The 57,671-nt window shown below is 47.7% G+C and carries 44 protein-coding genes, 3 tRNA genes and 2 pseudogenes (1 of these 49 running past the window's edge); 36 read left to right on the forward strand and 13 right to left on the reverse strand.

Annotated features, from left to right (window positions below):
• Positions 1-234 precede the first annotated feature (234 nt).
• From rnc to AXE77_RS05525, 11 genes are all read left to right on the forward strand, one after another.
• The gene (gene rnc, locus AXE77_RS05475; protein ID WP_165846089.1) at positions 235-1,164 is read left to right on the forward strand and encodes a ribonuclease III; all 930 of its coding nucleotides are present in this window, start codon (positions 235-237) and stop codon (positions 1,162-1,164) included.
• Between the two features lie 211 nt (positions 1,165-1,375).
• Positions 1,376-2,251 carry an ABC transporter ATP-binding protein gene (locus tag AXE77_RS05480; protein ID WP_116712540.1) on the forward strand — a complete coding sequence of 292 codons (876 nt, stop codon included), beginning with the start codon at positions 1,376-1,378 and terminating at the stop codon, positions 2,249-2,251.
• A 15-nt stretch (positions 2,252-2,266) separates the two neighbouring features.
• A complete protein-coding gene (locus AXE77_RS05485) occupies positions 2,267-3,919 on the forward strand; it encodes a hypothetical protein (RefSeq protein WP_165846090.1) in 1,653 nt (550 codons plus the stop codon).
• A 132-nt stretch (positions 3,920-4,051) separates the two neighbouring features.
• The gene (locus tag AXE77_RS05490; RefSeq protein WP_240612665.1) at positions 4,052-5,896 is read left to right on the forward strand and encodes a D-alanyl-D-alanine carboxypeptidase/D-alanyl-D-alanine-endopeptidase; all 1,845 of its coding nucleotides are present in this window, start codon (positions 4,052-4,054) and stop codon (positions 5,894-5,896) included.
• Positions 5,897-5,954: 58 nt separating this feature from the next.
• Positions 5,955-7,073, forward strand: a complete 1,119-nt coding sequence (tilS, locus tag AXE77_RS05495) for a tRNA lysidine(34) synthetase TilS (protein WP_116712494.1) — start codon at positions 5,955-5,957, stop codon at positions 7,071-7,073.
• Positions 7,048-7,602 carry a hypoxanthine phosphoribosyltransferase gene (gene hpt / locus AXE77_RS05500; protein WP_116712495.1) on the forward strand — a complete coding sequence of 185 codons (555 nt, stop codon included), beginning with the start codon at positions 7,048-7,050 and terminating at the stop codon, positions 7,600-7,602. Before tilS ends, hpt begins: the two co-directional genes overlap by 26 nt.
• A gap of 155 nt (positions 7,603-7,757) precedes the next feature.
• Positions 7,758-9,938 (forward strand): ATP-dependent zinc metalloprotease FtsH, encoded by a 2,181-nt coding sequence (gene ftsH, locus AXE77_RS05505; protein ID WP_116712496.1) that lies wholly within the window; start codon positions 7,758-7,760, stop codon positions 9,936-9,938.
• Between the two features lie 270 nt (positions 9,939-10,208).
• A complete protein-coding gene (locus AXE77_RS05510) occupies positions 10,209-11,387 on the forward strand; it encodes a dihydroneopterin aldolase (protein ID WP_116712497.1) in 1,179 nt (392 codons plus the stop codon).
• On the forward strand, positions 11,387-11,890 hold the full coding sequence (locus AXE77_RS05515; protein ID WP_116712498.1) for a DUF3180 domain-containing protein: 504 nt from the start codon (positions 11,387-11,389) through the stop codon (positions 11,888-11,890). Before AXE77_RS05510 ends, AXE77_RS05515 begins: the two co-directional genes overlap by 1 nt.
• A 392-nt stretch (positions 11,891-12,282) precedes the next feature.
• Positions 12,283-13,959, forward strand: coding sequence for an energy-dependent translational throttle protein EttA (ettA, locus tag AXE77_RS05520; protein WP_116712499.1), 1,677 nt, complete (start codon positions 12,283-12,285; stop codon positions 13,957-13,959).
• Positions 13,960-14,143: 184 nt separating this feature from the next.
• Entirely contained in the window at positions 14,144-15,142 is a 999-nt protein-coding gene (locus AXE77_RS05525; protein ID WP_116712500.1) for a lipid II:glycine glycyltransferase FemX, read from the forward strand.
• Between the two features lie 115 nt (positions 15,143-15,257).
• Here AXE77_RS05525 and AXE77_RS06970 read toward each other — a convergent pair.
• Together AXE77_RS06970 and AXE77_RS06975 are read right to left on the reverse strand one after the other, a co-directional pair.
• A pseudogene (locus AXE77_RS06970) lies at positions 15,258-16,355 on the reverse strand (ATP-binding cassette domain-containing protein); the annotation flags it as partial.
• 120 nt (positions 16,356-16,475) lie between these two features.
• Positions 16,476-17,396: pseudogene (locus AXE77_RS06975) on the reverse strand (ABC-F family ATP-binding cassette domain-containing protein); the annotation flags it as partial.
• A gap of 180 nt (positions 17,397-17,576) precedes the next feature.
• On the opposite strand from AXE77_RS06975, the gene rph reads away from it, so the two are divergent.
• Both rph and AXE77_RS05540 read left to right on the forward strand, forming a co-directional pair.
• Positions 17,577-18,338 carry a ribonuclease PH gene (rph, locus tag AXE77_RS05535; protein ID WP_116712502.1) on the forward strand — a complete coding sequence of 254 codons (762 nt, stop codon included), beginning with the start codon at positions 17,577-17,579 and terminating at the stop codon, positions 18,336-18,338.
• 112 nt (positions 18,339-18,450) lie between these two features.
• Complete coding sequence (locus tag AXE77_RS05540; protein ID WP_116712503.1) at positions 18,451-19,137, forward strand: non-canonical purine NTP pyrophosphatase; 687 nt, start codon at positions 18,451-18,453, stop codon at positions 19,135-19,137.
• A gap of 26 nt (positions 19,138-19,163) precedes the next feature.
• Here the strand turns inward: AXE77_RS05540 and AXE77_RS05545 are convergent.
• Both AXE77_RS05545 and AXE77_RS05550 read right to left on the reverse strand, forming a co-directional pair.
• Positions 19,164-19,244: transfer RNA gene (locus AXE77_RS05545), tRNA-Leu, on the reverse strand.
• Between the two features lie 71 nt (positions 19,245-19,315).
• A tRNA-Thr gene (locus AXE77_RS05550) sits at positions 19,316-19,388 on the reverse strand.
• Between the two features lie 539 nt (positions 19,389-19,927).
• Between AXE77_RS05550 and pgi the strand changes: the two genes are divergently transcribed.
• Positions 19,928-21,622: a glucose-6-phosphate isomerase gene (gene pgi, locus AXE77_RS05555; RefSeq protein WP_116712543.1), complete on the forward strand. Its 1,695-nt coding sequence runs from the start codon at positions 19,928-19,930 to the stop codon at positions 21,620-21,622.
• Positions 21,623-21,654: 32 nt separating this feature from the next.
• On the opposite strand, the gene AXE77_RS05560 is transcribed toward pgi, so the two are convergent.
• Positions 21,655-21,915: a hypothetical protein gene (locus AXE77_RS05560; RefSeq protein WP_116712504.1), complete on the reverse strand. Its 261-nt coding sequence runs from the start codon at positions 21,913-21,915 to the stop codon at positions 21,655-21,657.
• Between the two features lie 87 nt (positions 21,916-22,002).
• Here AXE77_RS05560 and AXE77_RS06665 point away from each other — a divergent pair, with 87 nt between their 5' ends.
• The 9 genes from AXE77_RS06665 (at position 22,003) to AXE77_RS05600 (ending at position 32,984) form a co-directional block, all read left to right on the forward strand.
• Positions 22,003-22,149, forward strand: coding sequence for a hypothetical protein (locus AXE77_RS06665; RefSeq protein WP_165846091.1), 147 nt, complete (start codon positions 22,003-22,005; stop codon positions 22,147-22,149).
• 327 nt (positions 22,150-22,476) lie between these two features.
• Entirely contained in the window at positions 22,477-24,225 is a 1,749-nt protein-coding gene (locus tag AXE77_RS05565; protein WP_116712505.1) for an ABC transporter permease, read from the forward strand.
• A 192-nt stretch (positions 24,226-24,417) separates the two neighbouring features.
• Positions 24,418-25,929 (forward strand): ABC transporter ATP-binding protein, encoded by a 1,512-nt coding sequence (locus AXE77_RS05570; protein ID WP_116712506.1) that lies wholly within the window; start codon positions 24,418-24,420, stop codon positions 25,927-25,929.
• Between the two features lie 311 nt (positions 25,930-26,240).
• A complete protein-coding gene (gene rplS, locus AXE77_RS05575) occupies positions 26,241-26,609 on the forward strand; it encodes a 50S ribosomal protein L19 (protein WP_004127473.1) in 369 nt (122 codons plus the stop codon).
• 29 nt (positions 26,610-26,638) lie between these two features.
• Positions 26,639-27,433 (forward strand): signal peptidase I, encoded by a 795-nt coding sequence (gene lepB / locus AXE77_RS05580; RefSeq protein ID WP_116712507.1) that lies wholly within the window; start codon positions 26,639-26,641, stop codon positions 27,431-27,433.
• Positions 27,434-27,441: 8 nt separating this feature from the next.
• Positions 27,442-28,158, forward strand: a complete 717-nt coding sequence (locus tag AXE77_RS05585; RefSeq protein ID WP_116712508.1) for a ribonuclease HII — start codon at positions 27,442-27,444, stop codon at positions 28,156-28,158.
• A 129-nt stretch (positions 28,159-28,287) separates the two neighbouring features.
• Positions 28,288-29,391 (forward strand): LacI family DNA-binding transcriptional regulator, encoded by a 1,104-nt coding sequence (locus AXE77_RS05590; protein WP_116712544.1) that lies wholly within the window; start codon positions 28,288-28,290, stop codon positions 29,389-29,391.
• A gap of 180 nt (positions 29,392-29,571) precedes the next feature.
• Positions 29,572-32,130: an ABC transporter gene (locus AXE77_RS05595; RefSeq protein WP_205727529.1), complete on the forward strand. Its 2,559-nt coding sequence runs from the start codon at positions 29,572-29,574 to the stop codon at positions 32,128-32,130.
• Positions 32,131-32,216: 86 nt separating this feature from the next.
• On the forward strand, positions 32,217-32,984 hold the full coding sequence (locus AXE77_RS05600; RefSeq protein ID WP_116712509.1) for an HNH endonuclease family protein: 768 nt from the start codon (positions 32,217-32,219) through the stop codon (positions 32,982-32,984).
• A gap of 7 nt (positions 32,985-32,991) precedes the next feature.
• On the opposite strand, the gene AXE77_RS05605 is transcribed toward AXE77_RS05600, so the two are convergent.
• The 3 genes from AXE77_RS05605 to trxA form a co-directional block, all read right to left on the reverse strand.
• Entirely contained in the window at positions 32,992-34,602 is a 1,611-nt protein-coding gene (locus tag AXE77_RS05605; RefSeq protein WP_165846092.1) for an MDR family MFS transporter, read from the reverse strand.
• 333 nt (positions 34,603-34,935) lie between these two features.
• Positions 34,936-35,925 (reverse strand): aggregation-promoting factor C-terminal-like domain-containing protein, encoded by a 990-nt coding sequence (locus AXE77_RS05610; RefSeq protein WP_116712510.1) that lies wholly within the window; start codon positions 35,923-35,925, stop codon positions 34,936-34,938.
• 239 nt (positions 35,926-36,164) lie between these two features.
• Positions 36,165-36,512, reverse strand: a complete 348-nt coding sequence (gene trxA, locus AXE77_RS05615; protein ID WP_116712547.1) for a thioredoxin — start codon at positions 36,510-36,512, stop codon at positions 36,165-36,167.
• A 124-nt stretch (positions 36,513-36,636) separates the two neighbouring features.
• Between trxA and serS the strand changes: the two genes are divergently transcribed.
• On the forward strand, positions 36,637-37,923 hold the full coding sequence (gene serS, locus AXE77_RS05620; protein WP_116712511.1) for a serine--tRNA ligase: 1,287 nt from the start codon (positions 36,637-36,639) through the stop codon (positions 37,921-37,923).
• A gap of 271 nt (positions 37,924-38,194) precedes the next feature.
• Positions 38,195-38,279: transfer RNA gene (locus AXE77_RS05625), tRNA-Ser, on the forward strand.
• Positions 38,280-38,283: 4 nt separating this feature from the next.
• Here AXE77_RS05625 and AXE77_RS06670 read toward each other — a convergent pair.
• The 5 genes from AXE77_RS06670 to AXE77_RS05655 all read right to left on the reverse strand — a co-directional run bounded on the left by AXE77_RS06670 (position 38,284) and on the right by AXE77_RS05655 (position 44,094).
• A complete protein-coding gene (locus AXE77_RS06670) occupies positions 38,284-38,538 on the reverse strand; it encodes a hypothetical protein (RefSeq protein ID WP_165846093.1) in 255 nt (84 codons plus the stop codon).
• Between the two features lie 256 nt (positions 38,539-38,794).
• Entirely contained in the window at positions 38,795-40,036 is a 1,242-nt protein-coding gene (locus AXE77_RS05635) for a hydroxymethylglutaryl-CoA synthase (protein WP_116712513.1), read from the reverse strand.
• A 114-nt stretch (positions 40,037-40,150) separates the two neighbouring features.
• A complete protein-coding gene (locus tag AXE77_RS05640; RefSeq protein WP_116712514.1) occupies positions 40,151-41,515 on the reverse strand; it encodes a hydroxymethylglutaryl-CoA reductase, degradative in 1,365 nt (454 codons plus the stop codon).
• A 24-nt stretch (positions 41,516-41,539) separates the two neighbouring features.
• Positions 41,540-42,775, reverse strand: coding sequence for a thiolase family protein (locus AXE77_RS05645; RefSeq protein WP_116712515.1), 1,236 nt, complete (start codon positions 42,773-42,775; stop codon positions 41,540-41,542).
• 737 nt (positions 42,776-43,512) lie between these two features.
• Entirely contained in the window at positions 43,513-44,094 is a 582-nt protein-coding gene (locus tag AXE77_RS05655) for a xanthine phosphoribosyltransferase (RefSeq protein ID WP_165846095.1), read from the reverse strand.
• Positions 44,095-44,298: 204 nt separating this feature from the next.
• Here AXE77_RS05655 and AXE77_RS05660 point away from each other — a divergent pair, with 204 nt between their 5' ends.
• The 11 genes from AXE77_RS05660 to mltG form a co-directional block, all read left to right on the forward strand.
• Positions 44,299-47,403 (forward strand): ATP-dependent helicase, encoded by a 3,105-nt coding sequence (locus AXE77_RS05660; protein WP_116712517.1) that lies wholly within the window; start codon positions 44,299-44,301, stop codon positions 47,401-47,403.
• 415 nt (positions 47,404-47,818) lie between these two features.
• Complete coding sequence (locus AXE77_RS05665; RefSeq protein WP_116712518.1) at positions 47,819-48,268, forward strand: DUF4418 family protein; 450 nt, start codon at positions 47,819-47,821, stop codon at positions 48,266-48,268.
• Positions 48,269-48,332: 64 nt separating this feature from the next.
• Positions 48,333-49,544, forward strand: coding sequence for an ABC transporter permease (locus tag AXE77_RS05670; RefSeq protein ID WP_116712519.1), 1,212 nt, complete (start codon positions 48,333-48,335; stop codon positions 49,542-49,544).
• Positions 49,545-49,549: 5 nt separating this feature from the next.
• Positions 49,550-50,338 (forward strand): ABC transporter ATP-binding protein, encoded by a 789-nt coding sequence (locus AXE77_RS05675; protein WP_116712549.1) that lies wholly within the window; start codon positions 49,550-49,552, stop codon positions 50,336-50,338.
• A 257-nt stretch (positions 50,339-50,595) separates the two neighbouring features.
• Entirely contained in the window at positions 50,596-51,222 is a 627-nt protein-coding gene (gene rpsD / locus AXE77_RS05680; RefSeq protein WP_004105277.1) for a 30S ribosomal protein S4, read from the forward strand.
• 366 nt (positions 51,223-51,588) lie between these two features.
• Positions 51,589-52,263 carry a histidine phosphatase family protein gene (locus AXE77_RS05685; RefSeq protein WP_116712520.1) on the forward strand — a complete coding sequence of 225 codons (675 nt, stop codon included), beginning with the start codon at positions 51,589-51,591 and terminating at the stop codon, positions 52,261-52,263.
• 148 nt (positions 52,264-52,411) lie between these two features.
• A complete protein-coding gene (locus tag AXE77_RS05690) occupies positions 52,412-52,846 on the forward strand; it encodes a DUF948 domain-containing protein (RefSeq protein ID WP_116712521.1) in 435 nt (144 codons plus the stop codon).
• Positions 52,846-53,079: a hypothetical protein gene (locus AXE77_RS05695; RefSeq protein WP_116712522.1), complete on the forward strand. Its 234-nt coding sequence runs from the start codon at positions 52,846-52,848 to the stop codon at positions 53,077-53,079. The genes AXE77_RS05690 and AXE77_RS05695 overlap by 1 nt, the downstream gene beginning before the upstream one ends.
• A 282-nt stretch (positions 53,080-53,361) precedes the next feature.
• Positions 53,362-56,046: an alanine--tRNA ligase gene (gene alaS, locus AXE77_RS05700; protein ID WP_116712523.1), complete on the forward strand. Its 2,685-nt coding sequence runs from the start codon at positions 53,362-53,364 to the stop codon at positions 56,044-56,046.
• 60 nt (positions 56,047-56,106) lie between these two features.
• On the forward strand, positions 56,107-56,592 hold the full coding sequence (ruvX, locus tag AXE77_RS05705; RefSeq protein WP_116712524.1) for a Holliday junction resolvase RuvX: 486 nt from the start codon (positions 56,107-56,109) through the stop codon (positions 56,590-56,592).
• A 65-nt stretch (positions 56,593-56,657) separates the two neighbouring features.
• Positions 56,658-57,671, forward strand: partial view of an endolytic transglycosylase MltG gene (mltG, locus tag AXE77_RS05710; protein ID WP_116712525.1) — the 5' portion only. 189 nt of this gene lie beyond the right edge of the window; only the first 1,014 of its 1,203 coding nucleotides appear in the window; the start codon lies at positions 56,658-56,660; its stop codon lies off the right edge, out of view.

The following is a 57,671-nucleotide window of genomic DNA, read 5'->3' on the forward strand; positions in this document are numbered from 1 at the left end:
GGTCGTCAGCGCTCACAAAACACAACCAAATTCCCAATGGGCAGTCACACTATTCTGTCCTGCCTTCGTCAATCGAGACGAAGGCAGACCTCGCTTGCGTTGAAAGCACCCCGTGCTTTCAACCTTGAGCAAGCTCGGCGCTCCGAGTTGCTTTCGCGCGCTAAATCGCAGCGCTCAAGCAGGTCGTCGCGCTCGTTTTTGTGGACTTAATGGCTGGTAAGTAGGGGGACTATAATGGTAGGCGCTATGAACAATCAGAAGAATCAGAACAATCAGAACGGCCAAACCAGCCAAACCAGCCAAACCAGCCAAACCAGCCAGCACCTCCAGAACAATCACCGTACCCAAAGCATCCAAGCCGCTCAACAAACTCACCAGAACCTCCACAACTCGCGCGAGCAGCATGACGCGAGCGGAGTGTTGAGACTAGACAATAACGAAGTTCGTCCGGGGGATCCAACGCAGGAGCTTCTAAGCGCTTTAGGAACCAGCATTTCGCCGGATTTGCTAGTGGAGGCGCTTACGCATCGTTCGTTCTCGCACGAGCATCCAGGCACTCACAACTATGAGCGCCTCGAGTTCTTAGGCGACGCCGTTTTGGAACTCGTTTCCACGGAAACGCTATTTTCCGCGCATCCAGATATGACTGAAGGCCAGCTGGCAAAGATGCGAGCTAAGGCTGTGTCCGAGTGGGCGCTTTCCGCAGTCGCGCGCGAAAAACTTCACGTTGGGCCGTATATTCTGCTTGGTCGTGGCGAAATGGAGCAGGGCGGCAGCAATAAAGATTCTATTTTGTGCGATATCGTAGAGGCTTTAATTGGCGCAACTTTTGTGGAACATGGTATTGATGAGGCGCGCCGAGTGGTACATCGCTTAATTGACGATACTTTGGCGGAGGTGCTTACGGAAGGTCCGGCTCTCGATTGGAAGACTTCGCTGACTGTTAAGGCGCACGACATGGGCTTGGAAGATCCAGAGTATCGTATGTCGGTTTCTGGGCCGGAGTATGCGCCTGTTTTTGAGGCGCGGGCAGTGTTGGCGCACGATACTGGTGACGAAGTGCTGGGGTCGGGTAGTGGTTCAAGTAAGCGAAAGGCGCAGCTTGCTGCGGCTGAGCAGGCTTGGCATGTGCTTGATTCGCGCGCTGGTAAGAAGCGTTCGTAAAGCGTTCGTAAGAATCGTTCGTTGCGCTTTACTTTAGTTTAATTCCACGAGAGTTAATTCCACGAGAGTTAATTCCTTGGTTGATTTTGCTTGCAATAGGCGTATTTGCGTGTCAATTATGAGTATGAGATAATGGTGCTCTGTGCATAAACCGCTGTTGCGTAGCAATGTGGCGCAATTTGCGTGTTTATCTGTATATTGCGAGGTTTCTATGGTAGATTCTGTTCCGGTTTTTGGTGCAAACACTTATTCGAGTGATGCTAGTGATAGTAGCGCGGAAGTTCCAGCGGTGTCTATTCGCGGATTCGTTAAGACTTTCGGTAAAAAAGTTGCTGTAGATAATCTTTCGCTAGACATTCCAGCAGGCTCTTTCTATGGATTGGTAGGCCCGAATGGTGCCGGCAAAACCACCACGATTAAAATGCTTACGGGCTTGCTTATGCCGGATGCTGGCTCGGCTTCGATTTTTGGCAACGATGTTTGGAGTGACGTAAATAGCGCTAAGCGAGCAATCGGTTTAATGCCTCAAGCGGACGAGATTTTTAAGACGATTACCGGCCTTCAGCTTTTAACTTACGCTGGCATGCTTCGCGATATGAGCCGCGCGGAATCCGTAAAGCGCGCGAACGACTTGCTTTCTGCTTTCGACTTAACAGAAGCTGCAAACACTATGGTTTCGGACTATTCAACTGGTATGACTAAGAAGATTTGCCTTGCAACAGCTATGATTCACAGCCCTCGCGTGCTCGTGCTCGATGAGCCTTTTGAGGCAGTGGACCCTGTTTCTAGCGCAAATTTGAAGGATATTCTCGCCGAGTATGTTTCTACTGGCGGCACTGTGATTATTTCTTCGCACGTTATGGAATTGGTTGAAAAAATGTGCTCGCACGTGGCGATTATTAACGAAGGTCATGTTGCAGCTTCTGGCACTCTTGCGGAAGTTGCTCAGGGCAAGGATCTTGAAGATCGCTTTATGGAGCTTGTTGGCGGACGTCACGCTGCTGCGCGTATCGACTGGCTTAACGGCGGTAAGTCTGATAACGCTCCTACTGCTCCTAGCACCGATTATGCCAATTTCAACGCTTAAAAAAGGAGAGCCGTAATGTCTATGATTGTTACCATGGTTCGCCTTCGCTGGGCGCTTACTTTTTCCGTTATGCGAAAGTCGACGTGGCAAAAAATTGGCTTTGGTATAGTCATTGTTTTTGGACTTGCGATTATATGCGCTCTTGGTTTTGCAGGCTGGGAAGCAGGAAAGTATCTTAATCCAGGAATGCTTGCAGATACTAAAGATTGGCAGGAATTCCAATTGATTCCAATAATGGTTGCGTCGATTGTGTCAATTTTTACGCTGTTTATAAACCTGTTTATGTTAGGCAGCGACACAACGCTAAAATCGCGTAGCTTTGCGCTTTACGGCATTCCTTGCGTAAAGCAGCAGGCTGGTATGCTTCTTGGCTCTCTTTTTGGAGCGCTTTCTGTAAGCTGCACAATCGCGCTTGCTTTGTGGTCTTTAGCGTACAGAAACTTTGGAATTGTGCCAGTTTTAGCAAGCGTAATTGCGGCTCCGCTTTACGTTGCAACAATCGTGTCTTTAAGCAAAATGCTTATTGAGCTTTTGGACACTATTTTAATAAACAAGCGTTCAAGAAACATTTTTTACTTTGCTATTTTCGTAGTGTACATGATTTTTGTTTCGTCAATGAACACTCATAGCAGCACGCCAAATGGAGTTTGGTTTGGCTCAAGTTTCTGCGCTGTGTCCGCTTTTACACCATTAAGTGCGGCTATGGCTTTGCCGCTTGACGCTATTAATGGCAACTATCTTGCGCTTGTTATTCGCTTCCTTATTTGCGTTGTAACAATTGCTGCTTGCTTTGCAATCTCCGTGTTCTGCGCAAAATTAGAGCCAAAGCTACTGCGCGGTGAGCAAAAAACAGTTGTTAAAACTAAAGGAATTGGCTTATTTGCAGCAGTTCCAGACAACACAGTTGGTGCGATTATTGCGCGAATTATTAGCGTTATGAGAAGAGATATGCGTCAACTATTTTTGCTTCTTACGCCGCTTTTTATTCTGATAGTTGCAGGAGGAACTAGTTTTAATGCTAAAGGATTTGGTTCTATAGCACAGGACATAGGCGTTTCTAGTTGGCTTATGTATTCTGGTTTGCTTATGGGCATGGTTGTTGGGAACAATATTGCATACGATGGCACAGCTTTTACTATGCACGCGATTATTGGCGTAAAAGGTTTGTATGATCGCTTAGCGCACGCAATAGTTTGGTCCGTGATTTGCGCTGTGTACTTTGCAATTCTTGGAATAGGGGTTTACGCTTTCCTTTTCTTTGTAGCAAATGTTCATCAAAATATGAATGCAGTTATGTTCCAAACTCTTTCTCCAATCGGAGTAGCTTTTGCGACCATAGGCATAGGCTTAATTTCTTCGTGCATTGCAATGTACCCTGTAGCGTCAATCGAAAAGCCATTTTCTAGGCCGCAAGGTTCTGCAGGCGCTAGATCCTTTGCTCCAATAGGTTTTTCGCTTCTTTCTGCAGTATGCATGATTCCGTCTATTGCTGCGGCTATTGCGTTTATGATCCTTAACACGAATCTTTTGTGGATTGCAAGCATTTTGTTTGTAGTAAACGGCTTGATTGTGCTGGTTGTTGGCGTAATTCTTGGTGGCAAAGTAATGGATAAGCGCATGATTCGCATTGTAGAAAACTTGCGCAGATTCGCGTCGATTACTGCGTAATTTGCGCATTTACCAAGCTACTTCTGAACGAATTGCAATATAAGCCATACGTTTTGTTACAAGTGCAGGATATAGTTAGTCGAGGCTGTAGTAAGGCATAATGGTGGCAAATCAGGTGAAAGTAGTGCTCGCATGAACGATAAGAAAGGGTTCAGGAAAAATTCTGATCGTACTCGTAAAGTGAGCACTTTCTCTGATATTGAGCCAATCGACGGCACATATCCACCGATTGCGAACCAAACCACGGATCTAAGCGCGAATCAAAGCGCAAATCAAACGATGGACGCTACTCAACCTGCTCCACAAAAAGATACCCCTCTTGATTCTAAAGTCGTATCCGCAAATACTAGCAATACTTCGTCTTCCAAACCATCCACAATTGAAACGCTCTCACGTTCGTGTGAAAAATATGCCTCCATGCTTTGCAATGGAAAGTACCCCTCACGTTGGAGGCTTCCGATTATTGGCATTTCGGCACTGCTTTGCATAGCAATAATTGTTTCGTATTGCATGCTCGACTTGTTGGATATACTTCCCGGGCCTTTAACGCTACGTCCGCAAGAATCAGCTTTATCGGTTGCGCCAATCCGACAAATTAAAGAGGTACCAACGCTTGCTCAGCCTGTAGGCTACGGTAAAAAAATTAGCAACCAGAAAGCGAATAAACTGGTAAAAGATTTATTATCAGACCCCTCAGTCGGCAATGATACTTCCGCTGTTATTATGGACGCGCGCGGACAGATTGTTGCCGAACGTTTTGCGCGCACACCTCGAGAACCTGCTTCTACGCTCAAAACGCTCACTGCCGCCGTTGCTTCCCGCACGCTCGACATGGGCGCAACGCTTGATACTCAAGTGTTTATGCTACCTACGAAAACTAACGCACCAAAGACAGCTTCTCGTCGCGCTCAACTAGTACTTCGCGGAAGTGGAGACATGCTACTGGGTGTTGGCGAAAACGACATTCACCACGTAAACGGTCGCGCCGGTTTAGCAACGTTAGCAAACAGGACAGCAGAGGTGCTCGCTCTCGATAAGATTCACGAAGTGACGTTAGCAGTAGACGATTCTCTTTTTGGCGCAAAGCGTGAGCCTTCGCTAGTCTACGAAACGGACGACGAGCATCGCTTCTATGCGAAAACGTCGTCAGTGGCAATCGATTGCGCTCGCCAACGCGATATCGTCGCGCAAGGAGTGGATGCTGACGCTGGATCGGATTTCCCGCTTTCTGATCCGAATCCTGCAGCAAGCGTGGGACGCGTGTTTGCGCAATTGTTGCGTAACAAGGGTATTCAAGTTCACGCCGCAAGCCTTAGCAATCTTACTAAATCTGCAAAAACTAAAGGTAACCAGTCCGCTACTTCCTCAGCACCCGCGTCTGATTCCGAAATACCGGTGAGTTTCACGCAATCTCTGATTGTCGCTAATTCCCAGCTGATTGCGAAAGTATCGTCTGCGCCTCTGAACGAAATCATGGGTTACATGCTTCGACTTTCCGACAACACTTTGGCGGAGGAATTTGGCCGTTTAACAGCGTTGGCAGCGCATAAGTCTAACGATCCTGAGGGAGGAGTAAAAGCGGTTGAAGAAGGCTTGCATAAGCTCCATATAGACACGCGCGGGCTTCACATGTCGGATTGTTCTGGATTGTCGCCGAAATCGTCCATTCGTGCGCTCACCCTTGCTCAAGTGCAATTACTGAACGTTGCTCGCAACAGTGGAGGTTCGGCAGCAGCTCAAGGATTGTCACTTCCAGGGTTAGTTGGCAGCACGAGGAGACGTTTAGTAGATCCTTCCGCTAAGGGATTGTTGCGCGTAAAAACTGGTTCGCTTTCAAATGTCACTTCTATGTCAGGTAATGTTTCTCGCCGCGGCGGAGGCGTGCTTACATTCGCTGTTATTGTGAACAATCCTAACAATGGTTGGGGTGCTTCTGTGGCCATTAATAAGTTTATGGCGGAATTGCCAAATTTGTGACTCGCATTGCCCAAAAGCAAGCCTGTGATCTACTCCGATTCGCGCTACACTAGAACCCATGGTGTATTCGTCTCGCATGCGCGCTGGTATTGGAGCGGTAAAACGCTGTTTTGACTCGCTTTCACTTAGCGCACAACACACTTGTTTTACTCAGCATGGTCAGCATTCTCCGGCACCCGATGCTCCGTTAGTGTTGGTGGCGTGCTCCGGAGGTAGGGATTCGCTTGCGTTGACTGCGCTGGCGGCCATCGTGTGTGCCAGCAGAGGGCTTCGCTGTGGTGTAGTAATTGTTGATCACCATATTCAGGCCGGTTCCACTCAAGTTGCTTGTGAGGCTGCGAAAAACTGTGTGAAAGTTGGTGTGGAGGCGTCGAACGTTACTGTAGTGTCGGTAAAGGTGACGGATTCCGGAAAAGGCGAGGAGTCTGCGGCCCGCGATGCCAGGTATCAAGCCATTATTGATGTTGCCAAACGCGAGGAAGCTGCTGTGGTTTTGTTAGCTCACACGGCAAACGATCAGGCAGAAACAGTGCTTATAGGCTTAAAAGATTCCGCAGGATTAGAAGCGGTTGCAGGCATGAAAACCGTGACACAACGCCAAAATGTACGTTTTGCGCGTCCGCTTATTGAGCTAACTCGTAAAGATACCACCGGAATTTGCGAAGATTTAGGAATTGCGTGGTGGGATGATCCAACCAACGGTGACACGCTTTCTCAAGATTTACAACTTGGGGATGAGTATCCGTTACGTTCGCGTATTCGACACACGCTTATGCCGTATATTTCGCGCTTTTTACAAGCAAATATGGTTACGTTACTTTCGCGAGGTGCGAAACTTGCGCAAGACGATCTCGATTATATAAATACTCAAGTCGATACGGTATTGCCAAACGTAATGCGCGTTGACGAAAGTTCACACAGCATAACGTTAGAAAGTGAACGGTTGGCACAGTATCATCCGGCGATTCGCAGACGCATCATAGCCAGAGCTTTAACAGCACTATCTTTGCGTTTTTCCGCAAGTCATATACAGGCAATTGACGAGCTTTGCGTAAATTGGCACGGTCAAAAGCCTTTAGCGTTGCCAGATTGTTACCAAGCCGCCCGACATCATAGGAATATCGTCATTCGTTTATGCAAAGATAGTGAACATGCAAGTTGCAGATATACGAGATGACATCGACTATGAATTAATCAGCCACGAAGAGCTTATGAAGCGTATTCGTGAGGTTGCTAAGCAGGTGAGTGAAGATTACAAAAATCGTAATACTTTACTGGTTGCAGTGTTAAAAGGCGCTGTAAACACGCTCGCCATTTTTTCGCAAGAACTCAGTATTCAAGCTCCTATGGATTTTATGAGCTTGTCAAGCTACGGTAGCGGAACGAAAACAAGCGGACAAATCACCGTTCGTGAAGACTTAAGTACCGATGTGCGCGGCCGTGACGTGCTTATTGTGGAAGATATTGTTGACTCAGGTCGCACTTTGGCTTGGTTAGTAAACGAGTTGAAGAGCCGTGGTGCCGCGAGCGTTAAAGTTTTTGCGTTGCTCAGTAAGCCTGCTCGTCGCGAAGTTGAAGTAACTATCGACTACTCAGGTTTTGAAATTCCTGACGCTTTTGTCGTTGGCTTTGGTATGGATTACGACGAGCGTTACCGCAATTTGGATAGTATTGCGGTGCTGAAGCCATCTGTGTATGGCGCTTGATTTTTATTGACGACACTTTACGCAACGTATATACAAAAACGTTCTATGCGTAACGTTGTATAAAAACGTTCTGTACGTAACGTTGTATAAAAACGTTATAGACAAAACGTTATATCCAAATTTTATGTGAGGAGTTTGAAAGGAGCCTTACTTATATGGGCGCTTCTCCTATGACACCACGAGGTCCAATGGGTGGCGGCAACGGAAATAATGGAAACAATCCATTTTTAAATCCGCGTAATCCGCGTAATCCACGTAATCCACGTAATAATAACGGTAAGCAAAATAACAACCACAATGCCAACAATGGTGGCCGTCGTTCGTTCTGGCAGTCGCCTTGGACGTGGATTGTGCTGTTGGTGCTGCTGTCGGTTGCCGGATTCCAAATGTTTGCTCACAACGGTGCGCAAACTATCGATACTCAAGACGGCATAGCTTTGGTGCGTTCTAACGCTGCCAACTATGTAGAGATTATCGACAATAAGCAACTGGTGAAGCTTACGTTAGATAAGCCGTTTAAGAAATTTGATAAACGGGATAAGCAGAAGCGCGATTACGGTAAGGAAGTGCAGTTCTACTACACGCTTTCTCAGGGTAAGTCGATTATTCACGACGTCGAGACCGTTAAGCCAAGCAATGGTTGGAACGTAAGTATGCAATCTTCCAGCATACTTTCTTACCTCATAACTTCCATGCTGCCGATTTTGATTCTGCTTGGACTGCTGTGGTTTATGTTTGGGCGTATGGCTGGCTCTGCTGGAGGCGGATTGCTGGGCATGAGCGGCGGTCGTGGCCGCGGTAAGCTGCTTGAAGGACAAACTCCTAAGACTAAGTTTGCCGACGTTGCTGGCGAGCAGGCTGCTGTTGAAGAAGTTGAAGAAATTAAGGACTTCTTGAAGGATCCTTCGCGCTACAAGGCTTTAGGTGCGCGTATTCCTCGCGGCGTACTGTTGTACGGCCCTCCAGGAACCGGTAAGACGCTTCTTGCGCGTGCTATTGCAGGCGAAGCAGGCGTGCCGTTCTATGCGATGGCTGGTTCTGACTTTGTGGAGATGTTCGTTGGTCTTGGTGCTTCTCGCGTGCGTGAGCTGTTCGACGAAGCAAAGAAGAACGCTCCTGCAATTATCTTTATTGATGAGATTGATGCAGTAGGTCGTCGTCGCGGAAGCGGTATGAACGGTGGCCATGACGAGCGTGAGCAGACACTGAATCAGCTGCTGGTGGAGATGGATGGTTTTGACAACGATACGAATTTGATTATTATCGCTGCCACGAACCGCCCAGATGTGCTTGATTCCGCGTTACTTCGCCCAGGTCGATTTGACCGTCAGGTTGCTGTTGAAGCTCCAGACTTGGAAGGCCGTGAGGCAATTTTGAAGGTTCACGCTAAGGGCAAGCCTTTTGTTCCGGACGTCGACCTTCACATGGTTGCTGTTCGCACGCCTGGTTTTACTGGCGCTGATTTGGCCAACGTTCTTAACGAAGCTGCTCTGCTTTGCGCTCGCTCTGGCGCGCAATACATTGATAATCGTGCCATTGATGAGGCTATTGATCGCGTTCAGGCTGGTCCGCGCAAGAAGTCTAAGGGTATGGCGTTGGATGAGTTGCGCAACACTGCTTACCATGAGGGTGGTCACGCTTTGGTTGCGGCTGCTTTGCATCACACGGATCCGGTGACTAAGGTGACGATTTTGCCGCGCGGCCGTGCGCTTGGTTACACTGCCGTTATGCCGACAACGGATCGTTACTCTCAGTCTCGCAACGAGCTTCTCGATCAGATGGCTTACGCTATGGGCGGTCGTACTGCTGAGGAAATCGTATTCCACGATCCAACAACCGGCGCTTCTAACGATATTGAAAAGGCGACGGCAATTGCTCGTAAGATGGTGGTTGAGTTTGGTTTCTCCGCTAAGCTTGGTGCTGTTAAGTGGATGGATGCTGACGAGGATTCTGGTTCGCTCGATTCGTTGCAGCCGCGCAAGTTCTCAAACCGTACGGCTGAAGTGATTGATGACGAAGTGCATAAGCTGATTGAAACTGCTCATACTGAAGCATGGGAGATTATTAACAATAATCGCGATGTGCTTGACGAGTTGGTTCGTCAGTTGCTTGCAAAAGAAACGTTGAACGAGAAGGAACTTAAGGAAATCTTTAGTAAGATTCGTAAAGCTCCTGAACGTACGCTGTGGTTGTCTGACGAGCGTCGTCCGGATTCGGATGTTCCGCCGGTTCAGATTCCAGAAAATCTGAAGCACAACGAAAATTCTGCAAGTTCTGAAGAAAGCAATTCTGTAGGAAGTAATTCTGAAGAAACGAGTTCTGAAAAATCTGAGTAGAAAATTCGTAAGAAGGCGTTGTAAAAAAGCCTTGTATTAATGAATTTCCGGTAAGCGCTGATAACAGTATTGTTATCGGCGCTTATTTTTTTGATTTGTAGGATTATTTTTACGGAAGTTTACGTATTATTGCCATATTGCGAGTACAATGTATCGAAATATAAATAATTGAAGATTACCGTACAACAAATATTATGCTTACAAGGTGCTTCGTATGTCAGTAGACTGGTAACATATCGATTCACTGATGAGGGGGGAGATGAGAAGATTATGGACACAATAAGTTTGATGGGCATTCGTCCGAGAGGCAATGAGATAGTAATCGGCGTATACCGTTACTTATATATTGACGCTGTTTTACAGTTAGATTTGCATACGGCGGCGCGGGGAGTGGAAGAAAACGCTGTTGATATTCCGCAGATTTCCGACCGTCTTGCCTCTGTTTTGACTCAGTGCGGAGAAAATAGCGAGCTTCAGGAGAAGCCTTCTATTGCGTTGGAAGTTATTGCGAAAGCTGCGTCTGATGCTGCAATGCGTACGTGGCAGGTTCGCGAAGCCGATATTACCGTTCACGCTTCGATGAGAAGTGAATACTACGATTTGCAGAGCACAGTTGACGATGTTTCTGTTACTATGCACAGCTACGCTACCAACGATTTTGAGGTAAAAAGTAGTGCTATACCTGAGTCGATTGCCACTGTTGCTGCGCGACTTGGGCAGATGGAGGTAGATGATTTTGACGATAGTCCAGATGCGCAGGTGCGTCGTTCAATTATTGAAAAAGTAGAAGAGGAAGCTCGTAATAAAGATGCTGCGAACGCTGCCGCAGCTGCTGCTTCCGGATCGGATGATGCTAATCAATCGGAAAACGACACGCCGCACGGCACTGACATCGTTAAAAAAGAAAAACTTTCGCCATTGTATGGTATATGTCCTGTTCCTATGCAAACGAGTGCGGTAATTTCACTGCGCGGCGAAGCGAATCGAGCTACGCGTTCTGCTATGCTGAGAACAGTTGCACTGCTCGAGCAGGATCGAAATTCGCAGGTCGACGGCGTATCGGCATTGTATATTGCTAATAGGCTTGAAGGAGATATTTTTTCTGCGGTTTTGGTGTTGTCAACGAGTGCTGACGATTATGAGTTACTTCGCCTTGTCCGCGCTGTAAATTCTTTACACAAGGATATAGTGAACGTACACATATTAGGCACTCGCTCGTATGGTGCTTCCGCTTTAGAAACTAAAACGTTGAGTGACAAACTTGCCTCTCAGCGAACTGTGGACATTGTTCTAGCAGACCCTACGGCAGATGAACTGATACCGTGGATGCAGATAGAGCCTGATGCGGCGTTGGATGGTGATCCAATTTCGTACTCGTTGGCGTTTTCTGCCGATGCTCAATGCGTTGGTTTATACTCAGATCAATGGCTTATGGGGGATGATTACTGATGAAAGCGTATCGCACACCTTGGTGGTACTTGGTACTAGGTTTGCTATTCGGCTTCGTATTGGGTGCATTTTTGGTATCTTCTACGGAATCGAGCGCTATGTCGCTGGCTGGAGCACCGTGGGTTGTAGTAGCAATCATGGTGGTTTTTGGCATAGTGACTTTTGTTATGTCTTGGCAAACGCATCAGAGTGTTGTCTCAAAGTCTAAAAATAAAAAGCGTACCAATCCGCAATTTGCTGTTGCGGCGCTAATGTTGTCCAAATCTTTGGGGATGGCTGGAGCTATTTTATCCGGCTGGTATGTAGGACAATTGCTAATGAGTTTGCCACACAGCGAAATAATTTTGTATGCTTCAGTTATTCGCGAATGTGCTATTGCGGGTTTGATTTGCTTTGTAGATATGTGCTTGGGTATTTTAGGCGAGTGGTTGTGCCAATTACCTCCTGAAGATGGTCCTGAAGCTACGTCAGCAAAATCCTCCAAAACGACGGCATTCTGCTGAAATCCTGCTGAAATTCTGCTTAAATCTTAAGTACGCGTATTTCTGTAGCCTTTGTTTTCTCTGCGCTACTATTTTTTGTTAACGCTTGTTAGCGTTTCTATGCCGGTTAGAATCTGTTATCGTTTGTTTTTTTGTGTGTTTTGCGTGCGGAGATTGCTGCGAGGTTGCAGCGATGTAATGTATTTGCCGCATGAGAGAATAGTTCCCGGTACTTTTGCTGCTTTTGCTAACGATTTTCCTCTATGACACGCGTAGTGTGCACGTAGTTTTTTGTATGGCGTATGAAGCGTGTGAAACTTGCGCACCAAGCCAAGGCACAGTGTCAAGGTTAAGTTTTCGCAAAGCCGCAGCAAACGCTGGAATTCCAACGTTATTAAGGATGGTATATTACTTTGGCTGAATTTATTTATCAAATGATTAAGGCGCGTAAGTCGTATGGGGACAGGGTGATTCTCGACGACGTTACCTTAAGCTTCCTTCCAGGCGCAAAAATTGGCGTGGTTGGCCCTAATGGTATGGGTAAGTCGACGTTGCTGAAAATTATGGCAGGTTTGGAAAACGTTTCAAACGGTGAAGCTTCTCTTACTCCTGGCTATACGGTAGGTATTTTGCAGCAGGAGCCGCCGTTGGATGAAACCAAGACGGTTGGCGAAAATATTAAGATGGCTTTTGGTGAGATTGCCCAAAAAGTGGCGCGTTTTAACCAAATTGGCGAAGAAATGGCCAATCCGGACGCCGATTTTGACGCTCTGATGGAAGAAATGGGCAAGCTGCAGACGGAAATTGATGCGGCGAACGGTTGGGATTTGGATTCTCAGCTCGAGCAGGCAATGGACGCTTTGCAATGCCCAGATCCGGATTCTCCTGTTTCTGTGTGCTCTGGTGGTGAGAGGCGTCGAGTGGCGTTGTGCAAGCTCCTGCTTGAGGCCCCAGATTTGCTGCTTTTGGACGAGCCTACTAACCATTTGGACGCGGAGTCTATTTTGTGGTTGGAACAGTTCCTGCACAAGTATGAAGGCGCTGTTATTGCCGTAACCCACGACCGCTACTTTATGGACAACGTAGCTGAGTGGATTTGCGAAGTTGATCGTGGTCAGCTTTATCCATACAAGGGCAACTATTCCACGTACTTGGAAACCAAGGCTAAGCGTATGGAAATCCAGGGTGCCAAGGATGCCAAGCTTGCCAAGCGCTTAAAGAACGAGTTGGATTGGGTGCGTAGCTCGCCGAAGGCTCGTCAGGCAAAGAACAAGGCGCGTTTGGAACGCTACGATCAGATGGAGCAGGAAGCACGTAATTCCAAGAAGCTCGATTTTTCCGAGATTCAGATTCCGGCTGGTCCACGTTTGGGCTCGCAAGTTTTGGAAGCCAAGCATATTCACAAGGCTTTTGGCGACCGTGTGCTCATCGACGACTTGTCGTTTACCTTGCCGCGTAACGGTATTGTTGGTGTGATTGGTCCGAACGGCGTTGGTAAGTCTACGCTGTTTAAGACGATTGTGGGCTTGGAACCGCTTTCTGGCGGCGAGCTTATTGTGGGCGACACGGTGAAGATTTCTTACGTAGATCAGAATCGCGCTGGCTTGGATCCTAATAAAAACTTGTGGGAAGCTGTTTCAGGAGGCCTTGATTTTATTGAGGTTGCTGGCGTTGAGATTCCTACTCGCGCTTACGTTGCTAGCTTCGGTTTCAAGGGTTCGGATCAGCAAAAGCTGACGGGCGTACTTTCCGGCGGTGAGCGCAACCGTTTGAACTTGGCTTTGACGCTTAAGCAGGGTGGCAACTTGCTGCTTCTCGATGAGCCTACGAACGATTTGGACGTTGAAACTTTGGAAAGTTTGGAGAATGCTTTAATCGAATTCCCGGGTTGCGCTGTGGTTGTTTCGCACGATCGTTGGTTCCTTGATCGCGTTGCCACGCATATTCTTGCTTGGGAAGGCGACGACGAGAATCCTGCAAAATGGTATTGGTTTGAGGGTAACTTCCAAGCGTACGAGGAAAACAAGATTGCGCGCTTGGGTGAGGAAGCTGCTCGACCACATCGTTTGCACCGTAAGCTCACGCGATAATTTGTAGGTAAGTTGACCTCGTTGCTACTTTGATACGTTGCTACGCTGTTAGTTAGTTACTTAGCTACTTAGCTACTTTGTTAAGTCGTAACGAAAAAGTCGTAACGAAAAAGTCGCAACGAGGCCGTGCAAACCGCATCTAATAGCGCTACAATCTCATTCGGACTGAAATCAAGGAGAATATATGCCTATACTCGATAAAAATGATGCTGCCAAAGTTTTGGAATACGAGGAATTTGTAAAAAATTCTCCATTCGGCAACGCAATGCAAGATATGCGGTGGGCGCAAGTAAAGAACAATTGGATTAGTGAATACGTTTACCTCGAGAAGGATGGCAAGATTACGGCTGCAATGTCGATTCTTGGCATTAAAGCCGTAGACGACAAAATGTTTCTTTACGCTCCGCACGGTCCTGTGAGCGACTTTTACGATATTGAAACTACGAAAAAGCTTATTGAAGAAGCTAAGCCGCTTGTCGAAAAGTACCATGCGTTCCTGTTAAGAATGGATCCGTGCGTTCAGAACGACCAGGATCTCGTTAAAAAGTATAGGGACGAAGGTTTTACTTTCAGAAGCGACGGGGAACCGTTACATTCGTTCTCAAACCCACGTTACGAGATGATGCTCAGTCTTGAGGGTAAAACAACTGACGACCTGCTTGCTGGTTTTAGCGTTATGACAAGAAGGCATATCAGGGCTTCTCTTAAAGCCGGTGTGACTTCGCGTTATGGGCGCTCGCAGGAAGATATTGACACGTTCTATGAGCTTACAGAAATTATGGCGCATAGGCACGGTATTACGTATCGTCCTAAGGAGTATTTCGAGCGCATGCTCGCAGCCTATCCGGAAATGCGAATTTACAGCACTGAATATGAAGGAAAGACTATTGCCAGCATGATTGGTTTGCCTTATAACGGCGAACTTTGGTACATGTATGGTGCCACCGCAACTATGCAGGGCAAAGTAAGCCCGGGCTATCTTTCTATTTGGGATCTCATTCAGTGGGGTCATGAAACCGGTATGAAGTATTTCAATATGGGCGGCGTTTTCTCGCTGGATGTGAGCGACGGATTGTACTTCTTTAAGTACGGTTTCTGCAAGGCGAACGATCCGTTTGTGTGGATTGGTGAGTTAGACGTGGTAACTGACGAGGCTGCGTACGCTAAGTTCATTAATAGGTGATTAGTTAGTTTTACGTACGTTTGTGTGCGTACGTTTGTGCAATAAAGGGGCTTGAGATGGTGTCTCAGGCCCCTTTTGTATTGCTATCAACCAAAGTCGCGTGTAGGAGTTGATATTATTCGATTTGTTCGGAAAGCTGCATCCACTCTTCTTCTAACGCATCCGCTTCCGCAGTATTCTTTTGCAAATCTTCATTAAGAGCCTGCAAGCCTACGAAATCGCTCGGATCGTGTGCGGCCATGCTCGATTCGATTGCTGCTTTCTGCTCCTCAAGTTTTGCTAGCTTTCGCTCTATTGCAGCCACGCGCCTAGTTGCTTCATGGTATGCTTTGCCGGTTAATTTTGGTTCGCTGCTCGCGGCTTGCGCAGCGTCGTTTTGAGAGTCGCTATCCTGCGTTTGCGCTTGGTTTTGTGCCTGCGTTTTGTTTTGTGTTTGCGCTGCACCGAGCTTATTTTCGTGTTCGCGTTGCAAGCGTTCTACAATTTGCAAATATTCGTCAACTCCTCCCGGAAGGTGGCGAATATTGCCGTCAATCAGCGCAAACTGCTGATCGGTTACGCGCTCGAGTAAGTAGCGATCGTGGGAAACCACAATCAACGTTCCTGGCCACGTATCGAGCAGGTCTTCCATAACCGCAAGCATATCGGTGTCAAGATCGTTTCCCGGCTCGTCCATAATGAGCACGTTCGGTTCATCGAGAAGAATCAGCAGCAGTTGCATGCGTCGCTTTTGTCCACCGGAAAGATCGGCAATCGGCGTCATAAGTTGCTCAGGTCTGAACCCAAGCCGTTCCATGAGTTGGCCAGGAGTTACTTCCTTACCGTCGATAATGTAACTTGGCTTGTAACGGCTCAGCACTTCCTTGACTTTATATTTTCCAAGCTTTTCAAGCTCTTCCAAACGTTGCGAAAGTACGGCAAATTTAACCGTTTTTCCAATATTTACGTGTCCTAACGTAGGTTTGAGTGATCCGTCAATAATGCTTAACAGTGTCGATTTGCCAGCTCCGTTTGCTCCCACGATTCCGAAGCGATCGCCAGGGCCTATAAGCCATGTTGCGTTGTCGAGAATCATGCGGCCGGTAATCGTTTTTTGTTCGGCTGCTGAAGTTTCCTGATTGTTATCGTCGAGTGTGGTTGAATCGTTGTCGACGGCAATGGTGACGCTTCCTACGTGCGTTGGTTGCGCAAAAGTAGATTCGACAATATCGATTTTTTGTAAAGCCTTCGTTGCGTTTGCGTTTTCTGTTGCGTTTGCGTTTTCTGTTGCGTTTGCGTTTTCTGTTGCGTTTGCGTTTTCTGTCGCAGTTACGCTACTTTCTGCAATATCGGGATCGATACTAGCCAACTGTTGATTATTCTCAAAAATTTGCGTTACGTTAATTAAATCAACAACTTGCTTACCCAAACGTGACGTCGCCATTTTTTTCAACTCAAGCGTATTTCGCAACGGCGGCACATCCGCAATCAATTCGCGCGCCTGCTTCACATGGAATTTCTGCTTGGTGGAACGTGCTCTGGCTCCTCGAGAAAGCCACGCTAATTCCTTGCGGGCAAGGTTGCGCCGGCGTTCTTCGCGCACGTCGGCCTGGCGGTCGCGTTCTACGCGTTGCATCATATATGCGCTGTATCCGCCCTCAAACGGATCAATGGTGCCGTCGTGCACTTCCCACATTGACGTACAAACCTCATCCAGGAACCAGCGGTCGTGGGTCACAATCAGCAACGCGCCTTGCCCATCCTGCCAGCGGTGCATAAGGTGTTCAGCTAGCCAATGAATAGTTACCACGTCCAGGTGGTTGGTAGGTTCGTCCAAGGCGAGAATATCCCAATCGTGCAGCAGCAGCCTTGCCAAGTCGGCGCGTCTACGTTGACCTCCGGAAAGTGTGCCTACGCGAGCTTCCAGGTTGATTCCACCAAGCAGTGCTTCTACAATTTCGCGCGATTGCGGATCTGCCGCCCACTCGTAGTCTTCGCGATTTTCCAAAGCCGCTTCACGGACGGTTGCGTTGTCGTCCAAAGGATCGCGTTGATCGAGTATGCCAAACGTAAGCCCTCCACGTTTGGTGACGCGTCCTGAATCTGGTTTCATACGTCCAGATAGCAGGTGAAGTAGTGTTGATTTTCCGTCACCGTTGCGTCCCACAATTCCTATACGGTCGCCTTCAAAAACGCCGATGGTTACGTCAGCAAAAATCGTTTTGGTAGCAAATTCTAACGAAACTCGTTCTAGTCCCAAATCATACGTAGGCATAATGCACCAATATAGCTGTAGAGTCCTACGAAAAGGGTGCAGGCAAGTAAAGTGGTCGAGTAAAGTGACGTAAGTAAGTTGCAAATAAAGTAACGAATAAAGTTGCAAATAAAGTAACGAATAAAGTGACAAGTAACGTGGCAAATAGAAGATAAACGCCACGTGCTAAATTGGTGGATTATGGCTCAAATTAAGGATATGTTGTCGTCGAAAGAAATAATTCGTGCGGATGGACGTGCTGTTAACCAATTGAGACCAGTGCGTATAACGCGTAAATTTACTGACGTTCCGGAAGGATCAGTGCTTATTGAGTGCGGGAATACGCGCGTTATGTGCACAGCAACATTTACTGTTGGGGTTCCGCGTTGGAGGAGAGACTCGGGCTTGGGTTGGGTTACAGCAGAATATTCGATGCTTCCTCGAGCCACTGCAGAGCGCACTAATCGCGAGTCGGTGAGTGGAAAAATAGGTGGTCGTACGCACGAAATTAGCCGTCTTATTGGCCGTTGCTTGCGTGGCGTGGTTGATATGAAAGCCATGGGTGAATGCCAGATTCAGATTGATTGTGACGTGTTGCAGGCAGATGGTGGCACTCGCACCGCTTCGGTAACTGGAGCTTATGTGGCATTGGTTGACGCACTTAATTGGGCTGAGCGTAATGGTCACATTCGTTCCGCGGCCAACGTGCTGAAGGATTCTGTTTCTGCGGTTTCGGTAGGCGTTATCAATGGAACTCCTATGCTTGATTTGCCGTATGTGGAAGATAGTCAGGCAATGACCGATATGAACGTGGCTATGACTGGTTCTGGTGAGTTTATTGAAATTCAGGGCACGGCTGAGCATCGTCCGTTTAATCGTGACGAATTAAATACGTTGCTCGATTTGGCGACGCAAGGAAATCGTGCATTACAAGCTGCCCAACGTGAGGCGTTATCAAAGTAGCGTTTGGTTCGGCGATTGCGCGGTGCGTGATTGCGCGGTGCGTGATTTCGCAAAGCATACACATAATTAAACAGACATTATAAGGAATATTAAGAGTTGAAGGAGAACGGGCGTGAAACTTGTTGTGGCTACACATAATGAGGGAAAACTCGTTGAAATTAAGCGCATCTTATCGGAGCAGTTAGAGCATTTAGCAGATCGTTTTGAATTAGTTACTGCGGGATCGCTTGGGTTGCCGGATCCTGTGGAAACTGGCGTAACCTTTGAGCAGAATGCCTTGATTAAGGCGCGCGACGTTGCTGCAAGAACGGGATTGCCTGCTATCGCCGACGACTCGGGCCTTATTGTCGATGTTTTAGGGGCTGCTCCGGGAGTGCTGTCGGCGCGATGGAGTGGTGTACATGGCGATGACCGCGCAAATAATGAACTGTTGCTTCGTCAGCTTGCGGACATTCCTGACCAATTCCGCACTGCGCGTTTTCGTTGTGCTGCGGCTCTTGCTATTCCGGATTCTTGCAGTGAAGTGCCGCTAAGTAGTGCTATGTCTCACGAGCGTGGTTTTGAAACAGTTCGAGTTGGGGAAATGATTGGTCGCTTAATACGTGAGGAGCGTGGCAAGAACGGCTTTGGTTACGATCCGCTGTTTGTGCCTGATGAGCAGCCGATTCGTGACGGGGTTCGTATGGAAGGTTTGACGAGTGCGGAGCTTACGCAGGAAGAAAAAAATGCAATTTCTCACCGTGGGCATGCTTTGCGCGCTTTGATGCCGGAATTTAGAGCGTTATTTATTGCAGAATAATAGTGGAATAATAGTGGAAATTTTTGTGCGCGAGATGGGACTTGAACCCACACGTCGTAAGACACAGGAACCTAAATCCTGCGCGTCTACCATTCCGCCACTCGCGCATCAACCTGGAAAAACCAACCGAGCGCGTACGCACAAACAAGAAGCATTGATGCGCCCGAATGGGCCAGAGAGCCACTTGACAGAATCGAACTGTCGACCTTCTCATTACGAGTGAGACGCTCTACCGACTGAGCTAAAGTGGCAAGTTGCCCGAGAAGCATTCGCGACTCGCGCACAAATCAAATACTATATAGCATATTTTTATATTTGTCCAATTGGGCGCGCCGTGCCGCGCTGACTGCACCAGTGTCTCAAAACGACCAAAATGAGACACTAGCGCAGAACACCAACTGCACGCGGGTCCGAAGAACGGGATTAAGAGACACTAGCGCAGAACACCAACTGCACGCGGGTCCGAAGAACGGGATTAAGAGACACTAGCGCAGAACACCAACTGCACCAGTGTCTCAAAACGACCAAAATTAGACACTCACGCAGCGCGCTGACTGCACCAGTGTCCCAAAGACCTCCAAACGTTAGATGTGTTGCGCGCGTTTGGAACGACGCGCTAAACAAGATGCAACATAGACTATAAGATTTTATGCGCGAACCATCAGTATTATTGTGTTCGTTTTTATGTTAAGCTTCGCGTGTTTCTGTCTGCTTTTGTGAGTATCTTGTGAAGTGGATGATAGCGACAATTGCTGTCGCATCAGTTGAAGAAATGAAAGGACCAAAACAAATGGCCATCAATCCGCCAGTTGACGCCGTAAAGACCCCAGAATGGGCTGCATTGCAGAAGCATTACGACGAGTTACAGTCTGAAGGCGTTTGCCTGAAGAAGTGGTTTGCAGAGGATGCAAACCGTGTGGATAAGTTGAGCTTCGAAGCTGGAGATCTCCACTTCGATCTTTCTAAGAATTTGATTAAGCCAGAAACGCTGAAGCTTTTTGCTGACCTTGCTAAGGCTGTAAAGCTTGACGAGCGCACCAAGGCAATGTACACCGGCGTGCACATTAACAATACCGAAGATCGTGCAGTGTTGCACACCGCTTTGCGTCGCCCAGCAGAGGATGCTGGTAAGTTCATGGTTGACGGTCAAGACACCGTTGCCGACGTGCGTGAAGTGTTGGGTCGTATTTACGATTTTGCTAACGAAGTTCGCTCCGGCGCCTGGAAGGGCGTTACTGGCAAGAACATCAAGACCGTTGTGAACATTGGTATCGGTGGTTCCGACTTGGGCCCGGTCATGGTTTACGAAGCCTTGAAGCCATACGCTGACGCTGGCATTAGCGCTCGCTACGTTTCTAACATTGATCCAAACGACATGGCCGAAAAGACCAAGGATTTGGATCCAGAAACCACGCTGTTCATCATCGTTTCCAAGACTTTCACCACTTTGGAAACCTTGACCAACGCTCGTACCGCTCGCACCTGGTTGCTTAACAAGCTTCAGGAATCCGGCGCTATCGACGGCTCCGACGCAAAGAAGGCTGAAGCTGTTGCTAAGCACTTCGTGGCTGTTTCCACCAACCTCGAAAAGGTTGAAGAGTTCGGCATCAACCCAACCAACGCCTTTGGCTTCTGGAACTGGGTTGGCGGTCGTTACTCTGTGGATTCCGCTGTTGGTACTTCTTTGGCTGTGGTTCTCGGCCCAGAGCGTTTCGAAGAGTTCTTGCACGGCTTCCACGCAATCGATACTTACTTTGCTGAAACCCCGTTCGAGAAGAACGTTGTGGTGCTTCTCGGTATGCTCAACGTTTGGTACCGCAACTTCTACAAGGTTGCTTCCCACGCTGTGCTTCCTTACGACCAGTACTTGCACCGCTTCCCAGCTTATTTGCAGCAGCTCACCATGGAATCCAACGGTAAGTCTGTGCGCTGGGACGGCACTCCTGTAACCAGCGAAACCGGCGAAATCTTCTGGGGCGAGCCAGGCACTAACGGCCAGCACGCTTTCTACCAGTTGATTCACCAGGGCACCCAGCTTATTCCAGCTGATTTCATCGCCTTTGTGAACACGCCAAATCCTACTAAGGATGGCGACCAGGATGTGCACGAGCTCTTCTTGGGCAACTATCTTGCACAGACTAAGGCTCTTGCTTTCGGTAAGACTGCTGACGAAGTTCGCGCTGAAGGCACTCCAGAGGAGATTGTGCCAGCTCGCGTATTCGAGGGCAACCGTCCAACCACTTCCATCTTCGGCGATGCTTTGACCCCATTCAGCTTGGGCGAGCTTATTGCTCTCTACGAGCACATCACCTTCGTTGAAGGCACTGTGTGGGGCTTGGATTCCTACGATCAGTGGGGTGTGGAACTTGGCAAGCAGCTTGCAAAGCAGATTACTCCTGCAATCTCTAAGGATGACGATGCTTTGGCAGCTCAGGATGCTTCTACCCAGAGCTTGATCCGCTTCTATCGCGCTCATCGCAAGTAATTGCGTAGTAGTTTTATTTAGCGATTGCTGATTTATAGGCCTCTTGGCGTTAATTCGTCAAGAGGCTTTTTGTTTTGAACATTTTCGGGAGTTTTTTCTCCGGCGTTTGTTGCTGTTTTGGTGGTTTTTTGGAACATTTGCGGGAGAATTTCCTGGTTTTGTTGTTGTTTTGGTGGTTTTGTGGAACATTTGCGGGAAAAACTCCGGCGTTTGTTGTTGTTTTGGCCGTGTTGTGGAACATTTGCGGGAAAAACTCCGGCGTTTGTTGTTGTTTTGGCCGTGTTGTGGAACATTCTCCGGAAAATCTCGCCGGCTTTTGTAGCTTGACACGGTATCTGCGATATTTTATAATTAGCACGAACTTAAGGAGGTGATTCGCCGTGAAACATGACAGTAAAAGCCATAATTCTAGTACTCGTACTGATGAAGGCTCCGACACTATTGGCAGTAGTAGTTCGGACGTTCCTCCTGAATATATGAAGCCGGCAATCACCAAAGTTAGGTTACAAAACTTGCGAAATATATAACTTGCGAAATATATAACTTACAGAGTTAAAAACGTGAGTTCTAGTTATTTGTGCCTGTAACGTAATCAATGGTGATACGGCTACACAAGAATTATGCAAAATTACGCAAAGAAATTACGCAAGAAATTACAAAATAATTACGCAAAGAAATTACGCAAAATAATTACGCAAAAATTACAAAATCTAAATAGAAATCCGCAAAGAATCTAAATAGATATCTGCGTAATAAATAACATAACAAATCGTAATAAGCAACGTAATAAATAAATAGAAATAAACACAATAGACGAAGGCGAACTCACTTATTGCCTATTCGAGGATTTTATTATGACCATATTTACGACGTCGCGCAAGGAAAGCGCAGCAACGCAGGTTGACGAGAACACTCGATTCTTGTCAGACATTCTTGTGTGCATTGGCATTATAGCCGTTTTTGGCGTTACTGCTTTCCTCATCCAGCGCATTAATCAGCCGATTGGCCCAAGCGGTATTCCTTCCCAAGTGTCTACCGATTTAATTAATTTGCCATATTACACATTGCGTTCAGTGTTCCGCATGCTGATTGCTTTGGTGGCTTCTCTTATTTTCACCATTATTTACGGCTCACTTGCAGCGCGCAGCCGTCGCCTTGGGAAAGTACTTATTCCGCTTCTCGACATTCTGCAGTCGGTGCCAATCTTGGGCTTCCTTTCGGCAACGGTTACCATTTGGTTGGTGCTGTTCCCGGGTTCCATGCTTGGTGTTGAAGCAGCTTCGATTTTTGCTATTTTCACCAGCCAGGCGTGGAATATGACCTTCTCATTCCACCGTTCGCTACTGAGTGAACCAAAAGAGCTTGATGAGGCGGTTCGTAGCCTTCAGCTTACGCATTGGCAGCGTTTCTGGGTATTGGATATGCCAAACGCGATGATTCCGCTGCTGTGGAACTGCATGATGTCCGTTGGCGGTGGTTGGTTCTTCCTGACCGCTTCGGAAATGATTTCTGTTAACAATCATACGTACGCGCTTCCTGGCATTGGAAGCTTCGTAGCGCAGTCTGCTGCCGAAAATAAGCTTGGCCACATTTGGTGGGCTATTGTGGCGATGGTACTTGTGGTTCTCGCACTTGATTTCTTCTTGTGGAAGCCACTTACGGCTTGGGCTGAGCGTTTTCGTATTACGCAAAGTGCTTCAGATAATGAGCGTCACAGTGCTATTTTGACGTTGATTCGCCATTCCCACGCGGACGAAGTTATTAGTAAGCTGTTTTTGCCTATTCGAGAATGGCTTGAGAAAATTACGCGTCCGTTTGGGCGTACTGGTTCTAAGTGGCCGCACAAGGCTTCGCAACGCAAGCTTGGGGATATGGCATTTAATGTGCTGATGTTCCTGATTATTGCAACTGGAGCCGCGCACATGATTTATTTTGTTGCCACCACTGCTGGGTTGCAAGAGTTTGCTAAGGCTGGTTTGCTTGGTGGAATTACGTTTGTGCGCGTGGCTTTATTGATTTTGGTAAGCTCGCTTATTTGGGTTCCGGTTGGCGTGTTAATTGGCATGAATCCAAAGATTTCGCGCATTATGCAGCCGATTGTACAGATTCTCGCAAGCTTCCCAGCAAACTTTATTTTCCCGTTTGCTATGATGTGGTTCTTGGCTTGGCATATTGATTTAGGCTGGGGCAGTATTATTTTGATGGCACTTGGTACGCAATGGTACATTTTGTTTAATGTTATTGCTGGAGCAAGTGCTATTCCAGATGATCTTCGCGAGATGACACGCAGCTTCCGTTTAGGACGTACTTTGCGTTGGAAGACACTTATTTTGCCGTCTATTTTCGGATCGTGGTGCACCGGTGGTATTACCGCTGCAGGCGGCGCGTGGAACGCTTCTATTGTTTCCGAAATTGTGGAATATGGCAAGAATCGTATGGCAACTTCCGGCTTGGGAGCGTATATAACGAACGCTACTACCGTTGGTGATTCTGCGCGTACTTTAGTCGGTGTGACAGTGATGAGTTTGATTGTGGTGTTAAGCAATCGTTTGTTCTGGTCACCTTTGCAGCGTATTTCTGAGAGGCGTTACGTGTTGAATTAGCATTTCGCAATATGCGTTGCAAAATGTTTCACGCGACGTTTCACAAAGAATCGTAAGACGTAAGAAAAACGCAAAACGCAAAAACGCAAAAGCGCAAAAGCGCAAAACTTGAAAACACAAAACTTGAAAATGCAAATAAAAATGTAAGAAAATCACACGAAATTTTCTTATAAAACAGATTGGCAAAAAATTATGACTACTTTGAACAATGCTGCGGCAACTAAGCCATCATCAATCACCGGCGACATCATTGACGCTAAGCACATCAGCCAAAGCTTCACTTCCGACAGCGGTACCACTCAGCACGTGCTGCACGATATCTCCTTCACCCTGAGAGAAGGCGAAATTGTGGCAATTCTCGGTCGTTCTGGTGCCGGCAAATCAACCTTCCTTCGCACAATGGCAGGTCTCGTGCAACCAACGGAAGGCACAGTCACCTATCGTGGGCGAGAGCTTACAGGACCAAACCCAGGGGTGGCAATCGTGTTCCAAACCTTCGCGTTAATGCCGTGGCTTACTGTGCAAGACAATGTGGAACTTGGTTTGCGCGCTCGCGGAGTTAGCAAAGAGAAGCGTACTGAGCTTGCGCTCGCTGCAATTGACGCAATCGGTTTGGACGGCTTTGAAACCGCTTATCCGAAGGAGCTTTCCGGCGGTATGCGTCAGCGCGTTGGTATTGCGCGCGCGTTGGTGCTTCGTCCGGATGCGCTGTTCATGGATGAGCCGTTCTCCGCGCTCGATGTGCTTACTGCAGAAAACTTGCGTCAAGAAGTGCTTAAGTTGTGGTCGAGCGAGGAGCGCGATATTAAGTCGGTGCTTATTGTGACGCACAATATTGAAGAAGCGGTACAGATGGCTGATCGCGTGGTTGTTTTGGGTTCGCATCCGGGTCACTTGATTGCGGACGTTAAGGTTGATTTGCCGCGTCCTCGAGATAAGCACAGTGCAGAATTTGAAGCAATGGTCGATAATTTGTATGCGATTCTCACCGGTTCCGCACCTGATATCACGTCGGAACAAGACAATACTGAAGTTGCAGCTAATCAGGATCAAACGCAGGTTGCAGACGCTGAGGATGCTGAAGATACTGAGGCTGCTGCAATTGCAGATCTGCTTATTCAGCATCATCATGAGGATGAAACTGAAGCTAGTGCAGAAGATCAGGATGAGCCTAGCGATAGTAAGCAGGAGCCTGTGTCAGTACATTTGCTCCCGAACGCAACTCCAGGTGGTATGGCTGGTTTGCTCGACGTAATTTCAGAATATCCAGACGGTATCGATTTGGCTGATTTAGCAGCTGATCTTTCCTTCGAAATTGATGATTTGTTCCCGTTGGTTGATGCCGGTCGCATGCTCAATCTTGTTACTGCTGAAAACGGTCATATTGCTATTACTTCTGCGGGCGAGGAATGGCATAACGCTGATATTTTGCACAGTAAGCAGGTGTTTGCTCGTCTTTCCTTGGAACACGCGCCTTTGGTGCACGCTATTGACCAGGCTTTGAGCCGTAATCGTAATGGTAAGCTTCGTGGCGAATTGATTTTGGATTTGCTTCGCAGTAAGCATACGGATGCGCTTGCGCGTCAGCAGTTTGATATTGCGATTAGCTGGGGTCGTTACGGCGAGTTATTTGATTACGACGCGGACGATGACGAGTTGACACGCACGGTGGAAACTGCTCCGCTTGATGGCGTGTCGCGCTGAATTTGTGTGGATGTGCTAGTAGCTAAACCTTCGTTGTAAGCGTCCGTTACAAGCGATAGTTTGCAAGCGGTGGTTACCGGCAGGAAGCGGTAGTAATAACGCCAAAATGTCCATTACACTGCATAAATTTATTGCTTGTATGCTTTCGATAAAAGGATGCCGCATGGTTCTTTTGTCTCTAAGGTCTAGTCGCTTCTTGTTGTGAGATTGCGCGGATCGGAAGCCCCAAAAAGCAGACTTTTTGGGAACGAATACGCTAGGTTTATCTAGCTAACTTTTCGTCGATATGCGGCGGCGATGGAGGAATAATTATGGTGAATGCTGTAGAAGCATTTGATGCTAAGCATCTTAAGGCTGCTGAGGAAATCCCAGCTTTCCGTCCTGGCGACACTGTTGATGTCAACGTGAAGATTCAGGAAGGTAACAACACTCGTATCCAGACCTTCACCGGCGTGGTGATTGCTCGTAAGGGTGCTGGCGTGCGCGAGACTTTCGTTGTGCGTAAGGTGAGCTTCGGCACTGGTGTTGAGCGTCGTTTCCCACTTCATTCCCCAGCTATCGATTCGATTAAGCTGGTTCGTAGCGGTCGCGTTCGTCGCGCCAAGCTTTATTACCTTCGCGCTTTGCGCGGTAAGGCTGCTCGTATTGCCGAGCGTCGCGATAACAGCGCTGCTAAGTAATTATAAATTTAGGGTGAAGGATTTTATGTATGGCATCTCGTGGCACGCAATTAAGCGATAATCATATCGTTACCGTGGCGGGTCATGGTGTCGATCCTTCCCCCGTTCCGCCAGAGCCTCCGGAGGGTTATATACCTTCCGGCTCTGGTAGTTCAGGCAAGAAGTCTGGCGGTAATCGTTTTGCACACGCACGCAAAAGGGAGGGTGAGCATTTTTCTTGGAAAGATTTGCTCACATGGTTTGGTATCCCTGTGCTTCTGGTGTTGTTTGTGCGCATATTTTTGCTTGGAGCGTATACTATTCCTTCCGGCTCTATGCTTGATACGATTCACATCGGTGACTATGTGATTACGTCGAAACTCACTCCGCGTATTTTCCCGTTGCATCGTGGCGACGTTGTGGTTTTTGAGGATCCTGCTCATTGGTTAAGCGGCGAATCTACTTCTGGTGCCACCTCTGGTAACGATTTGATTAAGCGTCTTATTGGATTGCCAGGAGATACGGTTGAGTGCAATGGTCCAGGGGAGCCTATTGTAGTTAATGGTGTGCCGGTTCACGAATCCGCTTATATTCGTCCGGGTGTGGACCCAAGTTCTTTCCCATTTAAGGTGAAGGTTACTGAGGGGCACGTGTTTGTACTTGGTGATAATCGTGCTAATTCTGCCGATTCTCGCTATCATCGCAACGATGGCGACGATGGCTTGGTGCCAATTTCTAAAATTGAGGGCGTGGCGGTATTCCGCACATGGCCATTTGATCGCATAGGATTATTAGACGATCATCACGACGCTTTTGACAGTGTTCCTGATCGTCCTGCTAAGTAGTAGCAATTATGCAATCCCAGCTTCATAATATTCCAACTGTGCCGTCTTGTCTGCATGAGCAAAACCTTCTCAATCAAGGCTACAACTGGGTGATTGGACTTGACGAAGTCGGACGTGGCTCGTTGGCAGGGCCAGTAATGGTTGGTGCAGCGATTATTGGACAGAGCCAAGTTGAAGCGAAAACTATGCCTGAAGGTTTAGCTGATTCCAAACTTCTTACGGAACATCGCCGAAAAGCATTGTATGAGCCTTTGCAATCTTGGTGTTCTGCTTGGGCGGTTGGTTCGTGCACGAATAAAGAAATTGACGAGTGGGGGATAAGTTATGCTCTCGGCGTGGCGGCTTTGAAAGCAATTGCGTCAGCGCAGGAGCAGCTTGCTAAACGTTACGTCAACGATCCAATAGCAGGGCAGCGATTTGCGGCTATTTTGGACGGTCCTTGTGACTATATTGACAACGTAGCTAATACCTTTGATGCTCCAGACGTTCCTTTCGCTGTGAAAGTGAATACTTTAGTGAAGGCGGATCGGCAGTGTGCGAGTGTGGCTGCTGCGGCTGTTCTTGCGAAAGTAACTAGAGATGAACTTATGGTTTCGCTTGCGAACAAACCTGAGTATGCGCCTTACGATTGGGCACACAACAAAGGTTACGGTTCCTTAGCGCATCGTAACGCAATTAAAGAAAACGGACCGAGTGATTTGCACAGATTGTCCTGGCATTTGTAATTAGAAGTTACTTTTTTTTTGGAAGTAATTTTCTTTACAGCGGTGTAAAGAAAGTGTCGTTTGCATACAAAAAGTTGCTAAAAATGGTAAATTATGCAGTACAAAGTTATTGTTAGCGGGGGTTCGGGTATGGCGAAAAGCGAAGCAAAACGCGCGTCGATGATTGACGTTGCGCGAGCTGCTGGAGTAAGTCACCAAACGGTTTCACGAGTGATTAACAATTCTCCGGACGTTTCTGCAGAAACTCGCGTGCGTGTGCTGCGTATTATCGAAAAATTAGGATACCATCCCAGCAATTACGCAAGGGCTTTAGCAACTCAACAATCTCGTACGCTAGGGCTTATTGTTGGGGCTGCATCGCGTTGGTCGCAAAGTATTATTGCCCCTATTGAAGCCCAGGCCAAAGCTTGTGGAATGTTCCTCTCATTAAGCATGGTGAACGAAACGTTGTGTGAACAAAGCGACATTCGCGCACTTACTGAAAGTTTTGAAGAACAAAATGTAGACGGCATCGTTATAGATGCGCCAACGGACGCTATTTTTACTGCGCTTTGTCGCACTAATATGGTTAAGCCATGCGTTTGTGTCACCTCAACGCACGGTTCTTTAAGCGCACACGAAGGCATGAATATACTTAAGCGTCACAGCAACATTGAATATTCTGTTATTGGCATAAACCAGTGGCGTGCTATGAACGATATTGTGTCGCTGATTGCACAATACGGACATCGCAATGCCTTATATGTTGCTGGACCTGCTCAATGGCGCGGTTCTGCAACCCGTCTTGTTGCGTGGAGATCGCTTTCTGCAACGCAAGGAATACATTCGCATATTGTGCAATGCACTTCTTGGAAATCTTCGGAAAGTTACGCGCGAATGAATCATATGCTTGAAAAATTTGGTGTGGATGGCGCTGCCATACCGAGCGTCGTAGTAACCTCAAGCGACGAGCAGGCGGTGGGCGTGATGCGCTCGTTGTATGAGCATGGTTTGAAGATTCCTAACGATGTCAGCGTTGTGGGATTTGGCAATGTGCCTTCGATGGGGGATCTATTTCCTCCGCTTACTACCGTCAGTCCGGATGTGCAACAGTTGGGGTCCCTGGCTGTTCGTGAGGTGCTTCGTTTAATAAATCATGGTCCGGAACCCGCGTTTCCAGATATGGCTCGCGGTGTTGGTCAAATACCGGCGAATGTGAATCTTCGTTCTTCGCTTGCAGCGGTGTTGAGATAGCGTGAAAACGGCTTAAAATCAGCCAAATTATGCGGTTGCCGGCGTGTTGATGGTGCGTGCGCAGCGTAATCTTGAAGGGTAGTCTTGGAGGCTATAAGGGGAATTTACTGTTAAGCAAATCTGAGATATACCAGTTGACCAAAGAAGTACGAAATAAGGATTAAGGAAAAGGATCAGGAGATGATAAATCGCTGTTTTGCGTTCGTACCAGGTATTAAGCACTTAGTTGCTTTAAGGGCGACGTGTCTTGCGATTTCTTCTCTTATGAACATCGCGTTTGTGTACATTTGCGTAGGCATGCTTTCGCCGGTGTTGCGACCAGTGCGCTCGGTAGGAACTTCGTTGATGAATTCGGTGGAATTTACCTCCTACATCATTGCCTTAGTAGCTGTTATTGTGTTTAAGTACGCGGCTTTTCATACTTCATGTACCATTGCGACCGATATTGAGTCGCGTGTGGCTATGCGATTGCGGCCTAAGATGTTGCACGCTTTGCTGTCCTTGCGTTCTGCGGGAATTGAAGAACCTCAAGAGCTTGCTTCGCTTTCTGTTAACGATGATATTAATGCGTTGCAACGTTTTATTGGCGTACTTGTGCCGCAGATTGTAGCTTCTGTGCCTATTCCGGTGGTTATTGCAGCCGTGCTGTTTACTGTTAATCCGTTGATTGCTGGAATTTGTGCAGTTTCTTCTATATTTAGTGTTATTTCGTTACTGTTGGTGCTGCTGTTACGTTCGGTTGTATGGCGTTGTGTCAGCGCGTGGTGCGCATACGCCATATCTTGTGTGGCTATTGTGGCTACGGTTTGGTTGTCTTCGGTAAAAGGCGTTGGGCTTGCTGCAGCGTTGTTAACTATGCCACTGCTTATGTTGAGCGTGCAGCCGATTCGAGAAGTTGGTAAGCACCTCCACGTCGTTCAGCATGCGGTTCACGGCATGCACCATGTTGAGTCGTTGCTGCAGACGGTGAGCGCATCGTCGGCACCAATATCCTTTAGTGATGATGGCGCTACGCTCTCTCTGCCGGATGGTGCTACGGATATTGCGCTACGAATGCGTTGCGATATTGCGGATGAGCATGCTGGTAAAGACAATGAGAGACTGCGCATATCAATGATTGCGCGTTCTGGTGAGTTGCAGATAGTTCCAAGTCAGTATCAGTCAGTAATGCGCATAAATATTCTTTCCGGATGTGGATTTAATAAGACCGCTGATGTGCTGCTTTCTTATAACGATCGTTACGGAGTACACGAGGACGATATTGCTCCTTTTGTTGTGTCGGACGCTTTCGACGCAACTGAACACTCATCTTATCTGACTCTTCACGACGCAACTGTGGGGGCATTGGCGGATGTCGTTACTGTAGTGAGTGAAAGAAGCCACTTATTTGCAACTACGCTGCGTGAAAACCTGCTACTTGCGTCTCCTACGGCTACTACTACCGCAATGTGGGATGCGTTGAGAGCGGCTCGCGTAGATGGCGTTGTGTACGCAGATTATGACGGTTTAGATATGCCAATTGACCGTCTGCTTCACAATCCTGACGCGACGTACAATGCTGAAGATATTGCTCGCCGTATTATTCTTGCAAGAGCCTTACTTCGTCACACTCCCGTCTACATTTTCGATTACGCTGCGCAAACAATAAGTGAGTCTGAAGCTGCAGTGCTTACTCGAGTTTTGAGACGTTTAGCGCGTTCGGCAACGGTTATTGCATTAATGCCGAATGATGTCGGAGTTGATTCTCATGATGCGAGGATTACAGTAGAAGCGTATAAGCGTATTGCTCACGAAACTATGCGAGGTACTACAGCAGCCAAGGAATCTGTTTCTGAAGTTGTTCAACGGGATGGCAGTCGAGTACCTGCTGAAAAAATGTTAGCTTCTGCGCGCGTTGAACGCCCTGTAAGTGCTATGGCAACGGTAGTTGCTTCTACTTCCCAAGAGCACACTGTTTCGCGTCTCAAACGTGCGTTTTTTGCCATTATCTCTATGGTGGTAACCGCAATTAGTGTTGCTGCAACCGTATGTATTCCAGTAGCTATGGTGGCTGCAATGTTTGCCGTTGCCGGAAGACCTATTTTTGGTTTTGTTATGCAACAATGTGTACTGGTTGCAGTGGCTTGCATGTTCGTTCGTGCTTTTACGCTGGTACTGTTGTTTGCTGGGGTCGATATGCACCACGAGCATTTGCATAAAGCCCACATAAGTATGAATGTTGGCATGGTTTGTGCAGTTTTGCCATTACTGGTGGTGCTGTACTTCCTGGATGTTGATTTGTCGTATGTTGCAATAGTTTCTTGCGTACTTTTGGTGTTTGTGCTTCCTCGTTACCTTCTTATGCGATCGCGGCATATTGTGCAAAAAGTTCGCGTTGAACAGCATGAGGTCGAGTGTGAAGTAAGTGATATCGAGCTTGGAATTGATGAGGTACTTGCCTTCCGACAAGGTGAACATTGCGTAAAACACATGGTTGCTTCCATGAAGAAAGTGTCACAGCAGAATATGCGATTGTCGCGTAAAATTGGCGGAATCTCAGCCTTCGTGCTGGTGTTGTCATTGGTGAGTATTGCTACTTCGGCATTGTTGGTTGCTCATACTATTCATCCAGTGCCGACGAATATTCCTGCTTGGAATACGGTGTATGCTGTTATGGCCATGGTGCTGTTGGTGAGTATGATTCAGCAGGTATCCGGTGTGGTGTTGCAGCGCATACCTTCTATGGTGAAGGTTAAGTGATATTTGTTTAACAATGGTGAGCAAACGAAATTAAGCGGAAATGTTATTTACACGATACGTAGATTAGGTTGGGGGGGGGGCTGAATATGCGTTATCGCTGTACCCGGTTGGGGCATAATCGAAGTAATCAGCGCGGAAGACGTCCGCATAATCGCAGTGTTGTTGCGCTACTATGGCTTATTGCGTGCGCGGCTTTATGCGGGGTTATTATTGGTCTGCTACTTCCTAAAATCAACCATACGGCTGGCCAGATTACGGGAGAGTATGAGGCGAGCGGTGAGGCTGCTCGTATTTTGCAACATCTTAAAGTGGCTCGAGCACACCATGGCGGGTATGAGCGGCAAGTCTTTGGGTATCGTACTACTGACGAAGATGGCAACGGTTGTGATGTGAGAGAAGACGTATTAGCCCGAGATTTGAAGGATGTGCGATACAAGTATGCGGGATCCTGCCAGGTGAGTCTGGGGTTGTTACACGATCCTTATACGGGGCTTTTGATTCATTTTGTAAGGGGTCGTAAAACAAGTTCGCTAGTGCAAATTGATCACGTTGTTGCTTTACAAAACGCCTGGGAGTCGGGGGCTTGGAATTGGCGGCAAACTAAGCGTCTTAAATTTGGTAACGACATGCTTAATTTACTTGCTGTGCAGGGTGCTGCGAATCAAGAAAAAGGTTCCGCTTCAGCAGCATACTGGTTACCTTCAAACAAATCCTTTAGATGCGCGTATGTAGCTAGGCAGATTGCGGTGAAATATAAGTATGGTTTGTCGGTGACGCGCGAAGAAAAGCGAAGCATGGCTGCGGTTCTGCACGGCTGCAGAGCGCAAGCGTTACCTGATGAAGAAGCGCGGTAGCGTAAGACTAATATTGATGATGCGTGTGATCGTGCATAACGTCGTGATGCTCGGTTGCGTGTGGAATATGCAGTACCCGCATACGATCAATTGCTCTGCGGGCAAGATTATGCGCCGATCCAGTGCCTTCACCTTTTACTGCGACAATAACTAGTATTGCCATTACAGCGGTAATAAGCGCGCTGATGCGGAGCGTCCACTGTACGCCGAAAATACTTGCTGCAACGTCTGCAGCGTGGCCTGAACCGGTGATGCTGTGGCGCCAAGTAGTGAGTACCGTCATGGTTACCACCAGCACTGGAGCACCTATAGCGCCCCATAACTGACGCATAGTATTGGTTACTGCGGAACCGTCACCAAGTTCGTCTTTGCGCAAGCAATTCAGCGACCAAGTGGTTATAGGCATCAGCAGAAAGCCCATGCCGATTTGACGCGTAAATTGCCAAATGGAAATCCACCAAATCCACGTATCCATATCGATAAGGCTCATCATTACTGTGCCAAACAGCAGGATAATAGAGCCTGCCATAGCAACTGGTCGGACACCAAAACGATCGAGCATACGGCCGCCAAAATACTGGGAAATAGCCATGCCTAGCGCGCCCGGTAGCAGTATCAGTCCGCTCATAGTGGCAGAAAAACCGCGATCAGACTGAATATACAACGGAATTAACACCATAATGGAACTGAACGCAAAAAACGTAAGGCAAGCGCAAACTGTACCAACCATAAAGTAACGGTTCTTTAATACGCCCAAACCAAGCAGCGGAACTTTACCAAGTTTTTGATGACGGAGCTGACGAATCACGAACCAAGCGATACCAAAAGCACCAATCGTCATAGGTCCCCACGACAGTGGACTATTAATACCGCAGTCCTCAATATTGGTAAAACCAAACATTAATCCGCCAAAACCAATCACTGACAGTCCAACTGAGAAAAAGTCAGCATGTGCGTTAGGATCATGTTCGCCAAAGTTATGCAAGAATAATGTCGCTACAATAACGGAAATCACACCGATAATAGTGAGCGAACAGAAAATAGAACGCCACCCGTTCATGTCGGTTTGTAAGCCGCCGATAGTAGGACCGATTGCCGGAGCAATACTCATAGCCATACCGACACTGCCCATGGCCATGCCTCGTCGCGTCACCGGGTACACAGAAAATACAGTAATTTGTAGAACAGGCCACATTACGCCAGTGCCAATTGCTTCCAAAGTGCGTCCCAACAACGCCATCATAAAATCGCTACTCAACCAAGCCAAAACTGAGCCGAGCGTAAAAAGAACCATAGAAGTAATAACGATTTGGCGCGTAGAAAAACGTCTCGTAAGGAACGCCGTAAGCGGCACCATAATAGCCATAATCAGCTGAAAAATAGAAGTAAGCCATTGGCCGGTGGTGACGCTAATACCAAATTCGTGAACGATAGTTGGCAGGGCAGCAGTGAGCTGAAGTTGCGCGAAATTGCCGATAAAGGTAATAAAAGTGAGAATAGCTAACGAAATAAGTGCAGGTCGTGTAAGTCGATTATTGCGATACGCTTCCTCTCCAGTCAGTGCGTGACTGAGATTATGACTGCTAGTAAGCCACGATACGTGTGTCACAATAAACATCCTTTGCTATCGTTATTTTTTTCTTAATTGTAATGTGGCAATGCTTGTGCAGGGCTGCGTTACTAATGGGATTCTTGCCAATGCGAATCACTATTTATCACTGTTTGCCACTGGTTGCCAATCACTGTTTATCACTATTCTTAATCACTGCCAACTTAGACAGCGGTCATTATATGCGCCGCTTTATATGCCGTTGCAATCATACCAATAATACGCGCAACACAAAGCACGCCTATTCCGCGCAAATGTCGCGTTTGAAAAAGTAACGACAGTTGAAATAAGTCAACAGAAATAAATTGCGGACAGTTAACTTAGTAGTTCGGTAATAGTAGCTCAGTAACTGCGGTAAGTGCGCCAATGATTGTAAGCGCCCTGGATGGAACCGTAGCGGCCGTTGCAGTAATTCCAGAACCAACGAAGCTGCGTTTGATAGTTGGTGGCCCAATCAGCGCCGGCAGAAGCCATTTTTCCACCCGGCAACGCCTGTGGCAAGCCATAAGCGCCAGAAGGATTCATAGCGTTTACGCGCCAACCTGACTCGTGCGTAATAATAAACACCGTAGCGCTAAAATCAGCCTCGCTGTAACCGTTGGAAATCAGCCAATCGTGCGCCCACTGCTGCATTTCGCCAGCAGGAACTGTGGTGCCAATAGAAGCTGCAAAACCATGTCCCGCAGAAGCGCCACCAGTACCAACAAGAATCACCTTATCTTTTGGCGCCTTTTTTACGTAAGAAGCGAAGATGTTAGAAGTAACAACCTTACCCTTAGCGCGTGTAACGATTTTCGCAGTTTCCATAACGCCATTAACGCCTTCGGACTGTACTTTCTCAGTGCCCTTTGGCAAAGCGGCAGTTTCCTTCTTTACTACGTTAAAAGCGATTGAATCGTCGGCAGTTTCCAACTTTGCTCCCGCACGATTAATAGTGATAACCGTGGATTCGTCAACTTTAGCGGTTAATGAAGGAGATATCACATCGTGTGGTTCAAGCGTAATATCGCCAGCTTCAAGCACAGACTTAACGTTGGTAAAATGAGTGCCCAAAACTGTGCGACGGTGGCCATTAATAACCACTGTTACATAGGATGTGCCGCTTTTACGAAGCGCATCACGAAAAGCGCTACGGGAAACTTCCTGAGAAGTATCAGTAGCTGAATAAGCAGTAACAGGGGCCGCGTGCCCTTGCGTTGAAGTATAAAAATTGCGTGAGGCAAAGCCGAGCGTCACCAAAGCTAACACACCAACAACAACCATGCCAACCTTAGCCCACTGACGTGAACTCAGTGAACTTAATGTAGCAGTATGCTTACGGTGACTGGCCATAGCCCTCCTTACTTCTTCAATGCAATCAGTCCGCAATCGCCTGCGAACTTTCCATAACCAAGGAGCGAATAGAGTCGCTCACTTATACAAAACCGTATTCGATTATAATCCGTGGTCTAGTCCACAAGAAAATAAGTAACCAAACCTACGAGAATCCTGCCTGTATAAAAGTTGTATAAAAGTTATATAAAACCTACTTAAATAAGACCTATATAAATCTATATAAATCTATATAAAAGCTAGTTGTTTTCCGAATCTTCAGACGGCTCGTAAGCCTGAGCTTGCTCAACTAAATCTTCCAAATCAGAAGCAAGCAAGGATCCAGCCTGACGATAAATAACTTCACCGCGCTTAATTACCATAAGTGTTGGAACCGCTTGAATCTGCGCAGCTTCAGCAATCGTGGCGCACTCATCCACGTCAACCTTAACGAAAGGAATGTCAGGATACTTGTCGCTCACTTTTTCAAAAACAGGGCCAAATGCGCGGCACGGACCGCACCAAGTCGCCCAAAAATCGACTACGACAATCTCGTGCGTTGATGCAATTTGTTCAAAATTCTCTGAACTGGCGTGTATTGCTGCCATATATTCCCCTTCATCGCGTGGATTTTTTATTCGTTCTATTATACCCTGCGGAGTGCATAAGTTTTGTACTTTGCGAATAGTTGTGCACATAAATCTGTCGCCTTGCGGCACTAGGCTAGGGTTCATGCTTGATATCCAATTTATTCGTGAACATGCCGATGTAGTCAAGGAATCCCAGCGTAAGCGTGGCGAATCCGTTGAACTTGTCGATGAAGTCTTACGTAACGACGATTTGCGTCGTACCGCACTCAAAGCTTTTGAAGCTGCCCGTGCTGAGCAGAAAGCTATTGGTAAGAAAGTTGCAACTGCTCCAGCCGAGGAGAAGGCTGCGCTTATCGCAGAAACTAAGGAACTCGCTTCGAAAGTAGCTGAGTACAAGGCTGAATCCGAAAAAGCTACTGCCGACTACACAACCGCAATGTGGAAGCTTTCCAACATCGTAGAAGATGAAGCTCCAGAAGGCGGCGAAGACGACTACGTTGTAGTTAAGAAAGTTGGGACTCCACGCGATTTTGCGGCCGAAGGTTTTGAGCCAAAGGATCATTTGACGCTTGGCACTGGCGTAGCTGGTATTGATATGCGTCGTGGTGTGAAAGTTGCCGGCTCTCGCTTCTACTTCTTGCGTGGCGCTGTGGCGCGCTTGCAAATCGCAATGCTTACTATGGCTGTAGATCAGGCGGAAGAGCACGGATTTACTCTTGCAATTACGCCAACTTTGGTGCGTCCTGAAGTAATGCGTGGCACGGGCTTTTTGAACTCGCATGCTGACGAGATTTACCGTTTGCGTGAGCCAGACGACCAGTATTTGGTTGGTACTTCCGAAGTTGCTTTGGCGGGTATGCATGAGGATGAGATTCTTGACTTAAGTAACGGTGCTTTGCGTTACTGCGGTTGGTCTAGCTGCTATCGTCGCGAGGCTGGTGCTGCTGGTAAGGATACTTCCGGCATTATTCGCGTGCACCAGTTCGATAAGGTGGAAATGTTCGTGTACTGCAAGCAGGAAGATTCGCGCGCTGAGCATCAGAAGTTGCTCGGCATGGAGCAGGAAATGCTTGCGAAGGTGGAAGTGCCTTACCGCATTATTGATACTGCTGCCGGCGATCTTGGTTCTTCTGCTGCGCGTAAGTTTGACTGCGAGGCTTGGGTGCCAACTCAGGGTCGCTACCGTGAGCTTACTTCTACTTCTAACTGCACTGAGTATCAGGCTCGTCGTTTGAATGTGCGCGAGCGTTTGGACGATGGTGCTACGCGTGCAGTGAGCACATTGAATGGTACGTTGGCTACTACGCGCTGGCTTGTGGCTATTTTGGAGAACCATCAGCATGAGGATGGTTCGATTGATATTCCAAAGGCAATGCAGGCTTATATGGGCGGCAAGGAAGTTATTGAGCCGACTAAGTGGGAAGCGTGAGCTGACGCGGTTTGAGCTGTGGTTTGCTTCGCAGTTTGAACTGCGTTTGAACTGTGGTTGAACTGATTGTTCGTATTTGCGTGCGTAAGTTTTGTGCTTACGCACGTTTTTTATTTGTTGTGTTGGTTGTGTGTTTGTGGTGTGTGTTGGTTGTGTGTTGGTGAGGGCTGCGTTTGTGTGTTGCGTTGGTGGTGTGTGTTGCGTTCTATGCGTGCTGATATGCTTAACCCCTGTGTGCTGAAGGCGATTTAATTGTTTTCGCGCGCAGACTGGATGGGTGTCCGAGCGGTCTAAGGAGACGGTCTTGAAAACCGTTGTAGGGAAACCTACCGCGAGTTCGAATCTCGCCTCATCCGCGAATTAACCAAGCCTAAAGCATATAAAAATTGCTTTAGGCTTTTTTAATTCGCCGAGCTTGCTCAGGTTGGAAGTCCGGGGGACTTCCAACGCAAGCTCGGTCTGCCTGCGTCTCGATTGACGCAGGCAGGGCAGGTTAGTTTGGCTTTGTTTAAGCTCGGTCTGCCTGCGTCTCGATTGAGCATTGCCATTTTGTGGAACATTTGCCGGAGTTTTTTCTCCGGCGTTTGTTGTTGTTTTGGTTGGTTTTTGGAACATTTGCCGGAAAATTCCCGGAGTTTGCGCGACGACCTGCTTTCGCGCTTAAAGCGTAGCGCGCGAAGGCAACTCGGAGCGGAAACTCGCTTAAGTTGGAAGTCCGGGGGACTTCCAACGCGAGTTTCGTAGCGAGCGCGTCGCAATCCGCGCGAGCGTTTTGGCCATTTTTTGGAACATTTGCGGGAGAATCTCCGGCGTTTGTTGTTGTTTTGGCCGTTTTTTGGAACATTTGCCGGGGATTTTACGTCGTTCGCTTTTAGCGCGCGGAGTAGTGGCGCTCTTGTGAGGCGATTGCGTCGAGGAAGAAGTGCGCACCTTCGCGGTGGGATGTGCTACTTACGAAATCTTCCGGAGCGTAAGGTGCGACGCTAGAAAACATCTCCTCGTAATCGGTAACGCTTAAGCGTTCGCGCGAATCGAGCATATCAGCGTGCTCCTTAGCAAACAGCGCGTTCTTAAATCCTGGAACAATAGTTGTACTAAATAACTCGCCAACAGCGCCGGAACCGTAAGAAAATAGCCCAATCCTATCGCCGTCTTTAAGCGGGGGAATGTTACTATTTTCGCAAGCGTTTTCATTCAACTCAAGTAGCGACAACAAACCCAAGTACAACGATCCCGTATAAATATTGCCAACGCGACGACTGTACTTAGTGCTGGTTTCGTAGCGAGAAAGCAAGCGCTCGCGCACGTCATCTGGGGTGTTATCGCAATCCATCGCGGCCTTAAGCGCCTTCAAACCCATTTTCGTATACGGCAAGTGGAAGCACATGGCTGCAAAATCGTTGAAATCGCAGCCGTTTTGAGCACAATATTTTTGCCACACGTCGCAGAAAAACTCTATGTACTGCTCGCTAGAAAACTTACCGCGGGCGAGTGCAGTATCCTGGTATACCGGTCGCCAAAAGTCTTGAATATCAGCGGATTTTACAACGCTATCGTCATTGATCTTAAGAACGCTCGGATTCGCGCTTACCAGCATTGCCACGGCACCAGCGCCTTGCGTAACTTCGCCGGGAGTGTTAAGTCCGTAGCGCGCAATGTCTGCCGCAATCACCAGCACTTGTGGCTGCGAATCGGCATGCGCTCGCACGTAGTCACATGCCATCATGAGTGCCGCGGTGCCGCCGTAGCAGGCTTCCTTCACTTCAGCGCAACGCAGCCATGGCGTGAGTTTTAGCAGACTTTGAACGTATAGCGCGCTGGATTTGCTGGCGTCCACGCCGCTTTCCGTGCCGACGATTAGCATTTTGAGGCGATTGCTGTCGATGTATGGCAGGAGGGGAAGTGCGGCTTCGGCTGCGAGGGTTACGATGTCTTGGTGATTCGGCGGCACTGCCTGCTGGCTTTGGCCGATGCCGATGGTGAATTTGTTGGGGTCTATGCTGCGCGTGTGTGCAAGGTCGGTGAGGTCGAGGTAGCAGTGCGGGGTTGCGAAGTTGATGCGGTCGATGCCGACGGCGAGTGGGGAGGTTTTTGCGTTATTTGTAGTGTTCATTTTTCTCAATTTTTTCTCAATTTTTTCTCAATTTTTTCTTAATTTCTTAATTTCTTATTCTTTAATTTCTTGATTTCTTCTTAATTTCTTATTTTCTTCTTAATTTCTTATTTTTTAATTTTTATCTGATTCGCGCAATTGTTTAAGCAGTTGCGCAACTTTTTCAGTGGTGCGTTCTGCCGTGGTAAGTTGTAGAAGATTGTGCGCGATTTTTACAATTTCGTCGCCTTTGGCGCCGGCTGCGATTGCTAGATTTGACGCGTGTAGTTTCATGTGGCCAGCTTGTATGCCTGAGCTTGCGAGCGCGCGGAGAGCCGCAAGATTTTGTACGAGACCGAGGGCTGCAAGTGTGTTGCGAAAATCGTTCGCGTTTTTGTATTTTCCGATTTTGATTGCGAGTTGCGCCATTGGTAGCGATGAGATTGATCCGCCGACGATGCCGATTTGCAGGGGGATTTCGATATGACCATGGAGTATGGTTTGTTCGTTTAAGACTTCAGTTTTCCACGTTGACAGTGGTAGGTAGCGACCGGAGCGAGCCGCCCACGCATGCGCTGCTGCTTCTAGCGCTCGCGTATCATTTCCTGACGCGAGCGCGGCCCCTGCAATACCGTTTAGGATGCCTTTGTTGTGCGTGGCGGCTCGCGCTGTGTCGCTGGCGGCTAGCGTGCTTAATGCCGCGATGCGGCTGGCGAGGCGCTTGCCCTCGCTTTCGCGTTCGTCTAAATTTTCCAGCCGCGTGGATGCTAGGGCTGCAGCGGGTATGTGTATTTCGGCTGTGGTGGCAACGCGGCTGGTGTTGGTGAGGATGGCTGCAAGCGCCTCGACGCCGAGCCAGCTTTCCAGCTGGGCTTTGACGGCTTCGCCCATAGTGTTTACTGTGTTGGCGCCCATGGCGTCGCATGTGTCTACGTCAATCTCGAGTTTGGCGAAGCCGTTCAAAGCTACAGCGCGGCATTTTCGCGCGCCGCCGCCCCTTTTCATCATTGATGGGTGTGACTCGTTGGCAACGTGCAGCAGCTCTTCAACTTTTCCAGAATCTTCAACAATTTCGCGCAATTGCGCAGCTACGTTCCCGTCTGTGTTTTCAAAAGCAATTTGCGCAGTTGTTACGTATTGTGGTGAGTTTGCTACGATACAGCCTTCAATACTCATTGCGGCGATTCTCGCTCCGTTGCATGCTGCCGCGATTACGGATGGCTCTTCCGTTGCGACGAGTACGTTTCGCGTTTCGCCGTTGATAATCAGCCCGCGTACAACGCCAACCGGCAGCGTATACTTTCCAATCTGATGTTCAATCATATGATTTGCAACGTCTGCTGGTATTGTCGCGTCGGAACTTTCCGTAAGCTGCTTAAGCAAAAAAGTTGCGTCAGACTCGTCTATCGCACCCTCGTTTTGTAAAGTTTTTATGCGATTTTCTACGCTCAACTCACGAAAAGCAGTTTCACGAAAAGCAGTTTCACGAAAAGCAGTCATCGAAATCACCTCATGATTTGTAGACTACGAATGCTTCTGGTCGCTTTGCATTCTGACTTGGTTGTTTTGCATCCTAATCTGCATCGCCACGCCAATTCCGCCACCTACGCACAGCGCGGCAACGCCATTTCGCTGATTACGATCGCGTAGTGCGTATATAAGCGTCGTTAAAATTCTCGCTCCGCTGGCTCCCAGTGGGTGACCGAGTGCGATTGCGCCGCCTCGCACGTTGAGTTTTGCTTCGTCAATATGTAACTGTTCCGAAACGGCGATGCTCTGTGCGGCGAAAGCTTCGTTAATTTCAAATAAATCAATGCTGTCAACGTTACTTCCGGTAGCTTGCAGCATGCGTTCCATCACATGTTTTGGCGCGTATCCCATTAGGTCTGGGTCGATGCCGCCTTCTGCAAATCCTACGATTTTGGCGAGGTACTCGATTCCGTGCGCTTCCGCATAATCTTTGCTCATGAGCACGAGTGCTGCGGCTCCGTCGTTGATTCCGCTTGCGTTGCCTGCGGTTACGGTTGATTGATGTGAGCCGTTGACAGTGTCCGAAGCCGTGAACAGTGTGCGCAATTGTGCTAAACGTTCCATGGACGTATCGGCGCGCGGATGTTCGTCTCGCGTTATTACTGTGCCATCTGCCAACGTAACTGGCGTAATTTCAGCTTCAAACTCGCCTTGTTGCCACGCTTTGACAGCTTTTTGGTGAGATTTAAGCGCAAAAATATCTTGTGCTTCGCGCGTAATATTAAATTTCGCTGCTACGTTTTCTGCGGTAACTCCCATTGCGTCATCGGTAAAAGCGTCGTTTAGACCGTCGCGCTGCAAGCCGTCAATAAGTGTAAAGTTTCCGTAGCGGTGTCCGTTAAATCGCGAGTTGGTTGCGTAAAATGGCACGTTGCTCATGCTTTCGGTGCCGCCTGCTACTACTACTTGCGCGTCGCCCATAACGATTGCGGCTTGTGCTAGTCGCACTGCTTTTAAGCCTGATCCGCACACTTCGTTAATAGTCATTGCGCAACTAGAAGTGTCTAATCCTGCTCGTAATGCGATTTGACGAGCCACGTTTTGACCGCTTCCCGCCTGCAGAACGTTACCAAAAATGGCTTGATCTACGTCATGTGCGTCGATTCCGGCGCGTTCGATTGCAGCTTTGGCTGCGATTGTTCCTAAATCAACTGAGGAAAGCGAAGATAAGCTGCCGCCGAACTTGCCAATAGGCGTGCGTGTAGCGCTTGCAATCACCACTTCAGTCATAAGTTTAGCCACCTAATAAATTGTTTGTTGCAATCATATTGCACCTATACCAACCGGACTACTTTATCGTACTTGAGCGCAAAAACGGTAATTGTGTGAAATTTTTCTCGTTTCTTTCACATTTGCACTTGCTTCAGCGAGTTTGTGGCGGCTTCGAAAGTTACAACAAACGCTGGGAATTTTCCGGCAAATGTTTCATAAAACGTCCAAAACAGCAACAAACGCCGGAAAAATACACGGCAAATGTTCCAAAAAACCACCAAAACAGCAACATTTGCCGGAGAAAAATCTCCCGAAAATGTTCCTGTAGCTTTGCAGTATTGCTTCTGCTAACGGTGATTACTTGTTGATTAGTGGGCTTTAACAGTATTGCTCTGCTGACGTTGAGTATTATTGCCTAGAAGCCACTAGCATTCATGCTGCTGCGCACACTGCACCAGAAACTCCTACCACACCACAAAACACTAGCGGTTTTATCAGTAGTGAGGGGTGGGTGTTGCTTGGTCGAGCAATATAAAAGCGGAGCGATAGTAATAATCTTGTTGATGAATAACTGTTTCCGCAAAAAAGTAAGTAAAAAACTAAACTTAACTACCTGTCCACTAGTCCAAATGAGGTATAAGAGCGTAGCGCTGCGAGACAAGTAACCCCACCCCTCACAGCCACTCCAGAACCACAAAGGCCAAAACTCATAGACGAAACTCAAGAATATCGAAAATAAGCTATACCATTCGCCGCTACTTACGGAACGTAATAGAGCCGTCGCTAGGGTCCATTGAGTCAACGATAGCCAGCGAATCCAAATCATACCCAGCTTCGCGAAGTGCGTCGCCGCCGCCCTGGAATCCTTTTTCAATCGCAATACCAATGCCGGCAACCGTAGCTCCCGCGTGGTGACAAATATCAATCAAACCTTGCAAAGCATTACCATTAGCTAAAAAGTCGTCAATAATTAGCACGCGATCGTCGGCACTCAAATATTTACGCGATACGATTACCGGAAATTCACGTTGCTTTGTGAAAGAAAACACAGTAGAAACGTACTGGTCGCCATCGAGGTTAATAGACTGAGCTTTTTTCGCAAAAACTACCGGAACATTCCCAAAATGACGCGCTACTACGCAAGCAATGCCAATTCCAGAAGCCTCAATCGTAAGAATTTTATTAACGCCCGCTTCGCGAAAATGCTCAGCCCAAGCCGCACCCATGTTATCAAAAAGTGACACATCGCACTGGTGGTTCAAAAAAGCGTCCACTTTCAAGACATTACCAGGCTTTACGATACCGTCTTGGCGGATGCGATCTTCCAATTCTTGCACGATGAATCTTCCTTTGCGTTGTTTAGCAGCCACGCGCCATGTGTAGCATAGTTATGGACGTTCAGTACGCTTAAGCATACCCTAGTCCGTGACACAATATCGTTAAAAAACGACGGCAGTATGTGGTAAACCTGATTAAATGTGCTAAATGCGCTTATAGGCAAAACGGGGGAGTTTTGTGGGGAGTGGTTACGGAGAGTGAAAATGTGCGATTACGGGTATGTGAGTGATTTATTAGGTGATCCTGTGGATAATGCGGCGGGGTCTGCGAGTGCGCAAGCGAACGATAGTGAGGCTTACCAAAATAGTGAGGCTTACCAAAGTAGTGAGGCTTACCAAAATAGCGGGGCTTACCAAAGTAGCGATGCTTACCAAAATAGTGAGGCTTACCAAAATAGCGGGGCTTACCAAAGTGATGAAGACGTGTACGCAAATGCTGCGGATATAAACGATTACTCGAATTATGGATATGACGAATATGCCGACGCGTATGCGCAAGAATACGCGCCTTCAAGCGTTCCTACGGAAGGTTACGCTCCAGCGGAAGGTTACGTTCCAGAAGAAAATTCTAATCCAACTGCCGCTAATTCAGCTGCCGATTATCCAGACGTCACTTATCCAACTGTTTCCAGTCCACGAATCGTCGTCGACGCAAGCACTCTTATAGAGGGCCTCAATCCGCAACAATCTAAAGCGGTGCAGTACGATGGCCCGGCGTTACTTATCGGCGCAGGTGCAGGCAGCGGCAAAACGCGAGTACTCACGCGCAGAATCGCTTGGATTTTAAGCCAAAAAGGTGCGTGGCCAAGCCAAATTCTCGCCATCACTTTTACTAACAAAGCCGCCGCAGAAATGCGTGAACGCCTTGCTAAGCTCATCGGCAGCGAAGCGAGTAGTATGTGGGTTTCGACTTTCCATTCTGCGTGCGTGAAAATACTTCGCAGGTCCGGCCAAAGCATTGGCTTAACCTCAGGATTTTCTATATACGACACCGCTGATTGCGAACGTTTGATAAAAATTATTGCAACCGAGTTGAACGTAGATATTAAACGTTTTACGCCGCGCAGTATTTTGGGGAAGATTTCGGATTGCAAGAACAGTTTGATTAGTTGGCGTGAGCAGTTGGATATGTATGCCAATGATTACAAGCCGGGAGTTTTGGGGCAACAGATTGCGCACGCAGGCAACGCTGATGCCGTGTATGCCACGATTTACGCGGAATATCAGCATCGTTTAGCACAAGCGAACGCCGTTGACTTTGATGATTTAATTATGCGGACCGTGCAGCTTATGCGCGAAGCTCCGGAAGTTGCTAAATATTATCGCCACAAGTTCCGTTATATTCTGGTTGACGAGTATCAGGATACGAACCACGCGCAATACGAGCTTATTCGTGAGCTTGCTGGCGTTGACGTAAAGCAGAATAGTGCAAACGTTACGCAAAGTAGTACAAACGTTGCGCAACAACAGCGCACTGATTCACCTGCTTCAATCACCGTTGTTGGCGACTCCGACCAGTCAATTTACGCTTTCCGCGGCGCAGACATTCGCAATATTCAAGACTTTGAGAAGGATTTTCCAAACGCTACGACTATTATGCTGGAGCAAAATTATCGCTCTACTCAAACAATTTTGGACGCTGCAAACGCCGTTATTTCGCATAACCAAGGCCGCAAACCTAAAAAATTGTGGACGGCATTAGGTCAGGGCGCTCCAATTACCGGTTACGCTGCAGATAGTGCTCAGCAGGAAGCAGCTTGGGTTGCGCAGGAAATAGCGCGATTGGCTGGTGAGGAAGGTGTTGCGTATTCGGATATGGCAATTATGTACCGCGCTAATGCTCAGTCGCGTTCGCTGGAAGATGCTCTTATGAAAGCAGGTCTTCCGTACCAACTGGTTGGCGGCACAAAGTTTTACGAACGTCGCGAAGTAAAAGATGCGCTCGCATACTTGCAGTCTATGGCAAATCCGGACGACGACGTGAATATGCGCCGAATTTTGAACGTGCCAAAGCGAGGTCTTGGCGCTCGAGCAGAAGCCTTGCTAACTCTTTACGCGCAAACGCAAGGAGTGAGCTTCTGGCAAGCTTTGGAACATTTGGAGTCAATCGATGGCATGCCAACTCGCACAGCATCCAAGCTTAAAGAATTCCGCGAGCTTATGCACAATTTGATGACGTGCATGCAAGACAATGATTCAAAACCTTCGAAAGTTATTGACAGCATTTTGAAGGACAGCGGTTTGCTGGAAGATTTGCAGCGTTCGGAAGATCCGCAGGATGCTTCGCGCGTGGATAATTTGTCGCAGTTGCAGTCGGTTGCGGCAGAGTATGAGCAGAATACTCCGGATGCTAGCGTGGCTGGTTTCCTTGAAACGACGGCGCTTGTGGCGGATTCGGATCAATTGCCGGACGAAAGTGAGGACACTGGCAAGGTTACGTTGATGACGCTTCACACGGCTAAAGGCTTGGAATATCCGGTTGTGTTCCTAACTGGCATGGAGCAGGGCACTTTTCCGCATGCGCGTGCGTTGGAAGATGATGGCGAGCTTTGTGAGGAGCGCCGACTTGCTTACGTTGGTATTACGCGTGCAAAACAGCGTTTGTATGTAACGCGTGCTGCTGTGCGTGCGCAGTGGGGGCAGGCTCAAGATATGCTTCCAAGTCAGTTTTTGGATGAAATTCCAGATAATTTAATTGATTGGAAGCGTAGGGAAGCTGACGTTGAGCGTTTAGGTGTTTCTGGCATGCGTCGAGGCGATTCCGATTTTGGCGGCGATTCCGATTTTGGTGGCGATTTTGGCGGCTGGGATGACGACTATAGTGACGCTTTTAGTGACAAAACAACGTTTGGAGGAAGTGCTTACGGTTCCGGCAAATCCTACGGAAAAAGCAAGTCCTACGGTTCTAAGTCGCATAGTTCTTCTTACGGAAGTTCTTACGGATCTTCTTACGGCAGTTCCTACGGTTCTTCGCGTGGTAGTTCCTACGGTTCTCGTTCGAAATGGTCTAAGTCAAGCGCTGTAACAACACGCAAAACCACTGCGCGATCTGCCACAAAACCACTGGCAAAATCAGGTTCCATGTCCGCAATTGCCTCATCTTCCGCATCTTCCAAAGCGGTGGATAAAGACAACAATCTCAATATTCAAGACTTCCAAATCGGCGACAAAATTACGCACGATACTTACGGTTTGGGCACTATTGTTGCCACGCAAGACAAAGGTCGCAACTCTATTATTACCGTTGATTTTGGTTCTGACGGTGTAAAACGACTTATGCTGCGTGTAGCTCCTATAGAGAAACTATGAAATTTTGTTTTACGTAGCTTACTTTACGTAACTCACTTTTTTGTAGCTTACTTTACGTAGCTTGTTTTACGTAGCTTTAGCAACAGCGACTATTGGTAATAATGTCATAATTAGCGCTGTAATTATATACACGAAAACAAAATATTCAAGACTTGTTTTCTCTTAAACTATACGAAAAAATGTAAAAGTAAACGAAAATATAACTTCAAAACATTAATAGTTGAGGGGAACTATTGCGGGCGCTTGGGTGCGGGTGCTTGATTGTGAATATTGGAAAGTTATCGATTTTCGTACACGCAAAATAAAGATGTAACGAAGGCGTGGTGCTCGCAAACGTGAGTGCCGTAAGGCGTGTGACATTAAAGACAATGTGACACTGAAAGATTAATAACATACATGTAATGAGGTTATTATTATGAAGAATAAATTATTCGCATCAATTCCAGCTATTATTTTCGGCGCGTTGATTGCTATTGCGCCATTAACGTTTGCGAAACCATGCGCAACCGGAGGAATGGGCAAAGGCGGAAGTATGCACAAAATGCCTATGATGATGCAGCCTATGGCCTGCTACTATACGGGCCGTGCAGCTATTGGAATTGGCGTAGTTATTGCAGTTCTTGGCATTATTGCGCTGTTCGTTAAAGAACAGATTCGCGCCGGCTTGAACATTGCTGTAATTGTGAACGCTTTGCTTATGCTTTCTGTCACAACATTCCTTATTGGCGTATGCAAAAGTCCTATGATGCACTGCGCGTCGGTTATGCGTCCAACGTTGATTGTGTTTTCCGCGCTGGCATTGGTGTTCGCAGCTGTTTCCGTGTATCTCGACACCAAGTCTTCTTGCGAGTGTGCAGCTAAGTAATAACGAAGCTAAGTAATAACGCAATTAATTAAACAAATATAGAAAATTTTAGTAAGTATTTACTATGCGCACTATTACATTGAAGCGATTGCCGCTGGAGAATATTAAACGCAAACCTTTACGCACTTGCGCACTTATAGTGGTAGCTGCATGCTTGTCTGCAATATTTTTTGGCGGCTCGCTTCTTTCCATGAATCTTGCGCAAGGTTTAAACAGTATGCGCGCCCGAATGGGAGCCGACATTATGGTTATCCCAAACGGCACGCATACTAAAGCCGAGGCGCTTCTAACAAACGGTGGATCAAGTACTTTCTATTTCACCAACGATATTGAGAATTTAGTGAGACGTTCGCCGGGCGTTCAAAAAGCTAGCGCTCAAACCTATATTTCCTCACTTTCTGCAGGATGCTGCGCTGAAAAGCTGCAAATAATCGGTTTTGACCCGGATTCAGACTTTGTTATTGGTCCTTGGATTTATTCGCAGCACAAAAAAACTCTACAAAAAGGCGAGATGATTGCTGGAGCAAACGTACTCGTTTCCTACATGCATACGGTTCGTCTTTTTGGACATCAGTGGCCCGTAGTTGCGCAGCTTGCAAAAACCGGTACAAGCATTGACAATTCAGTATTCGTGCGTCGCGAAAGCGTGCCGCAAGTAGTCGAGTACTCTACAAAAGTGCACCACACCGCCATTCCTAAAGAGTACGCAAAAAAAGCAATTTCTGCGGTTTTAGTAAAAGTGAGCAAAGGTTACAGTGCTAAACAAGTTGCGGAAAATATTCGCAAAACAACCGGGATACCTAGCATAGGTATTGTATTCCCAGGTGGCGTTACGGCTACAACTCAAGCTAATCTTGGCGTATTTACGCGCACGCTAACTTTTGTAATTGCGGTGTTCTGGATCGTGGGGCTGCTGGTTTTGATTGCGGTTTTTGCAACCTCAGTAAACGAACGCAAAAAAGAGTTCGCATCTTTGCGCATATTAGGCGCAACTAGAAAAGTGCTGTTAGGAATAGTCGTTCGAGAATCCGCAACGCTCGGTTTTGTAGGCGGGGTGATTGGAGTTGCTTCGGCAAGTCTCATACTTTTCCCTTATAGTTCGCTTATTGCGCAACAATTGCAGCTTCCGTATTTGGAAGTGACGGCACTGCCTGTAATAGCGCTAATGCTGGCAAGCGTGCTGCTTGCGCTTGTTGCAGTTATTGTAGCTTCCGCGCTCACAACATTGCGCATTGCAACTACAGAAACGTATTTAACTTTACGAGCTGGGGAATGAATAGCATGTGCGAAAAATCGGTATCAAATAGCGCAAAGTCGCATTTTGAAGTGCTTAAATTACGCAATGTAACTCGAGAATTTGTGCGCAGAAAGCACAGATTTGCCGCAGTCAACAACGTAACTTTCTCACTAAACAGTGGCGATTTCGTTGCGATTGTAGGAAAATCCGGAAACGGAAAATCTACTTTACTAAATCTGATTGCCGGATTACTTAAGCCAACTCACGGAAGCGTAACGGTTTTAGACAATGAGATTTCCGCGCCTGAATTTAGTGATGTGGAAATTTCGAAGTTGCGCGCGAAAAATATAGGTTTTGTAACGCAATCGCAAACCTTATTGCCAAATATTACCGTTTACGACAACATCCTTTTGCCGGTTGAGATTGCGAAAAGCGACGAAATATCGCAAAAAAGTGGCGAGCGTAAAGGTGAGAATGCTGGCGGTGAGAATGCCGAAGGTGAGAATGCTGGCGGCAAAGATTACTATTCGGATCGCGCGCTTAATTTTTGTAAACGCCTGAATATTGAAGATTTACTGTGGTGCTACCCAAAGGAGCTTTCCGGAGGCGAAATGCGACGCGTAATGATTGTGCGCGCACTGATCAATAATCCGCAGTTGCTTATTCTCGACGAGCCTACGGGAGATTTGGATTCCGAGCATACACACATAGTGTTAGAAATGTTGCGCGAGGCTGCAAATAGCGGTGCGGCTGTGCTTATGGTAACGCACGATTCTGAGGCTGCAAGTTGCGCGGACTGCACCTACACGATGGACTTCGGATCTCTCCGCTAATTTATTCTTACTGGTGTGTAGAATCAGAAACGATGCCTATTTTGTGTAGGTATCATCTGGAGCCTTAGCCCATCAGTGGGTCGGCGCGCGGGAATTATGGCGTTATTTCAACGTTTTACTACTTGCGCGTTCGTGTGTTAGCACGAAGAAGCACTGGAGAGGCCGGCTCAGCGTGAGTAATTTTTAGGCGATTTTACGATCGAATAAAAACTTGGCTCGCGTTCCGTTCAGATAACGACAGAATTAAAGGATTAGTTATGACTAACATTCAGCGTTCTCGCCGTCAGGTGCGTCTTTCTCGCGCCCTCGGCATCGCTTTGACCCCAAAGGCTCAGCGTATCTTCGAGAAGCGCCCATATGCTCCAGGTGAGCACGGCCGCACTCGTCGTCGCACCGAGTCCGATTACGCAGTACGTCTTCGCGAGAAGCAGCGTCTTCGCGCTCAGTACGGCATCTCCGAGAAGCAGCTTCGTGCTGCTTATGAGAAGGGTACGCACACTGCAGGCCAGACCGGTGACGCAATGCTCACCGATTTGGAAACTCGTCTTGATGCTTTGGTTTTGCGCGCAGGCTTTGCTCGCACCACCGCCCAGGCTCGTCAGTTTGTTGTACATCGTCATATTTTGGTTGATGGCAATCTTGTTGATCGCCCATCTTACCGTGTCAAGCCAGGCCAGACCATTCAGGTTCGTGCCAAGAGCCAGACCATGGTTCCATTCCAGATGGCTGCAGAAGGCGTTCATCGCGACGTTTTGCCAGCAGTTCCTGGTTATCTCGATGTGAATCTTGCCTCTTTGAAGGCTACTTTGACTCGTAAGCCGGAAGTCGATCAGATTCCAGTTGAAGTCAACATTCAGTACGTCGTCGAATACTACGCTCGTTAATTCGCCGATTTAATTCTTAAGGACATACCGCTTGACCCCTGTTGCGCATTTGCGTGGCAGGGGTCAATGCGTTTTATGGAACATTTGCCGGAGTTTTTTCTCCGGGGTTTGTAGCTGTTTTGGCCAATTTGTGGAACATTTGCGGGATAATCTCCGGTGTTTGTTGCTGAATTTGCGTAATTATGGAACATTTGCGGGATAATCTCCGGTGTTTGTTGCTGTTTTGGCCGTTTTTTGGAACATTTGCCGGGGATAGTTCCGACGGTTTCTTTACAAGGCTGTAAAGGAATTGTCGGTTTGGCACTGATATGAAACATTTGCCGGAAACCTGCACGGCTATGTACCGCGTAGTGCAATAATGGAATTATGTTGCTGCATCTTTATTTAGTGCGTCATGGACAGACGCTATTTAATCGCTACAATCGCTTGCAAGGCTGGTCAAATTCGCCGCTTACGGAAAAAGGTTTGAGGGATGCCGACAGAGCTGCAAAAAAGCTAGAAAATATTACTTTTGCTGCAGCTTACTGTTCGGACACTACGCGTGCGCAAATCACGGCTCAGCGTATTCTTGACGCAAACGAGGCCGCTGGTAACGTGCGTCCGAATTTAGTTAGTGATATGCATTTTCGCGAGCAATGCTACGGCTATTTTGAAGGCCAAGATATGCAAATGGCTTGGTGGGCTGCGGGAGCGCCGCACGGAGCGAATACTTATAACGAAATTGTGGAAAAGTTTGGGTTGGCAGCAACTCGCGACATGCTTAAAGAAGCGGATCCTTTCCACGATGCCGAGTCGGATATTGAATATTGGACTCGCGTAGAAGGCGGTTTTGCGTTGATTGCTGCTAATTCTTCACTTAACGACGGAGATAATGTGTTGCAAATTTCGCACGGAAATACGCTTTTGAGTATTATGCACCGTTTTGCGCCTGCCGGCTACGATTTAAGCGAGCGCCCAGCGAACGGAAGCGTAACTAGACTCGATTTTGACACTGCTCAGCCTATTGATCAGGCTATTACTATTCAAGGCTACAATGAGTAGATTTTGCTTTTACTTGCTTAAGTTATATGCGTCTTTACCGTTCGTTAGTCTTAAGTCATTGCAAAGGGTTGAGCATGTAGTCTGATTTGCTGTGTTAGCTTTTGACGCGGTGAGATCTTAAGCAAATGTGGTATAGAAAGAGGTTACGATGAGCGTTGGAGACATAGCCGCTCTTATTGCTGCAATCTCGTTTGCAGTTCTTTCGGGCTTTTTGATTTATCCGTTATTCCGGTTGGGTAGGTTGTTTGATCAGATTGCGGAAACGGTTAGAAAGTCAGGAGAGCATGCGTTGCCTGCAATCGACGAGTCGGTGACGACTATTAAGCAGGTGAATAAGACGTTAGAAGACGTGAATGCGGTTTCTGATGCCACACGCACAACGGTTACGAATATTGGTGCTCTTACCGATTTGTATGGTGCTTTCCTCGGTAAGCCGATTGTTAAGATTGCTGCCGCAGGCTACGCTCTTAAAGATACGCTTGCTTCTTTCTTCAACAAGCCAACAGTACCAACAGACGCGTCTAGCGTTGGCCGTCATGCTGCAAAAGAATCTTACGATAATTCTGCGAGCAAGGAGGCGTGATGTTTAAGCGTTTATTCTGGATGTGCGTTGGCATTGTTGTTGGTGTACTTGCGGTGACGAAGGCTCGTGCCTACGTGAAAGCGAAAGTTCCGTCTTCTGCGCGTAAGTTTTTGTTCGATCAAGATCCTGAAAATATTACCGTGCGCACTGTAATCGGCTTGTTGAAGGATTTTAATACGAGTCGTAAGACGCACGAGAAAGAACTTAATGCTCGTTACGCGCGTCGGCAATGAGAAGCACCCATATACTAATTTCGTATACTAACATCGCGCTACGTAAGTCGTACTTCTTTACGCAGCGCGTTGAAATTTTACTTAAGTAACATTGCCAATTTTACTTATTCGCCGCTTAATTTTTAGTTAAGTTAAGTGGTGAAGTACTATATTGAATGTTTGCATGATTGCGTCGCGCATCATGCGGCACGATATTGCGCAACTGTTGCCGCACGCTTGTTATGGCTGTTGGCAGCCGTTCAACGTGAGTCTTGCTAACAATTACACAAGGAGTTCGTACGTATGCGCACAGCAGAAATTGCAAAGCGTTATCTTGACTATTTTGCTAAGAATGGTCATATGGTCGTTCCTTCGGCTTCTCTTATTTCGCCGAACCCGACGACATTGTTTACTATCGCCGGCATGGTGCCGTTTATTCCTTACTTGCTTGGTGAGCAGACGCCTCCTTCGCGTCGTATGGCATCGAATCAGAAGTGCGTGCGTACGCTCGATATCGACGAAGTTGGTAAAACCACTCGTCACGGTACCTTCTTCCAAATGGTTGGTAACTTTAGTTTTGGTGACTATTTTAAGGAAGAAGCAATTCATTACGCTTGGGAGCTTTTAACCACTCCGCAAGACAAGGGCGGCTACGGTTTTGACCCTGAAAAGCTTTGGGTTACTACTTACACTGACGACGATGAGGCTCGTGCGATTTGGAAGAACGAAGGCTTCGACCCAGAGCACATGCAAGTGTTCGGTATGGAAGATAACTTCTGGACTACCGGCGGCCCTGGTCCTGGCGGCCCATGCTCCGAAATTTACGTGGATCGCGGTCCGGAATATGGTCGCGACGGTGGTCCTGCTGCGGACGAATCCCGCTTTATTGAGATTTGGGATTTGGTTTTTGAAAACTACCAGGTAGATAACGTCAAATCTAAGACTGATTTGCATATTGCTGGCGAACTCGATCAGAAGAATATTGATACCGGCGCTGGTTTGGAGCGTTTGGCTTACCTTATGCAGGGTAAGGAAAATATTTATGAAACTGACGAAGTTTACCCTGTTATTGAAGCTGCAGAAAAGCTCAGTGGCGTAAAGTATGGCGATAATAACGATGCTGACGTGCGTTTCCGCGTTGTTGCTGACCACGTGCGTTCTGCTTTGATGATTATGAGCGATGGCGTGCGCCCAAGTAATGTTGGCCGTGGCTATGTGCTCCGTCGTTTGCTTCGTAGAACTGTTCGCGCAATGCGTATGCTCGGTGTGCAGGATCCGGTTTTGCCAACCTTGTTCCCAGTATCTAAGGCTGCTATGGAACCAAGCTATCCGGAGCTTAACGATACTTTCCATGAGGTGAGTGAAGCTGCTTACGGTGAGGAAGACGCTTTCCGCAGGACTCTTGAAAAGGGTACGACTATTCTCGACTTGGCTGTTGAAAAAGCTAAGAAAGAGCACACGGACGACCCTATGGTTGGTGGCGCAGACGCGTTTACTTTGCACGATACTTACGGCTTCCCAATCGAGTTGACTCTTGAGATGGCAGCCGAGCAGGGCGTTAAGGTCGATGAAGCTAAGTTCCGCGAGCTTATGAGCGAGCAGAAGGGCCGCGCTCGCGCTGACGCTTTGAAGAAGCGTCACAACGTGGACGTGAGCGTTTACGACGATATTAAGAAGGCTCTTGAAAAGCCAATCGACTTCCTTGGCTACACTGACTTCTCCAGCCGTTCCAACGTTTTGGCAATTGTTGAAGCAGGTAAGGGTTCTGTTAAAAGCGTTACCGCTCCTGCAAACGTTGAGGTTATTCTCGATCGCACGCCATTCTACGCTGAGCGCGGTGGTCAGATTGCTGACCAGGGTGAGATTATTTCTGACGACGGCGCAATTTTGGAAGTTGACGACGTGCAGCGTCCAATTAAGGATTTGATTGTGCACAGCTGCCGACTTACTGAAGGTACACTTAGCGTTGGTGCTCCTGTGAACACGAATATTGATCAGGTTCGCCGTGCTGCTTTGGCACGTTCTCACACCGCCACCCACACGCTTCACAAGGCTTTGCGCGAAGAGCTTGGTCCTCAGGCAACTCAGCGCGGTTCTGTGGTTGATCCAGACCGTTTGCGCTTCGACTTCCAGTGGCCAAAGGCTGTTGATAAGGATGCACTTTCTCGCGTGGAAGCTCGCGTAAACGAGCGTATTCGCGACGACTTGCAGGTAGTTCCTAAGGAAATGCCAATCGACGACGCTTTTAAGCTTGGAGCAATGCACTTGTTCGGCGAAAAGTACGGCGACGTTGTGCGCGTGGTTGAAATCGGCGACGGCTGGAGCCGCGAGCTTTGCGGTGGCACTCACGCTAAGAGCACCGGAAAGATTGGTATGGTCACCATTCTTTCGGAGTCTTCTATTGGCTCTGGTGTGCGCCGTATTGACGCACTGTGCGGCGAGGCAGCGTACGAGTATGGCGCTCGCGAACACACGTTGGTTGCTCAGCTTGCAGACATGGTTAACGCTCGCCCAGACGAGTTGGCTGAACGTTTGGAATCTTTGCTTAACAAGATGAAGGATTCTGACCGTAAGCTCGCTGCAGTCTATGAGTCTCAGCTTGCTAATTCCGTGCCAGCTTTGATTGAGGCTGCTAAGTCTGCTGCCGGAAGCATTAAGTTGGCTATTAAGAACGTTGGTAACTTCGGTTCGTTCGAAACGCTCCGTAAGACAGTGCTCGACGTGCGTGCTCGCTTAGGTGAGGATGCTCCTGCAGTAGTAGTGTTGTGCGGCGTAAACGAGGATGATAAGCCGATGGTTGCTGTGGCCACAAACGAGGCTGCGCGCGGACTTGGAGCTAAGGCTGGCGACTTGGTTCGCACTGCTTCTAAGGTTCTCGGCGGCGGTGGCGGCGGCAAGCCGGACTTCGCTCAGGGCGGCGGCACAGACGCTTCTACGATTGATGAAGCTCTCGAAGCTGTGAAAGCGCAAGTGGCTGAGCTCGCCTAGTGCGTAGCTATCCGCTTAAAACAAAACGATATAATCTTTACCAAAAGCAGCACGAAATTCATGGTGTGGTTAGGTATTGATTTAGGTGATGCCAGGGTCGGACTTGCACTTTCCGACCCTGAGCTTACTTTTGCGCATCCGGTTGGGAATGTGCAAGTTTTTGGTGATTCTTTTAGAGCTATTGACGACGTGATGGATCTTATTGAAAAAGAGAAGGTTCGTCGCGTTGTAATTGGCTTGCCGTTGCAACTCGACGGATCTGAAGGGAAATCTGCAAAAAAAGCGCGTCGTTGGGGCAAAAATTTAGCTAAACGCATTGAGTCAGCAAAAAATGAAGGTGACTGGCTGCTTTCTTACGTGCCTGATATTGTTTGGAAGGATGAGCGTTTGACTACGGTAAGTGCTCACCGTCAGTTGTTGCAGGCTGATTTTTCTTCCAAACAGCATCGTCCAATGGTAGATCAGCAGTCGGCGGTGCTTATTTTGCAGTCTGCGCTTGATGCGAACCATTGCGAAGCACATTGTTGCAGCGCGAATTGTGCGTAAAAGCATGCGCAGTTGCGCGTGTAATAAAATATTGGTAGAGGCCAAGACTATAAGAGGAGCGTTACGTGTCTGAAAGTTTTGACGATTTCTTTGAACATCATGCTCAATGGACTGAGCACGACGGTTCCACTTCCCACACTACTTCGCAATCTTCTGCAGACTCATCGAATCACTCTTCTAATGGCGTAAGTTCACGACGTAAAGCTAAGGCTCGTCTTAAGGCGAAGCGTCGCAAACGTCGTTCAATGATAGTTTTGACGATACTACTCGTATTTGTTGTGTGCGTTATTGGTTACGCCGGTAGCAGCATGGTGCAATCGTTGCGTTCGTCTAACGATTCTACGGCAGTGGCTGATTGGTCAGGACCTGGTTTTGGTTCCGTTGAATTTACGGTTGATACTGGTGAAGGTGCTATGGCAGTCGGCTCGAAACTTGTAAAAGCCGGAATAGTAAAATCGCAAGCCGCTTTTACGTCTGCTGTTGCCGCCAATAATAAAATCCTGTATCCAGGAGTGTATGTGCTTAAAAAGCACATGGCTGCTATTGACGTCGTAGATATTCTTTCTGATCAAACCAAGGCTGGAGGCTTCCTTGAAGTTCGTGCGGGAGATTACGCTTTGGACGTTTTGCAAAAAGCTTCGGAACTTTCTGGCATAAGTTTGGACAATTTTAAAACCGTTCTTTCCACAGGCGCCTCGGGAATATTGCCTCCGGAAGCGCACGGCAATATTGAGGGATGGTTTGAACCAGGCGTTTACAATGTGAAATCAATGAAAAGTGCGGAAGCTATTCTTTCAGCTATGGTGAAAAAACGCATTGCTAAACTGGACACTCTTGGTATTCCTCAAGGTGAGAATCGCGAAAAAGCACTGATTATCGCTTCTATTGCCGAAGCAGAAGTGAACAATCGCGAATATTACGGCAAAGTGGTGCGCGTAGTACTGAATCGTCTTGCAAAAGATATGCCATTGGGAATGGATTCGACAGTGGGCTATGGTGCTGGAGTTAAGCCTATAAAGCTTACGCAAGCGATGCTCGACGACGCGAATAATCCGTACAACACTCGTATTCACAAGGGC

The sequence above is a fragment of the Gardnerella massiliensis genome (genome assembly GCF_003408845.1).
GTDB classification, from domain to species: Bacteria; Actinomycetota; Actinomycetes; order Actinomycetales; family Bifidobacteriaceae; genus Bifidobacterium; species Bifidobacterium vaginale_H.

What these genes read in the sequence shown, in the direction of transcription:
- rnc (WP_165846089.1), top strand. Translation starts at nt 235, where the DNA reads ATGGTAGGCGCTATGAACAATCAGAAGAATCAGAACAATCAGAACGGC.
- AXE77_RS05480 (WP_116712540.1), top strand. Translation starts at nt 1,376, where the DNA reads ATGGTAGATTCTGTTCCGGTTTTTGGTGCAAACACTTATTCGAGTGAT.
- AXE77_RS05485 (WP_165846090.1), top strand. Translation starts at nt 2,267, where the DNA reads ATGTCTATGATTGTTACCATGGTTCGCCTTCGCTGGGCGCTTACTTTT.
- AXE77_RS05490 (WP_240612665.1), top strand. Translation starts at nt 4,052, where the DNA reads ATGAACGATAAGAAAGGGTTCAGGAAAAATTCTGATCGTACTCGTAAA.
- tilS (WP_116712494.1), top strand. Translation starts at nt 5,955, where the DNA reads ATGGTGTATTCGTCTCGCATGCGCGCTGGTATTGGAGCGGTAAAACGC.
- hpt (WP_116712495.1), top strand. Translation starts at nt 7,048, where the DNA reads ATGCAAGTTGCAGATATACGAGATGACATCGACTATGAATTAATCAGC.
- ftsH (WP_116712496.1), top strand. Translation starts at nt 7,758, where the DNA reads ATGGGCGCTTCTCCTATGACACCACGAGGTCCAATGGGTGGCGGCAAC.
- AXE77_RS05510 (WP_116712497.1), top strand. Translation starts at nt 10,209, where the DNA reads ATGGACACAATAAGTTTGATGGGCATTCGTCCGAGAGGCAATGAGATA.
- AXE77_RS05515 (WP_116712498.1), top strand. Translation starts at nt 11,387, where the DNA reads ATGAAAGCGTATCGCACACCTTGGTGGTACTTGGTACTAGGTTTGCTA.
- AXE77_RS05525 (WP_116712500.1), top strand. Translation starts at nt 14,144, where the DNA reads ATGCCTATACTCGATAAAAATGATGCTGCCAAAGTTTTGGAATACGAG.
- rph (WP_116712502.1), top strand. Translation starts at nt 17,577, where the DNA reads ATGGCTCAAATTAAGGATATGTTGTCGTCGAAAGAAATAATTCGTGCG.
- pgi (WP_116712543.1), top strand. Translation starts at nt 19,928, where the DNA reads ATGGCCATCAATCCGCCAGTTGACGCCGTAAAGACCCCAGAATGGGCT.
- AXE77_RS05560 (WP_116712504.1), bottom strand. Translation starts at nt 21,915, where the DNA reads ATGTTCCACAACACGGCCAAAACAACAACAAACGCCGGAGTTTTTCCC.
- AXE77_RS05565 (WP_116712505.1), top strand. Translation starts at nt 22,477, where the DNA reads ATGACCATATTTACGACGTCGCGCAAGGAAAGCGCAGCAACGCAGGTT.
- AXE77_RS05570 (WP_116712506.1), top strand. Translation starts at nt 24,418, where the DNA reads ATGACTACTTTGAACAATGCTGCGGCAACTAAGCCATCATCAATCACC.
- rplS (WP_004127473.1), top strand. Translation starts at nt 26,241, where the DNA reads ATGGTGAATGCTGTAGAAGCATTTGATGCTAAGCATCTTAAGGCTGCT.
- lepB (WP_116712507.1), top strand. Translation starts at nt 26,639, where the DNA reads ATGGCATCTCGTGGCACGCAATTAAGCGATAATCATATCGTTACCGTG.
- AXE77_RS05585 (WP_116712508.1), top strand. Translation starts at nt 27,442, where the DNA reads ATGCAATCCCAGCTTCATAATATTCCAACTGTGCCGTCTTGTCTGCAT.
- AXE77_RS05590 (WP_116712544.1), top strand. Translation starts at nt 28,288, where the DNA reads ATGGCGAAAAGCGAAGCAAAACGCGCGTCGATGATTGACGTTGCGCGA.
- AXE77_RS05595 (WP_205727529.1), top strand. Translation starts at nt 29,572, where the DNA reads ATGATAAATCGCTGTTTTGCGTTCGTACCAGGTATTAAGCACTTAGTT.
- AXE77_RS05600 (WP_116712509.1), top strand. Translation starts at nt 32,217, where the DNA reads ATGCGTTATCGCTGTACCCGGTTGGGGCATAATCGAAGTAATCAGCGC.
- AXE77_RS05605 (WP_165846092.1), bottom strand. Translation starts at nt 34,602, where the DNA reads ATGTTTATTGTGACACACGTATCGTGGCTTACTAGCAGTCATAATCTC.
- AXE77_RS05610 (WP_116712510.1), bottom strand. Translation starts at nt 35,925, where the DNA reads ATGGCCAGTCACCGTAAGCATACTGCTACATTAAGTTCACTGAGTTCA.
- trxA (WP_116712547.1), bottom strand. Translation starts at nt 36,512, where the DNA reads ATGGCAGCAATACACGCCAGTTCAGAGAATTTTGAACAAATTGCATCA.
- serS (WP_116712511.1), top strand. Translation starts at nt 36,637, where the DNA reads ATGCTTGATATCCAATTTATTCGTGAACATGCCGATGTAGTCAAGGAA.
- AXE77_RS06670 (WP_165846093.1), bottom strand. Translation starts at nt 38,538, where the DNA reads ATGTTCCAAAAACCAACCAAAACAACAACAAACGCCGGAGAAAAAACT.
- AXE77_RS05635 (WP_116712513.1), bottom strand. Translation starts at nt 40,036, where the DNA reads ATGAACACTACAAATAACGCAAAAACCTCCCCACTCGCCGTCGGCATC.
- AXE77_RS05640 (WP_116712514.1), bottom strand. Translation starts at nt 41,515, where the DNA reads ATGACTGCTTTTCGTGAAACTGCTTTTCGTGAAACTGCTTTTCGTGAG.
- AXE77_RS05645 (WP_116712515.1), bottom strand. Translation starts at nt 42,775, where the DNA reads ATGACTGAAGTGGTGATTGCAAGCGCTACACGCACGCCTATTGGCAAG.
- AXE77_RS05660 (WP_116712517.1), top strand. Translation starts at nt 44,299, where the DNA reads ATGTGCGATTACGGGTATGTGAGTGATTTATTAGGTGATCCTGTGGAT.
- AXE77_RS05665 (WP_116712518.1), top strand. Translation starts at nt 47,819, where the DNA reads ATGAAGAATAAATTATTCGCATCAATTCCAGCTATTATTTTCGGCGCG.
- AXE77_RS05670 (WP_116712519.1), top strand. Translation starts at nt 48,333, where the DNA reads ATGCGCACTATTACATTGAAGCGATTGCCGCTGGAGAATATTAAACGC.
- AXE77_RS05675 (WP_116712549.1), top strand. Translation starts at nt 49,550, where the DNA reads ATGTGCGAAAAATCGGTATCAAATAGCGCAAAGTCGCATTTTGAAGTG.
- rpsD (WP_004105277.1), top strand. Translation starts at nt 50,596, where the DNA reads ATGACTAACATTCAGCGTTCTCGCCGTCAGGTGCGTCTTTCTCGCGCC.
- AXE77_RS05685 (WP_116712520.1), top strand. Translation starts at nt 51,589, where the DNA reads ATGTTGCTGCATCTTTATTTAGTGCGTCATGGACAGACGCTATTTAAT.
- AXE77_RS05690 (WP_116712521.1), top strand. Translation starts at nt 52,412, where the DNA reads ATGAGCGTTGGAGACATAGCCGCTCTTATTGCTGCAATCTCGTTTGCA.
- AXE77_RS05695 (WP_116712522.1), top strand. Translation starts at nt 52,846, where the DNA reads ATGTTTAAGCGTTTATTCTGGATGTGCGTTGGCATTGTTGTTGGTGTA.
- alaS (WP_116712523.1), top strand. Translation starts at nt 53,362, where the DNA reads ATGCGCACAGCAGAAATTGCAAAGCGTTATCTTGACTATTTTGCTAAG.
- ruvX (WP_116712524.1), top strand. Translation starts at nt 56,107, where the DNA reads ATGGTGTGGTTAGGTATTGATTTAGGTGATGCCAGGGTCGGACTTGCA.